Source organism: Methylomonas methanica (genome assembly GCF_001644035.1).
GTDB lineage: Bacteria > Pseudomonadota > Gammaproteobacteria > Methylococcales > Methylomonadaceae > Methylomonas > Methylomonas methanica_A.
The window spans coordinates 1-57,671 of the sequence record NZ_LUUG01000033.1 but is presented as its reverse complement, the minus strand read 5'-3'; the positions used below and the strand labels follow the sequence as shown (position 1 = coordinate 57,671).

Genomic DNA, 57,671 nt, shown 5'->3' with positions numbered 1-57,671 from the left:
TGGAATAATATTAAACAAGATTTATTATTTAGAATTAAAGATCAGGCATTGGCTAAAGAAGTTAAAGATAAAATGGATGATCTGGGATTGTCCATTTCTCGCGAATGGGCAAAAAATAACGATACCCGCGTTATAAACACCCGACACGTGTCCATTTGGGGTAATGCCTTGTTGAAGTCTTTGCAACAGGGTGAAACCTTGGAAATCATCGAGCGGATTACTGCCGATGTACACGATTTAGTTGGCAAGAAGATTTCCGCCGACGTAATAACTGAAAATCGCTTCTATGCAGAGGAAGACATTTTTAAAGATGTCAATTAATAGGCAGGCATCACGGGGCACCGCAACAGGCACTAAGGCATTAAACCCTGAATATTTAGCACGTCTTGTAGTGATTCGAAGCCATCCACATGAAAGGCCGTGATGCCAAGACTTTGCGCGCTATGCACATTGGCGGAACAATCATCGAAAAAATAGACTTCGGAAGGTTCAACATCGCATTTGCCTAACGCCAACACAAAGATCTCGGGATCGGGCTTGATAGCGCCGAGCAAATGTGAAAACAAGGTGATATCAAAGTCGTCCTCAAGCTCGCCGAAGCGTTGCCAATGCAGAGGATTCGAATTGCTTAGGCAACCTACCATATAGTTTGCGCGTAAGTCGCGGATGGTTTTTCGCGCTCCCGGAAAGAACTGCCTGGGCCAGGATGTAAACGCTTTCAGGAACGCCCGCGGGGCAAGTCGCAGACCCCACTCTGCAATGAAACTGTCCGCAAACTCATCCGCTGAAAATCTTGGAAACGGAGCGTTAGCGAAGTGAAGATTTTTAGTCCCCGATAGCCGTAGCGCCGGGCGGGTTTTCGCAGCGAAGCGGAGAAAACCTGCAAGGCATCGCGACACGGCGTCAAGTCATGCGAGAGCCGATGTTTCGACCCCTTGTTGGGTCGGAACGAGGTGACGCGGACGAATCGGGGCGCCGAAGGCATAAGCGGTCGCGTAATTTTTGCCGATTTTTTCCTGCTGGGAAGCTCGAAAAAATCTTTCGGCAAAAATAGCGACTCCCCGGAGGCGTAGTTTCACCTCGCTCAAATTGCCGGACTGCTGGCGAATGTAACCAGCGCTCCTTAAGTGCCGAGTTCTCGAGAGGCTTGGGCAGCAATCGATTCAAATGTTCGAACACGGAGCTTTCTATCAGTACACCGCCCAGGTCGAATAACAACAGCGAAGGAAAACGCATCTAAATCTCCTAGTATCAAACCGAGCTTGATTGCGGCTAATTCTTTGCAATGCCGCGCCTACATACTAGGAGGGTTATGTGTCCTGATTATTTCAACGAAGGCCTTTGAAAAAATATTGGTAACGACGGGCGTTGATGAGTCTGTTTGCTAAGCGAACGCTTGGTCTGATTTATTCGAGTTAGGTACTGTATTTTGGTCCCAACAAGCTTGCAGATCAGAATCTAATTCGGCGTGGAAAATAACGCATTATCTGATCTGAAGTTACGTAATGAGGCTGGTTGCTGTTGTTAAAAAACTGTAACAATTGCCGGGTAAAATTTGCTCCGTGATTAAGCATCACCGCTTCTTTTGGAAGACAAAACCTTAAGTTAACGCTTTATTGATGTGGGGACCTCTAAAAGTTTAGAGATCCCATGGGATAAATCGCTGGTTGTGCGAACTTAATGGTATTGCTGCCTAAGAAAGAGGCTCTTTTAAGCGTAATTAACACAAACTTGATATGACCACCGAAACCCCAACAGTCCCCACTTTAACTATAGGCGATAAAACTCACCCTATCGACAGCCTTAGCGAGATCGCGAAAGCGCAAATCACCAATTTGCAAATCGTGGATGCCGAAATTCAACGGCTTCAGCATCAAATCGGCATTGCACAAGTCGCCCGTGAGAGCTTCCTGGCCACGTTACAAGCCGAATTTGCCACACTGGGTTAACCCAAGTTTTTGGCGTTACCTGCTGTCACGATACTTACACACGCTCTTTATAAACTTGGCAGGGGATATGGGACGAGTCATCTTGCTCCCTTACCCCTAAATAAACTGTCGTAGTCGCCTCTCAAAGGCTGGCGATGGTCAATAACAAACAAGTTTTGGAGTAAGTTATGAAGACTATTAAAGCACTCGGCTGCTGTGTGCTGTTTTTCGGCACGATGAATTTTGCAGTGGCAGATTCCGATGTTCGATTTGAGCATGGACGCAAGCCGCATGCCGATAAATTTTCCATCGCCTTGATCGGCGACCTGCCGTATTCCCCGGCCCAAGAACCCGAGTTTGTAAATTTGATGGCCGATCTGGACCGGGCCAAGATCACGTTCACGGTGCATGACGGCGATTTCAAAGGCGGCAGCGTACCTTGTAAGGACGAGTTGTACCAATTGCGCTTTAGACAATTTAACGATGCGAAACACCCGTTTTTCTACGTGTTTGGCGACAACGAATGGACGGATTGCCATAGGGCTGCAGCCGGCGGTTACAATCCTTTCGAACGCTTAAGCTATTTGCGTAGCCTGTTTTCGCCTAACGATCACCGCAGCATGGGTAAAAAGCAGCTGCCGCTGGATCGCCAAAGCCCGGAGTTCCCTGAAAATATCCGCTGGAACTATGGCGGCGTATTGTTTGTAGGGTTGCATGTGCCTGGAAGCAATAACGGTCTGACTACACGCGCCGACTTCAAGGTTGAGGCCGAGCAAGAGTATGCACAACGTAACGCCGCTAATCTGCAATGGTTGCAAGACTCTTTCGCGCTGGCTGCCGAACAGCATGCCGCTGGGGTGATGTTGTTTGTCCAGGCTAATATGTGGGACTTTATTCCCGCCGCCAACCTGACCGGCTATGAAGATTTCATCGTGGCCTTGGCAGCCGAAACCAAAGCTTTCGGTAAGCCGGTGGTGCTGGTCAATGGCGACAGCCACTATTTCCGCATCGACAAACCGCTGCCGTCGAAACTGCCTTCGGAAGTGAAAGACAGCGAATTCCCGTTCATCATGCCCTGGGAATCCAGCGCGCCAAGACTGCAAAACTTTACCCGTGTCGAAACCTTCGGCAACCCCAATTCGCATTGGGTGAAAGCTAATATCGATAGACACGATCCCAATGTTTTCTCTTTTGAAGAGCACATTGTTGAGAAAAACATCGCCCCCTAAATGTTAGCTTGGGTCAGAAAGTGCTTTGTAAACATGCCATTGTACTTTCTGCTCCGCAATCGCCAAGATTGCCAATAAATTACTAAGCACCGATGGTTTAATTGTTAGCTAAACTTGGCCGCCCTGTGGGCACTTTGTCCACTTTCTCTATGGCTTTTTTTAGTTCTTCCGGATTGGCTTGTGTCAATAGATACAAGCCAGCGCGAAGAATTTCACTTTTCTTCACATGAATCCCCGCCGCTAAGCAGGTTTTTTTCAATTCCGAAATTTTCCGATAATCGTGTTCCGGGAAAGAAAAGCTATCCCGAATGACTTTGGTTTTTTGAGGTTTGCTTTTTTTAGTCAAAGCCTTTTCTTCGCTACCGATAGTTTCGGCGATCAGTTCGGGTTCGGGATTTATAGTTGATTGTTCAATAACGGCTTCATTCGTCGTAGATTGACTGGCTTCATTTTTAGACTTCGATTTCTTGGCGTTCATTACGGTTTCCTATGGGGTGAGGGCGATTAACAGTATAAACCGTATATACCGTTTTTTACAGGAATCTATTCAACTGAAAGATCAGCACAATTGCGTCCTCAGACTATTTCGGGTCTTTATCAAACCAGACTCGGATTTTTGAGGGGTTGCGCCATTCATCAAATTGTCACCAAGCGGTTTTAAACTCCGGGGTTGCCAACTCTGTCACGTTTTTTGTCTTAAATCCTTGGAGACCATCATGAAATTCAAAGTAGTTCGATTAATCGCTGTTGCTACTCTGGTGGCTCTGGGCGGTAAAGCCCAAGCGGCCTTGCCCAACGGTGTGGCCGCCGGCGATGTCAGCCAAACCTCTGCCGTGCTGTGGGGCCGGTCGGATACGGTCGGCGATTTAAATTTCCAGTACGCGACTGATAGCGCATTTACGCAGATTGTGGGTTCCAGCTTTAAAACGGTGAGCGACCCGCTGGCACCGGTCAAATGGGATGTGTCCGGCTTATCCGCCGATACCTCTTATTACTACCGTGCAACCGATAGCGTTGGAAATGTCGCAAGTGGCCAGTTTAAAACTGCTGCGGCACTAGGCAGCACCACCGGTCTGCGTTTTGGCGTATCAGGCGATTGGCGCGGCGAATTGCTGCCGTATCCAGCCGTGAAAAACGCCAGCCAGCGTAACCTGGATTTCTTCGTAGCGATGGGTGATACCATCTACGGCGATGTAGCCTCCAACGTCAACGGCGGTCAGCAACAAGCGCAATCCTTGTCCGCCTATCGCAACAAGCATGCCGAAGTGTATAGCGCCAAGGGTGGCTTGAACGGTCTGGCCGATTTACGCCAGTCCACCGCCGTGTTCGCGACGATAGACGACCACGAAGTGACTAACGACTTCGCCGGCGGAGCCGACGTAGCAACCGACGCGCGTTTCAACGCCGATCCCGCCGGCACTCGGATCAATGACAGTACCTTGTACAACAACGGTATCCAGGCTTTTCAGGAATACAATCCGCTTCGCAACGAGACTTACGGTGCCACCGGCGACGCTCGCACTGCCGGCGAAGTAAAGTTGTACCGCAACCAAACCTTTGGCAATGATGCGGCCTTGATGGTGTTGGATGCACGCTCGTTCCGCGACAAAGAATTGGCCGATGCGAACCCGTTAAGTCAAGCTTCGGTTGGCGGCTTTTTGGCAAATTCGTTTGACCCGAGCCGGACTATGCTGGGCAAGCGGCAAATCGCCGATTTGAAAGCCGATCTGCTGTCAGCGGAGCAAAATGACGTCACCTGGAAATTCATCGCCGTACCGGAACCGATGCAGAACTTGGGGGTGGTTGGCGCCGGCGACCGCTTTGAAGGGTATGCCGCCGAACGTACCGAGATATTGAAATTTATCGACGACAACAAAATCGATAACGTGGTGTTCCTGTCCGCCGACATCCACGGCACCTTGGTGAATAACCTGACCTACCAACTCACGCCTTTTAGCGAGCAAAAAGCCACCAATGCCTTCGAAATCACCACCGGTTCCGTAGCCTATGACGCGCCGTTTGGCCCAACGGTTGCACAACTGGCGACTGTGGTAGGTTTACTGACACCACAGCAAAAAGCCTTCTACGACGCGTTGCCCAGCATCGCCGCCAAAGACAGCTTCATCAAGTCAGTGACCAATGGCGCTTTGACGCCGCTGGGTTACGACCCGCTAGGCTTGGACGCCAATCTGGCTGGCGCCGACGGCAAAATTCAAGCCGAATTGCTGCAAGGTGATTATGTGGCAACGCATACTTTCGGCTGGACCGAGTTTGAAATCGATCAGCTCACTCAGCAGTTGTTGGTTACCACCTACGGCATCAACCCCTACGATACCGGCGATATCGCCAACGATTTGACCGGCATCGTCAACCGCACGCCGCAAATCGTCAGCCAGTTCAGAATCACGCCAACTTCCGTACAACCGGTGCCTGTTCCAGGCGCGGCATGGTTGTTTGGAACCGCGTTGTTGGCTTTAAATTTCCGTCGCCGTCAACTTGCCTAATTTGTCAACAGGCCCGGCTGGGCAGATGCTTAGTGCATCTGGATTGGCCGGGGCTTCTTGTAACGAATGCTTTTTTGTTTGACAGCTAATGCGTGTCATTTTAATAACCTATCCAAACTACTGCTCGCCAAAGTGCCGCAGGGATTGTCACAATTCCGTAACATAATAGCCGTATGCTTGACATGATGGCGGCGGCAGTGATTCAAATATATGTCACACGGCGACTATTAACGGCAGAAGCATAGTTTTGTTAACACTTCTCTATTCGCCCCTTCTTACCCAATAACTTGTCTGCATTGTTCTAGCCAGAAACTCTGGGCTACCTGCAATAACTTCACGATGAAAGATCATGCCAACTTTAAATATTCTTGTCGTTGACGACGAGGAATCTATCAGGGATATGCTACTGATGGTGCTGGAAAATGCAGGAATGAATGTAACAACTGTTGCAACGGCCGAAGAGGCGCAACAATCATTAGCAGAAACCTCCGTAGATTTGCTGGTTCTAGATTGGATGCTTCCCGGTATCAGCGGTATCGAAATGACTCGGCGCTTAAAAAACGATCCGAAATTCACTGCGTTACCCGTTATTCTTCTGACAGCACGGGCGGAAAGAAATGATCGGATTCGCGCGTTTGAAGTCGGCGTCAATGATTACATTACGAAACCCTTTTCGCCCCGAGATTTGATTATCCGAATCAACTCGGCCATCAATATCAGTAAAAACCTAAACTGATTAAATCAAGGGTTTTTGAATTTTGGTCCCTTGCACCAATTGCGTGCCTCACTTACAGACTTAAACACTCTGGATCTATAGGGCAATGGACTGGTGTGAACTAAGGTATTGATTTGTGCTTCAAGCTCGCGATCCTGGGTTATAAATGCAATTTTAACCTTATCATTGACGCGGTAAGCATCCGCCACGCTAGCAAAATAAGCCTTTATAATCGGGGGTGTTACTTCGAAATCGCTCACCTCTGAAAAATCATTTATGACAAACAAAATGCGGCCGAAATTTGGATCATTTTGCACGTCTTCGGTAGCCGCCATGAATTCTGCATCGTTCACTTGTTCAGCGAATTTCTTAACCACTCCGATACGTTCCCACTTTAAGCCGTAACCCATACACACCCCGTTTTATGTCCTCTTGGCTCCTCAGTTTAACATTGCGTGATGGAATTTTTCTGACGGAGAAAAAGTCCTGATGTCATAGTGTGTTGCGGCTAGGGGAGCCGCGAGATGCCACACAAAAACGTCTGCCAGTTTTGTCTATATTCAGTGTCGGCTTTGCCATGTATTAGTTGCATTATGCTAATGTTTGCTTTAGATCAAATAATCCTTTTATTTCAGAGCCTATAGTGTCTATGTCTTCACAGAAATAGGATAAGAAATACGATGACGGCAGAGCTCCAACTTAAACAGTACCATGTCTTTTTTGAGGACCTTACGCATCCTGGATTCGGCTGCCATCGCGATGAATCCGGCGTCGTAACCATCAAGCTCCATCGATTACGCTTATCCATTTACGGTCGGACATTCAACCGCCGTTGGAAATAAGCCCTTAGCATGCACCGAAAAGCCTCTACCGCATTCACGATAGAGGCCATGGCGTGTTGCAGTTGCCCTGTGATGGGGAATAAACTTTAGTCTCGTCTTTATGGGGTTCAGTTGGTTGTTTTGACTGGCTTGCCCATTCCAACTTTCCCAATAGCAGTCATTTCAATTTGTCCGGAAATCCAATTTTCATTGGCTGATTAAAGTTATCTCAGGCATCTTTGCATAAATCGATTATGTCGTCGGTCAACATGTCATCTAATCGGCCCGGTATGACCAGATTCAGCTTGGTTGATGATTATCTGTATTGAGTCGTTTAATTTTCAACGTTGACTATAATTTCCAGCGATCCCGTTTCTAATTGAAATAGTTTTAGGGTGTGCGTGGGGCTCCAAGCAATTGCAGCTTTTCTCACTGTATGGTGAATCTTTATTGGGAAGGCAAAATCATGGTGAAACGCTTAACTGGCTGTCTATTTGCTGTTTTTTTAACCGGCTGTGCAACGCTTAGCCAACAGGACTGCAAGCGGGGTGATTGGTTTGGTTTGGGGGTTCAAGACGGCCGTTCCGGTGCAACGAGTGACAGGCTAAATGATCACCAAAAAGCATGTTCCGAATACGGCGTCGCGGTGAATGATTCGCAGTATTTTGCTGGCCGCGAACAGGGCATAAAAGAATACTGTCGGATCGAGAACGCTTTTGAAGAGGGTTTGCAAGGACATGATTATCGACATGTTTGCCCGCCATCGATTGATAGCGTATTTAGCCGTTACCACGCAGCGGCTTACGCCGTCCATAAAGAACGCGCCGAACTTGAAAGGATAGATAACGAACTTTCCAGCAAAGAAAGTAGCTTGGGGGATAACAAGTTAAACGACAAAGACCGGGCCAGAATTCGTGACGATATAAGGCACTTAAGTCGTAACAGAGACCGCGCTCGGGATGATCTTTACTACCACGAACGGCAACTCAACGAATTTCGCCATGAATCTCAGTCTTATCGCTGAACGGATGTGTGGGATGTTGCGATAATACGTTTCAAAATTTCCGAAGAAAGCCTCGAAGTAAATATAGGTATTGCATGTTTAAAACATCGTATCTGCCGGACATGACGGCAATCGATCGTTTTCGACATAACAAGTCACGATTGGTTATTAATCCGGCCCTTAAATTTCATGGGGCCGTTAAATGGCATAGCAAACCGAGTGTGGCTACTAGTCCCCCGCCTATTTGGCTTGCTGGCCGAGTGAATAAACTAATGTCGACGATGGCACACGGCTAACGAGATATGTAACATCTTACAGCCATGCTCACTGCTTTACGCGTATGTTGGGAGGAAAGCCTAATTGTTATTAATAGACTAGAGCCAAAATTGTCTCATTCTCTGGGTTCCGGTTTGCCGTCGCTCAGTCTTTCCCGCTTGTCTTTCTCGAACTCATGTTTCACGAAAAACAGGCCCCCCCATCAAGCCCAACAGCATCACGATTTCCAGTATTTCTCTCATCATTTCAGTCACCTCTAAATTTAGGAAAAGTATGGGTACTTCAATGGGGGCGACTAATGATTTTTGGGGCTGCGCTATAAGGATATGGTTTTTTACAGCATTAGTCTCCCTTATCAAGTAGGCTACCCTGGGAATTCGCGTAGTCAATTATTAACCCGACCCTAAATTCCCTATGACTGTCATTCAAATCAGCGATTTGAGTCCAGGCTTAATTCTGCAACATTGGCAATAAACTCACCATGCCCCAGGCAATGCCGCCGGCGGCGGGAATGGTCAAAACCCAGGCCCAGACAATCCGTTCGATCACGGAAAGTTTCAGCGTGTGCGGGTTTTTGGCAAAACCTACGCCCATGATCGCGGTGGAAATACTATGTGTGGTGGAAACCGGCATACCAAAATGCGCGGCAGCCAATAGGATGGTGGCGGAGCTGGTTTCTGCCGCGAAGCCGTTTATCGGGTGCAGCTTGACCATTTTGTGGCCAAGAGTCTTGATAATTCGCCAGCCGCCCACCGAGGTGCCGAGTGCCATGATCAACGCGCAACTGAACACGATCCAGGTGTCTATGTCTTTTTCTCCGCCGTCCGGACGCAGGAATTCCGCCCAACCCGGCAATTGATCCAGCGTGCCGGCGTTGTTTGCCGTAAATATGGCCAGTGCGATGATGCCCATGGTTTTTTGCGCATCGTTGCTGCCGTGTGCAAATCCCATATAACCGGCTGATACCAATTGCGCTTTTCCGAACAAGGCATTGATCCATTTCGGCCGCGAAATTTGCCCCAATAGGCCGCCGGCGGCATTCATGCCGCTGATGATCGCCATCAACAAACCCATGATCAAAATGCCCAAGGTAAAACCGGCAATCGGGGAGCTGATCATCGGAATCACCACTTTCCAGAGCAGTCCTTTGTTTTCGGTCCAGACTAATGCGGTTTTTGACCATATCAATACATCAGGATTATTGTGTCCCGCCGCCAGAGCAGCGCCGCATAAGCCGCCGATCAAGGCGTGGCTGGAAGAAGAGGGCAGGCCCAAGGCCCAGGTAATTAGATTCCAGATAATCGCTCCGGTCAGTGCGCAAATCAGTACTTCGGAGGTGATTGTGACCATGCCGGTATCGACCAGTCCGGAGGAAATGGTTTTGGCCACGGCGGTACCTGACAAGGCGCCGACCAGATTAGTTACCGCAGCCAGGATCACCGCCTGGGTGGGCGTTAGTACTTTGGTGGCAACCACCGTGGCAATAGAGTTGGCGGTGTCGTGAAAACCGTTAACGAACTCGAATATCAGTGCCGCCAGAATGACCAGCAAAAGCAATGTCAGCATGACAGTCCTTTTATGAGTTTTTTAAGACGATGTGATAAACCACATTGCCGGCATCGCGGCAGCGATCGATGGCTTTTTCGAGGATTTCAAACAAATTGGTTTTGACTAGGTAGCGGATCGGATCGGTTTCGTTGGCATAGACGTCGCGATACAGCTCAAGAATTTGGTCGTCGGCTTCCGCTTCAATGGTTTGCAGTTGATCGTTTAGGCGTTTGACTTCATCCAAATCCATACCTTTGCGCAGCTGTCCCACCATTTGCTCCAAAACCTGGCAGGCTTGTTCCAGCATCTGCGCACGGCTGATGAAGTCTACTTCGCCCATGCGGCCCAAGGCTAAGCTGTAGCGTTCCGCAAATTTTTCCACCACTTTGGGGATTTTATACAGCGCGCCGTTTAGCGCTTCAATGTCCTCGCGATCCAGCACGGTAACGAAGGTATTGACCAATTCTTCGCTGATTTGGCTGAATAAATTCTTTTCCCGGCGCCGTGCCTGTTTAAATTTTTCCAATGATTGCTGGGTTGTGGGCGTGCTGAGCAACTCTATCAAGGCTTTGGCCGAGGCGTGTGCTGACTCCGCACTGGCTTCAAGCAAGCCATAAAATTTATCGCCTTTGCCAAAGATGGTTTGTAGAGAGAACATGGTGTTTCCTTGTTTATGACAGTTTTATTAAATATTGTATAACAGCATAAGGTTGTGCGCAGGTTCTGTCCGCACTTTAATGGGGCGCTCGGCTGGCGCTTGTCTCCAAAGCTCAGTCGATTCAGCTTTCAGATTGACTCTTAACGATGGTTGATAGCGGCTGCGTCAGCAGCTTTTCCAGGAAGCGGCAAGCGTGTTGTAAATTGGCCCTGCAACGTTCGCTCAAACCCGTGCCCAGTTCGAAGGCTTCGGCTTGGATGCTTAATAAAAAGCAGGGCGGGATCGGCTGCTCGCTGACGGATTGATAGACCGCTAGCAGTGCCGCAGGACTCAGCGCATGGCTGCTGTAGCTGCGGTCTTGCGCCGGGCTGAGTGGGGTATAAGTGAAGCTCTCCGGACAGTTTTCCGCAGCGTCGACAAACACCACCAACTCGCGATCTTGCAAATCCAGCGCGTGTTCGATTTGTAATTGAAAGTCGCTGAGCAATTCGATACGGGTCAGGTCGATATGTTCGGCAAGGTAGTCCAATACTAATGGACCAACGGCGTCGTCGCCACGGCTGGGGTTGCCGTAACCGAACACCAGGATGGGTTTGGTCATTCGCTGCCGTGAATAAATTCGCCGTTGCTATGCCGAATCAGTTTGTCCACCAATTTGCCTTCGGCATCGACCAATTCCAACTGCAAAGGCATTTTGCCCACCGCATGTGTGGCGCAGGATAGGCAAGGATCGTAGGCGCGGATCGCTACTTCCAGATTATTCAGCAGGGGTTCGGTTAATTCTCGGCCGGACAGATATTCCGCCGCCACTTGCCTGACCGATTCGTTCATCGCCGTGTTGTTACTGGTAGTGGAGACAATCAGATTGGCTTTGGTGACGATGTCGTTTTCGTCGATTTGATAATGATGAAACAGCGTGCCGCGCGGGGCTTCGATGACGCCTATGCCTTCGTGGCGCTTTTCGCCTTTAGTAACCAGATCGCTGCTCAGCAGGTCCGGATCGTCCAGCAAGATTTCGATGCTTTCCGCGCAATGCAACAATTCGATCATGCGCGTCCAGTGGAAGGCCAGGGTGCTATGCACCATCGCTTCACCGCCATGCAGCTTGAACTCGACGCGGGCGGCTTCCGCGAGCGGCGTGTCGATAAAATCGCAGTTGTTTACGCGCGCCAACGGCCCCACCCGATACCAGCCATCGGCTTTACCCAGCGCTGTCAGGTAGGGAAATTTCATATAGGTCCAGGAACGGACTTCTTCGCGGATCAGTGCCGGGTAATCGCAGTAATCGTAATGGTCGACCAGGGTTTCGCCTTGTTCGTCTTTCACCCGAATCCCGCCGTGATAAAGCTCCAGCGCGCCGTTAGGCTTGGTCAAGCTCAGATATTTGCTGCGGATCGTCGCGAAGTTGTCGTAATAGGGCAGGTGGGAGGTGTGGACTTTTGTGACCAGTTGCAAAGCGGCTTGCGCCCAAACTACGATTTGCGCGATATCTTGTTTTAAATAATCGCGCTCTGCTTGGCTTAAGGCTTTGTTCATGCCGCCGGGAATGGCGCCGGTGCCGTGGATACGTTTGCCGGAGACCATGCGGATTACTTCCTGGCCGTATTTGCGCAGTTTCACGCCTTGCAAGCCAATGTCCGGATAGTCGGCCAGCACCGAGACAATGCTGCGCTTGCCGATCTCGCTTTCAAAACCAAACAGCAAATCCGGGCTGGACAGGTGGAAAAAATGCAAAGCATGCGATTGCAACACCTGACCGAAATGCAGCAAGCGGCGCAATTTATCCGCTGCCGGCGGCAGATTGGCCGGATCGACGCCGACCAACTGATCGATGGCCTTGGCGGCGGCCAGATGATGGCTGACCGGACAAATGCCGCACAAGCGTTGCACCATCACCGGTAGTTCCCAATAAGGGCGGCCCTGGATGAATTTTTCGAAGCCGCGAAATTCGACGATGTGCAGGCGGGCTTGCTGGACTTTATTGTCTTCGTCTAACAGCAAGGTCACTTTGCCGTGGCCTTCGACGCGGGAAACCGGATCGACAGCGACCCGTTTTAATTTGCCGGCTGCGACTAAAGCCGGATCGGCGGTTTCAAGATATTCGTACACAGCGGTTCCCTATTAGTCGTAATGGACTAATTCATAAGGTAGAGTCGGGTCGCGGCCTTCGATCAATGCGTTGAGATAGTTCCAGAACACATCGGCGGACGGCGGGCAGCCGGGCATAAAGTAATCGATCTTGACGATCTCGTGGATAGGCCGCACCTTATCCAGCAATAAAGGCAATTCCGGGTCGTTGGGTATCTGCGGATTGTCCACGCCTATGCCGTCTTGGTAGGCTTCCAGCAGGCAATCTTCCAGTTTAAAAAAGTTACGCAGCGCAGGCAGACCGCCGTTGATCGCGCAGGCACCGACCGCCACCAGAATTTTGCAGTTATTGCGAAATTCTCTAAGTACGTGGACGTTTTCGGAATTGCAAACCCCGCCTTCGATCAGGCCGATGTCGCAGGGGCCGCAATGCTCGATGTCGGTGAGCGGTGAGCGGTCGAATTCGACCACTTCCGCCAAGCTCAGTAAACGCTCGTCTATGTCCAGGAACGACATATGGCAGCCAAAACAGCCGGCCAGCGAGGTGGTGGCTATTTTAATCTTAGCGGCCATGTTTAATATCCGGAGCGGGAGGCATTGATGCCGCGTAGTGGGAATCGGACCCGCTGTTCTGAGGGACTTGACCGGCTAGCTGGGCCTGGTCGCAACTGGCGTGGCCTTTTGCTGCCTGGGTGTCGAGAACCGCTTTTTCGCAGGCCACTTCGCTGATGGGATGGTGGTCGTAAATGCGTTCGCCGATTGGCGCCAGATAAGCACTGCGTTTGACCAGGATCGCGCCGGTCGGGCAGACATGGGCGGCCTCATCGTCGACGCTAATATCGCTGTCTTTCAGCTTGCCGCTGGGGGAGTTGACGATCAGACGTTTGTGGATGCCGCGACCCGCAATGCCGAACACCTCTTTACCGTCTTTTTCCTTGCTGGCGCGCACGCACAGATTGCAGAAAATGCAGCGGTCGTGGTCGATTAATATGTCCGGGTGCGATGCATCCAGTTCCCGCTGGGCATAAAAGTGCGGGTAGTGGTTATCCAACATGTTCTGGTGGTAGGCCACGGCCTGCAACTGGCAATTACCGGATTTTTCGCAGGATGGGCAGAAGTGGTTGCCTTCCACAAACAGCATCTGGGTGATGCGCTGGCGGTCGTGTTGCAGGTCGGGGCTGTTGCTGATGACGGTCTGGCCGTCGGCAGCCGGGAGAGTACAGGCGGTATTGGTGCGACCGTTGACTTTGACCGTACACAATTTGCAACTGCCGTAAGGGGCGTAGCCCGGCCTGTGACACAGATAAGGAATGTATACGCCGGCGCTGCGGGCGGCCTCGATAATGGTTTGGCCGTCGCTGAACGGCACGGCGATGCCGTCGATGCAAAGGGTGCCGCTCATGTCAGTTCTCCACTTGCGATAAATGCGCCGCGTCGTCGTCGCGCTCAGCCATGCGGCGGGCCACGGCCAGGGTGGCGTCCAAATCAAAGCCCGGTGTAAAACTGCTTTGTTTTAATTGATTCAGATACAACTCGGGGTGGCTGGCTAAGGTGCTTAAAATCGGATTGGCGGCGGAATCACCTAGACCGCAATGGCTGTTGTTTTTGACGATTAGGCATAACTCGCTAAGTTCTTCCAGATCGACCGCGGCGCCGTTGCCTTCGACAATTTTCCGCAGCTGATTTTTCAATAGCGTGGTGCCGACCCGGCACGGCGTGCAAAAGCCGCAGCTTTCGTGGGCGAAGAAATCGGTAAAGTTCTGCACAATGTCGAAAATATTCCGGCTACTGTTGAAAACCATAAACGAGCCGGCGGTGGATAGGTCCTCGAAGGCCACGCGCCGTTGCAGTTCCCGGTTGGAAATAAAGGTGCCGGACGGCCCGCCCACTTGCACACCCATCACATCGTCCGCACCGCAGTCCCGCAAAATATCCTCGATCGGAGTGCCGAACGGGTATTCGTAAATGCCGGGACGTGCGCAGTCGCCACTGATACTGAGCAGCTTGCTGCCGGTGGATTGCGCGGTGCCGACCTCTGCAAACCATTGCCCGCCCTGAATAGCAATGTGCGTGGCCGCGAAAAAAGTCTCGACGTTATCGACCACGGTGGGTTTGCGTTGATAGCCGCAGATCACCGAGTTGGGCGGTTTAACCCTGGGAATGCCGGGCTTGCCTTCCAACGATTCGATTTGCGCGGACGCCTCGCCGCAGATGTAAGCGCCGGCACCCATGCGGATTTCGATGTCAAAATCAAAACCTGGCCGACCATGGATGTTACGACCCAGCAAACCGCTATCGCGGCGGCGCTGTAACACGCGCTGCAATTGCTCGTAGAGGAATAAATACTCGGCGCGTAGATACAGTAAACCCTGGTCTGAGCCGATGATCGCCGCGCATAGGGTCATGCCTTCAAAAACCTGATCCGCGTAGAGATCGAGTAACATCCGGTCTTTAAAGGTACCGGGTTCGCCTTCGTCGGCGTTACAAATCACATAATGCGGGGTAGCTGCTTGCACCGAACAGGTGCGCCATTTCAATGCTGTTTTAAAACCGGCGCCGCCGCGGCCGCGCAGGTTGGAACAGTCTACTTCCGCCAGGGTTTCCGCCAAGCCACGGGCAAAAGTGGCCGCTATTGCCGCGCCATTATTGAACGGTTGGTTGAGCAGCAGGCCGGGTTTGCGGATCGGCTCGTCGACCGCGAAGAACTCGGCTGGCCAATCGGTCAAAGGGGCTTGTTGTTCGATCAATTTGGCGATCACATCGATTCTGGCATAGTCCAGATGCGTCAACGCATAGCCGTTAACCAGGCCGGCCGGGCCCTGGTCGCACATGCCGGTGCAGGAGGTGTTATTCAAACTGACCAGACCGTCCGCGCGGACTTGACCCACTTTGACATTGAGCTTTTCCGACAGATAATTCAGCAATTTTTCCTTGCCCAGCATTCTATCGGTAATCGAATCGCTGATATGAATGTCGTAACGGCCTTGCGGCGTCAGGTGCAAGAAACTGTAGAATTCCGCGACGGCAATAATCTGGGTGCGGGGTATATGCAGGGCTGCGGCCAATTGTTCGATAGCCGCCTGGGGAATATGCAGGTACTGCGCCTGCACGGCTCTTAGCATCTGCAAGAGCCTTTCCGGTCTATAGTCCGCCTTTGCAAGTACGGATCGAATAAAACTATTCATCGTCGAGTTACTGGGCAGTTATGTTGAATCGTCGTGTCCCATTGCAATTGAAAAATCATGAGCCACCCCACACACCATTCTTAAATCGGCGCTAGATTTTTCAAATCGTTCACTGGCAGTCTACCTGGAAGAGCGGCGCCACAAGATTAGTTGTGGAAGCCGTTACATTCCGCTTGCCAAGCGAAAGTGCCTGCCTTGTCTCTCTATGCGTCAATGCACACAACCCAGCCGCACGATGTTTTTCGTTCTCGCTGCAGAAGATATGCAAATTCGCCGTCATCCATGGCGCAATACTAAACAAATTAGCCGGGCGTGGACAGTAAAATATTGCCGATCAAAACCCGGCAATCGGGGCGAAGGGGTTGCGGCGTTGGCAAGGAATACGCTTTTTACCGGGCTCCCGGACACAGTCATGCTTGCGGGTTTGGTAACAAAGCGCGCAACGGTTTAAGCGGCGCTGGTAACGGCCATAGGCGCTGAAGACCAAGCGTTCCAGGCGATCCAGTGCAGTAGGGTTGGGAGTGAACAGTCTGATCTGTCTGGCGTGCAATGCGGCATAAAGCTGCCGGGCTTGATCGATTAAAATGTCATTATCCATCGTCATCACCTGAATTAATCGCTGATGAGTCTAAAACGGCGTTGGCATGTGCGATTGAGCATGCCGAGCTAAATTATTGCGTGTGCTTGTATTGATAGCTTTGATTTCAATCAACAAGGCTTGAAATTGCCGGCGACCAAGGTCTGGCACGCGCTAATTGGCGTCCTCTGCGTCGGCAGCAAGGCACTGCTCGACGACGCGGCGGCTCAAAATCTCGTCTTGCAGCATTATATCTACCATAGATGCCACCACCGTCCGGGTCTTTAAGCCGTTAAAGCGGGAAAAATTTTTCAGCTGGTCGTAAGTGGGTTCTTCCACAGCGATTTTCTTTCTATCGACTTTTGATTTATCTGCTGCCATGAGAGTGTTCCTTTGTAAGCTTAAGGTTGGGTAAACGAGTCGTTGGGTAAACGCATGTCAATTTTGAATCAGTCCGTGCTTGCGAAAATAGAAGGCTACGTTGACCAAAGCGATCATCACCGGTACTTCGATCAATGGCCCTATCACGGCCGCAAACGCCGCGCCGCTATTGATACCAAACACGGCCACCGCCACCGCAATAGCCAATTCAAAATTATTGCTGGCCGCGGTAAATGCCAGCGTGGTGGTTTTGCCGTAGCCGGCGCCGATGGCTCTGCCCATCAAAAAGCTGAGCAGAAACATCACCACAAAGTAAATCAACAGCGGTATCGCGATCCGCACCACGTCCAGAGGCAACTGCACGATCAAATCGCCTTTCAGCGAGAACATAACCACGATGGTAAACAGCAGCGCTATCAAGGTCAGCGGGCTGATTTTCGGGACGAAATGCTGGTGATACCAATCCTTGCCCTTGGCTTTGACCAACAGAAAACGGGTGCTAAAGCCGGCCAGAAACGGAACGCCCAGGTAGATAAATACGCTCTTGGCGATTTCGACTATGGTGATATCGACCAGACTGCCCTGCATACCGAATAAGGGCGGCAAAACGGTGATGAACAGCCAGGCATACACGCTATAAAACAAGACCTGGAATACGCTGTTAAATGCCACCAAGCCCGCCGCATATTCGTTGTCGCCGTTAGCCAGTTCGTTCCAGACGATGACCATGGCAATGCAGCGCGCCAGGCCTATCAAGATCAGGCCGACCATGTAGTCGGGATAATCGCGTAGAAACACGATGGCCAGCACGAACATCAAGACCGGTCCGAGCAGCCAGTTTTGCAGCAAGGACACGGCCAATATACGCCAGTTGCGAAATACGTCGCCGAGTTCTTCGTAACGGACTTTGGCGAGCGGTGGATACATCATCACGATCAAGCCGATAGCGATGGGAATGTTGGTGGTGCCGACCGAAACCGCCGCGTTGAAATCGGTTACTTCCGTCGGAAACAGAAAACCGATACCGACACCCAGCGCCATGGCGATGAAAATCCATAGGGTCAGAAAGCGGTCCAGAAATGACAAACGGGCATTCGGGCAATGCGGGGTGCTCATTTAAATCTCCAAAGATATGCGGGCAATAGTTTGGCTACTCGGTTCTATCGGCTGCCGGAGGTTTGCAGCAACTGCTGGTGGGTGCGAGTTGCGCGACTTGATCGTCACCAAATAAGGGAATGGTTTGCAAGGAATGGAAAGCCTCCCAGGCGATGCCTTGCGGATCGACGGTCCAGTATTTGTCTGACTGGGCATAGCAGCAGTTGGCTTGTTTTTGCGCTGCAACCGGCAATTCGGCAGCGGCCAGATTTTGCTCGACGGCTTCCAATTCCTCACCCGACTCCACTTGTATCCCCAAATGATCCAAACCCGGCTGACGGCCGCGACTGGAAATGGCAAAATTGACGCGCGGATCGTCCAGCAACCACTTGGCGTAATCGGCTTCGCGGACTGTCGGTGCGCTTTGAAACAGCGCACTATAAAAGTCGATATTTTTCGCCAGATCGTCGACGGCGAGGTGAATGTGCAGACGTTTCATCGCGCTCACTCCAGGGTAAAGGGTTATTGAGTTTTGGGATTTGCCGCGAGTTTGTCGGCTAGAGAATCACCGTCGGCTAATGCCAATAAGCGTTCCACGCCGGTCGGCTCTTCCCGTAACAAAGGCACCAGCGCATAACGCTGGGCATATCGATTGGCTACCGCGTCGATTTCCGGCAATTCATTGACAGCGCGTTGGCGCAGCAGCGGCGAAAGCACAGTGGTTGCCGCCACACTGTTGTTAATCACCCAAGCCCAGGGCTCGATGCCGGCTCGGCGCAAATCGTCTTGCAGATGGGCTGCTTCCAGCACCGGCGTGGTTTCCGCCAGTGTCACTATCAGCACCTTGGTTTGGCGCGGGTCCTGCAATTGCATCATCGGCGTAGTGAAATGTTGTTTGGAATCGCCCATTTGCCGAGACACTTCACGATGGTAAGCGCCGGTTGAGTCCAACAGCAGCAGGGTATGGCCGGTCGGCGCAGTATCCATCACTACAAATTTCTTGCCGGCTTCGCGGATGATGCGGGAGAACGCCTGAAACACCGCAATTTCTTCAGTACACGGCGAGCGCAAGTCTTCTTCCAGCATGGCCCGGCCTGCCTCGTCCAGCTTGGCGCCTTTTGTTGCCAGCACATGTTGGCGGTAGCGTTCGGTTTCCGCATGCGGATCGATTTTGCTGACTGTCAGGTCCGGCAAAGCGCCGTTCAGCGTGTCGGTTAAGTTGGAGGCAGGATCGGACGTGGTGAGATGCACCGGCAAACCGCGTCGCGCCAGTTCCACCGCCAACGCGGCGGCCAGCGTGGTCTTGCCCACGCCGCCTTTACCCATCAGCATCACTAGGCCATGGCCGTCGGCGGCAATCTCGTCCACTAATGTTGATAGATTAGGCGCGGGTATGGCCGGCATAACGTCATTGTCAGGCATCGCCAGCGGCGCGGCTGTGCTGAGCAATTGCCTCAACGCCGTCAGCCCAACAAGATTGAAGGGCTTTAGTTCAATGCGGTCCATTGGTAAGTTTTTTAACGCTGCCGGCATGTCGGATAAAGCATGTTGCTCGCGCTGGTAGATGGCGTTGGCTAGCGGGTCTTGTAAGGTTGCGCTCTCCGGCAAGATGCCATTGATTGCCAAAAACTGTTGCGATAAGCCGATGGCGTTTAATTCTTCGTGGGTGCGAGCTACTTCACGCAAGGTCGATTGTTGGGCGCGGGCGACCAGGATCAAACGACTGCGCTGCGGATCGGCTAAGGCTTCAACGGCAGCCTTATATTGGCTGCGCTGTTTTTCCAAGCCGGCCAGAGGGCCGAGGCAAGAGGCATCGCCTTTGCCTTGCTCCAGAAAGCCGCTCCACGCCCCCGGCAGTTGCAACAGGCGGATGGTGTGGCCGGTCGGGGCGGTGTCGAACACGATGTGATCGTAGCCGGTGGTCAAGGCCGAGTCGGTTAGAAGTGCAGTGAATTCGTCGAACGCGGCGATTTCGGTGGTACAAGCGCCGGACAATTGTTCCTCTATGCCTTTGACGATGCTGTCCGGCAACACGCCGCGCACCGGGCCGACGATACGGTCGCGATAGGCCTGCGCCGCCGCTTGCGGATCGATTTCCAATGCTGCTAGGCAGGGTACGGCCGGAATCGCGGTGATCTGATTGCCGATGGCGATGCCAAATACCTGGCCGACGTTCGATGCCGGATCGGTACTCACCAACAACACACGTCTGCCGGCATCCGCCAATTGCATCGCCGAGGCGCAAGCGATGGAAGTTTTGCCCACGCCGCCTTTGCCGGTAAAAAATAGAAAGCGCGGCGCTTGATCGAGAAATTTGCTATCGCTGTTCACGGCACTATCAGCAGAAGTTAACAACAGCTGCTGCCGCTGCAACAGCCGGACGGGGCTTGCTCTTCCGCTACGCTAATCGCTGCCCAACGCGCCAACTCGGTTCGATTGGGATAGCGACCAGCTAAGGCGACTTCGCCATCGACCAAAATCAACGGCAGGGCGTCGGCACCGGAACGTTCCAGAAAGGCTTTTACCACCGCGTTTTCGGCAAACGCCAAAGGGGTTTGCGCCAGGTTAAAGCGCTCAATATCGGCGCCGTTCTGCTTGGCCCAATCGACATCGGCGGCAAAGCCGACCAACTGTTGATCGACTTCCACACCGCAAACGCCTGTGCTGCAGCAAAGAGCCGGGTCAAATACATGGATACTGGTCATCAGGAAACTCCTTAACTACTGAGGCACCAAAGTGCCGATGCGATCCAGCTCGGCTTTCAGGCGCTCCGGATTGTTTTTCAATTCGTCCAACGGTAGGGCAAAAAACTGTTCGATGCGATGGCGCAGGATGCGGTAAGCGACCATGAAAGCCGCGTCTATTTCCTCGTCAGTACCCTCGACATGCGCGGGATCTTCGACGCCCCAATGGCTGCGCATGACCGGGCCGAGATAGGCCGGACAGGTTTCGTTGGCGGCATTACCGCACACGCTCAACACGATGTCCGGGGTCACCGGCAGATCGTTCCAGGATTTGCTGTAATAGCCCTCTGTGGATATGCCTTCTCTGGCCAGCAAGGCCAGCGAGCGCGGGTGGATCTTGCCGGTGGGTTTGCTGCCAGCACTCATGCCATGCCAGCCGGCCGGTGCCAAGTGATTGAAAGTGGCTTCGCCAAGGACGGAACGGCAGGAATTGCCGGTACACAAAAATAATACGTTCATGATGGATTGTCGGTCGGGTTTGAGGTTAGAGAATCGGTGGTATCGGCGTCATTGCCGGAACAGGCCGCAAGCGACAAGCAGGCGTTGCCGTTGCAACAGTTCTCGGTCAGGAACGCCAGGAGATCGTTCATCACCGAAAAGTTAGCGGTGTAAATCACATAGCGACTTTCGTTGCGCGAGCTGACCAGGTTGGCGTAAGACAATTCCTTCAAATGAAACGACAGGGAAGACGGCGCAATGCCGGTGGCTTCGCTGATTTTTCCGGCGGCCAATCCTGCCGGGCCAGCCTGTACCAAGGCCCGGTAAATAGCCAAGCGGGATTCTTGGGCCAGTGCGGCCAGGGCGATCACAGCAGTTTTATTTTCCATATTTCAACAATAATTGAAATATGGAATCGAGTCAATCATTATTGAGTGTCTTCGCCGGGAATAGGCATCCGCCAAGCCTTAACCGCCCGGATACCCTCAATGTCGTTAAGTTAAGAATCTGTTGTCAAGATAAACAGTCTGTTAAGCGGACTTGTGCTGAGCGAACGACTCTCGTGTCCTTGGGTATAGCTTAACGATATTGCGGATACACGTCCCGCATCTGGCCTCTATAGTAGGCTGTGTCAGGCTACGAAGCATTAGTTTTAGTGTTAGTGATATTTTGCCATAAAGTCAATACAAACGGTGCTATAGCTTCTATGTCGGCTAGCGTACAGACATCAGTCGCATGCGCCAGCATAGTGACTAAGGATGTTAGAGTTATCCGGGGGGCCGTGGATTCGTTGGCCTATTCGCGCGACTCGCGAGGTTTTGTCGGTCTGCCCTGGCCAATCCGGAGATTACAATCCCGCTGGGAAGCGGTCCGCCGAGAACCAGCTGGGGGCGATAGGGCACAGCTCGTTGAAAGCTATGAGGGAAAATGCATGAAACCAAGCCGTTCCATCCTTGATAAAGATCCTAAGAAAGCGCCGACAGGCATTAACGGCCTTGATGAAATTACCGGGGGAGGTTTGCCGCATGGGCGGACCACGTTGTTGGTCGGCGGGCCTGGCTCCGGCAAGACCATCCTCGCCCTGCAATTTTTGGTGTACGGTGCGCTGGAGTGCCGGGAGCCGGGGATCTTTGTGGCCTTTGAGGAGACCTCGAAGAGTATCGTCGCCAACGCCGAAAGCTTTGGCTGGCAAATCGGCGAGTTGCAAGACGAAAAGCTGTTTTTTGTAGACGCTCAGCCCAAGCCCGAGCTGATTCAGGCCGGAGATTTCGATCTCGGCGGGATGCTGGCAGGACTGGAAGCGCTGATCCAACAAATGGGCGCTCGGCGCATCGTCTTCGATGCCTTGGATATGGTGTTGGCCTTGCTGCCCGATGCGGCGGCAAAAAGGCGTGAGATCTACCGTTTGCACGACTGGCTACTGGCGCACGAGGTGACCGGTATTATCACCCTGAAGGCGGGTGGCGATGAAAGCGAAACCATTGGTCAGAACCCCTTCAGTTTCATGCAATTCATGGTCGACTGCGCGGTGATCCTGAATCACTGCGTGGTTTTAGGCGTGTCGCAACGCAGTTTGCGGGTGCAAAAGTATCGCGGTTCCAGCTTCGATGAAAACGAATCGGCGTTCCTGATCGGCAAGCAAGGTTTTGAGGTTGCCGTGGCCCGCACCCTGGACCGGGTCGATGCGGAGGTGACCAATGAGCGGATTTCCAGCGGGGTGTCGCGGCTGGATACCATGTTGGGCGGTGGCTATTATCGTGGTTCCAGCATCCTGATCACGGGATTTTCCGGGACCGCCAAGACCACTTTGAGCGGCACCTTCGCCGAGGCGGCCTGCGGGCGCGGCGAGCATACCCTGTTCGTCAGTTTTGATTCGGACGGTTCCGAGGTGATCCGCAATCTGGCCTCGGTCGGCATCCACTTGGAGCAGCATGTAAACAATGGCAGCTTGCGGATGGTCTCGGCCCGGGCCATTACCGGCAGCGCCGAGACCTATCTGGTACGAATCAAGACGCTGGCCAAGGAGCATCAAGCCCGTTGTCTGGTCATCGATCCGGTGTCCACCTGGTCCAAATCCGGCAATGATTTAAATGTGCACAGCGTTGCGGAACGCTTGATCGATTGGTCGAAAGCGGAGGGAATCACCATGGTCTGCACCAGACTGCTGGACGAGATGTCAAGTCTGGCCGAGGGCAGCTCGCCGCTGGTGATTTCGTCATTGGTGGACACCTGGGTTCACTTGAATTATCTGGTGCAGGCGGGGGAGCGCAATCGCGGTCTGTCCATTGTCAAATCACGAGGTTCCGCGCATTCCAATCAGGTCCGCGAATTAATTCTCAGCAATGACGGGGTAACCCTGGCCGATACTTACACCGCCGGCGGCGAGGTGCTGATGGGCACCCTGCGCTGGGAAAAGGAACGCGCCGAGCGCGTTGCGCATGAGGCTGTCGACGATGTGGTCAAGCTGAAACGGGTCAAGCTCGATGCCGAGGAGGCCGAGTTGGAAGTGCGCTTGAAGTCATTACAGGTGGAACTGCAGGCCAAGCAGTTGGAGAAGGCCTCATTGTTACGAGCCACTCAGAGTCATGCCGGGGAGCTGTCGCGTAGCCGGACCCGAATGGGCGAGTTGCGGGGCGCCGATGCCGAAGAGCAGGCGCCATGACCCAACAGGCACTATTCAAGTTTCGGCTCTATGTCGCCGGCGACGCACTGAACTCAGTGCAGGCGCGCACCAACCTGACCGCGCTTTGCCTGATCTATCTGGCCGAACGCCACGAAATTGAGATTGTTGATGTGTTTCTGGAGCCAAAGCGGGCCCTGTCGGACGGCATTTTCATGACCCCGACTCTGGTCAGACTGGCGCCGATGCCGGCGCGAAGCATCGTGGGCAACCTGAGTCAGACTCAGCCGCTGCTGCAGGCTTTAGGGCTTGAAGTGCCCGCCCTATGACGGCAGATGATATACCGCCTACATTGGAGAACAACGCAGAAATTGCCCGGCTCATCGGGGTATTGCACTCCACTGGGCAGCGTCTGGAAGAACTGACGGCAGGCCAAGTAGATACGGTGGCGGACCACACGGGTCGGCCATTCTTGCTAGGCGGCGCCCAGGAGTACTTGCGGCGCAGCGAGTCGGCCAGGCAGACAGCCATCCTCAACGCGCTGCCGGCGCATATTGCTTTGCTCGACAGCCAGGGGCGCATCATCTCGGTGAATCAGGCTTGGCGTCAGTTTGCTACCGAGAATGCCTTTCCGTACATCGGCTTTGGTGTCGGTCTAAATTACTTGCAAATCTGCGACAACGCCCAGGGAGAAGGTGCATCGGATGCACTTCGGGCGGCGGTCGCCATTCGGTCGGTGTTGAGCGGCGCGGTCAACAGCATTTCCATTGAATATGCCTGCCATTCGCCAACCGAACAGCGCTGGTTCCTGATGACGATGACCCCGGTCGGCGAAGTTCAGCCGGTGGGTGGCGTAGTCATGCATATGGATGTGACCGAGCAAAAGTTGAACGAGGCGCGTTTGCTGACCAGCGAACTACGCTTCCGGCAAATCGCGGAAAATATTCGTGATGTAATCTTTCTGCTCGATGTCGATAGCCGTCGCACTTTGTACGTCAGTCCGGCTTACGAAGAGATCTGGGGGCAAAGTTGTGAAAGCCTCTACAACGATCCGGGATCCTGGCTTGCAGCAATGCATCCTCAAGACCGGGCGGCCGGCCATGGGCGTTACGATAAACGGAAAACACCCACAGTGGCTGGGACCTACGAAGACAAATATCGCATCGTGCGCCCCGATGGCGCAATGCGTTGGATCGGGGTCAAAACCTTTCCGGTCTTTGATGATCTTGGCAAGATCATCAGAATTGCCGGGGTTGCGGAAGACATTACCCAACGCAAGGAAGCGGAAATTAGAATCTTGTATCTGAACCGAGTATTGACCATGTTAAGCGCTATCAATTCGCTGATCACGCGCGTCAGTGATCGAGACGAATTGTTCAGCGAGGCTAGCCGCATCGCGGTCGATGCCGGCGGGTTTCGGATGTCTTTGATCGCGATCAAAGATCCAAATTCAATGACGCTGGTGCCGGTCGCGTCCGCAGGCAAGGATGAGGCGCTGTTAGCGGCGGTCAAGGGGATTTTGGCCTCAAGCGAGGATACCGGCAAATCCATGGTTGCCAGAGCGCTCAGGGAGAAAATTATGGTAGTCTCCAATGATTCGCTACGCGACCCCCGGGTGCTGCTTGGTAAAAAATATGCCGCATCCGGCATCCGTTCGCTGGCGGTATTTCCGCTTATTGTCGCGGACGAAGCCTTGGGCGTACTGGTGTTGTACGCCGGCGAGGCGGACTTCTTCCTGGCCGAGGAATTGAAGGTGTTGGCCGAGCTGTCGCAAGATATCGCCTTTGCGATCGATCACATCGCCCAGCAGGAGCGGCTTGAGTTCCTGGCAAATTTCGATGTACTGACCGGTCTGGCCAATCACGGTCTGTTTCTTGAACGAGTGACTCGGCATATAGGCAATGCAGAGAAGGGCGGACAGCAACTGGCTTTGGTCTTGGTCGATCTGGAACGCTTTAAAAGTATCAACGATAGTCTCGGTCGTCTGGCCGGTGACGTGTTGTTAAGGCAAGTGGCGGAATGGTTCACGGCTTATGTAGGTGATGTCAACCTATTGGCGCGAATGGGCGCCGATCATTTTGCTTTGCTGCTGCCGGCGATCAAACCGGGCGACGACCGGGCGCGGCAGGTGGAGCAAATGATGGACGCCTTTCAGGCCCATATCTTTGAATGGGAAGGCGCGGTGTTCCGGATTGCCTTAAAAATCGGCGTGGCGCTGTATCCGGATGATGCCGCCAGCGCAGTCGGCTTGTTCCGCAACGCCGAAGCGGCGCTAAAAAAAGCAAAAGTGTTGGGTGATCGCTATCTGTTTTATACACAGAAAATGACCGAGTCCAACGCCGGTAAACTGTCTCTGGAAAACCAGCTGCGGCAGGCGCTCGATAACGCGGAATTCGTGTTGCATTACCAACCCAAGGTAAATCTGGTTAGCGGCAAGCTGACCAGCGCCGAGGCACTGATCCGCTGGAATGATCCGCGAACCGGCTTGGTGCCGCCGGGCCGCTTCATTCCGGTTCTTGAAGAAACCGGATTGATCAACGAGGTGGGGCGCTGGGCGATGAGTCAGGCGATTTGCGATTATCAGCGCTGGCGAAATGCCGGTCTGACTGCGGTGCGCATCGCGGTGAATGTGTCGCCGCTGCAATTACGCAACCGTCGGTTTATAGCGGAGGTCAGACAGGCCATTGCTACCGATGCGCATGCGGCGGACGGATTGGAACTGGAGCTCACCGAAAGCCTGATCATGGCCGACATCAATTACAGTATCGCCAGCCTGCAAACCATCCGCGCCATGGGCATCAGCATCGCCATCGACGACTTCGGCACCGGCTTTTCCTCACTCAGTTACCTGTCCAAACTACCGGTGGATACCCTGAAAATAGACCGCTCGTTTGTGATCGAGATGACGGAAACCCCGGAGGGTCTGGCGCTGGTCTCCACCATTATCAACCTGGCCCATTCGATGAAGCTCAAAGTGGTTGCGGAAGGCGTGGAGACCGAGGAACAATCGCGCCTACTGCGTTTGCTGAGCTGCGACGAAATGCAAGGTTTCTTGTTCAGTAAACCGGTGCCGAACGAGATCTTCGAAAGCAGATTTCTGTCGCTACAGCAGCCTGCGTAGGCGCGAATTCAGGCGCACTGTTGCCCCTAAAGATCGAATAAATTCCCCATACCTCAATCACACGGCGCCCGCCTAACTTGGCGGTATCGGGCTAATGTTGTCCGGCTTAACAATACTGTCACAAAGGCTATTTACCATTCGCAAGACTACCGTTCCGACGATATCGGTGCGATGCAGCTCACAAATCCTTACATCAAACACCAAACAAATAGTGCCTCAGGAGCATTTTTATGAAACACACTTCAATCGCCGCTGCCATCGCTGCGCTGCTGGCCTCCGCCAACGCCAGTGCGGCCGCGAATTTTCAATGGTCGCATGAATGGACTTTTAATCACTCCGCTGCGAATGGTTCAAGTGCCATGGGTTCGGAAATCGTTTCCTACGATGCGGCTAATAACCGCTTGTGGGTAGCCGGAACCGATGCCAATCAGGCCAATATCGGCCAAGGCGGCATCGACGTGCTGGATATGAACGGCAATTTGCTGCAAAGCATCTCCACCGGCGCGCTCGGCGGCATTAATAGTGTCGCAGTGAAAAACGGCCAAGCCGCCATTGCCTTAACCGCGCCGACTAAAACCGATGCGGGTTTAGTGCGCTTCTACAATGCGGCTGACTACACCCTGCAACAAAGCGTGACAGTGGGTGCCAATCCCGACGCAGTGACTTATACGCCCGATGGCAGTCGCTTGCTGGTGGCTAATGAGGGCGAGCCCAGCAGCTATTTGGTGGGACCAAGTGGCGATCCGGAAGGCTCGGTAAGCATTATCAACACCAATACTTTCGCAGTCCAAACTGCCGGATTTTCTGCTTACAACGGTGCGGCGGCGGCTTTAAAAGCCAGCGGCGTGCGCCTAACCGGCCCGAACGCCAGCGTAGCGCAAGATTTGGAACCGGAATATATTGCGGTCAGCCAAGACGGCACCAAAGCCTTTGCGACCCTGCAAGAGGCCAACTCGGTTGCCGTTATCGATATCGCCAGCGCTACGGTTACTGACATTAAAGCGCTGGGTTTGAAGGATCACAGTCTGGCCGGTAACGGTCTGGATGTCTCGGATCGAGACGGTGCCGGTACTGCGGCTTTAAAAGGCAATATCCAGAACTGGAACGTGATGGGTATGTATATGCCCGATGGCATCGCCAGTTTTAGCAAAGACGGCAATCAATATTACGTGACTGCCAACGAAGGCGATTCTCGTGAAGATTGGCCGGGCGGTTTGGAAGAGGTGCGGGTAGGTTCAGCCACTATCGACCCGATACTCGACGCTGCTATGGACGCTGCGCATGGTACGGATTGGCAAACCAATAACGACAAGCTCAACCGTCTGACCGTCTCAAAAAGCGGCGATACCGACAACGACGGCGACCTGGATCAACTGCAAGTATTCGGCGCGCGCTCGTTCTCGATTCTGGATGCCAACGGCACCATGGTGTTCGACTCCGGTGATAAGTTAGAGCAAACCATAAAAGCACTGATCGCCGCAAATCCCGGCAATGCAGCGTTCGAAGCGCTGTGGGACGATGGCCGTAGCGATAACAAAGGACCGGAGCCGGAAAGTGCGGTAGTCGGCAAAGTTGACGGCCGCGACTTGTTGTTTCTGGGCCTGGAGCGTTCCAATGCGGTGATGGTGTGGGACTTGACCGATCTGAACAGCCCGGCGTTTTTGGATATGTTGTTCACCGGCGGCGATGTCGGTCCGGAAGGTCTGAGCTTCTTCAGTAACGCCCAAGGCAGTTATCTGGCGGTTGCTAACGAAGTTAGCGAAACTACTTCGCTCTATAAAGTATCTGCCGTGCCGGTACCGGGCGCGGTGTGGTTGTTCGGTTCCGCGCTGTTGGGTTTGATAGGCATGAAACGCGGTCGCAAAGACTAAGCATCCTCTTAAGCCAGGTTAGCCGCGACATTTCGGCTAACCTGGCTTTTCGCATTTTTGCGGCGTGAAATCTCGCTTTGCCGGTAACGTGGTTGTCATATTCAAGCGCTAATGTTGCGGCTCCGTAAACCGCTCTCGGAGCAACACATGAAAAAAACACATCCACAAAAACTGGCGGCGGTAGCTGTCGGCGCCTTCGGTTTTACCTTATCGGTAGCCGCAGTAGCCCACGATCATGCCGACCGCGATCATCGGGATTATCATAAACCTGCGCAAACCAGCCAAGTACCGACATCAGGCCTCGAATGGTTCAAAGCCGGCGAAGCTGCGGTATTGGTTAACAAACGAGACGTAGCACAACTGCGCAAAGCCAAAAACGTCATCTTGTTTGTGGGCGACGGCATGGGCGTTTCCACCGTTACCGCTGCACGGATTTTGGAAGGCCAAATGGCCGGACGCGACGGCGAGTTCAACCGTCTGGGTTTTGAAAAATTTAATAACCTGGCGTTTTCGGTCACGGCCAGCGCCAATCAACAAACCTCGGATTCAGCGCCGACCGCTACCGCGATGGTGGCCGGTATCAAAACCAATGACGGCGCTATTTCCGTCGATCAAAGCATCAATCGTACCGAACCAAGCGCCGAAGTCACTGCGGCGAAAAGCGTGAAAACCATCCTGGAACGCGCCGAAGAACGCGGCATGTCCACCGGTGTGGTGACAACCGCCCGTTTTACCCACGCCACGCCAGCGGTAAACTACGCACATATTTCCAACCGCGATTGGGAGGCCGACAGCAATCTGCCGGCTGGCGCCACCGTGAAGGACATCGCTCGCCAGCTACTGGAATTCCCTTATGGCGACGGCCTGGAAGTGGCTTTGGGCGGCGGTCGTAGCTATTTCATGCCCAATACGATTGCCGACCCTGAATACCCCACCCAAAAAGGTCGCCGTGCCGACGGCCGCGATCTGACCTTGGAATGGACGTCGCAATACAACAATTCCGACTACGTCTGGAACAAAGCCCAGTTCGACGCGGTAAACCCAGCGTCTACCGATCATTTGCTGGGCTTATTCGAGCGTTCGCATATGCGCTATGAAGCCGACCGTGCGCAAGACGCCGCCGGCGAACCGTCCTTGACCGAGATGACCGAAAAAGCCATCAAAATTCTGGAAAAAAACCGCAAAGGCTATTACCTGATGGTTGAAGCCGGCCGGATAGATCACGCTCACCATGCCGGCAATGCCTATCGGGCCTTGACCGATACCGTGGCGCTGTCGGATGCAGTGAAAAAAGCTAAACAACTGACCCGTGACGAAGACACCTTGATCCTGGTGACCGCCGATCATAGCCATGTGTTCACCATCGCCGGTTACCCGTCGCGCGGCAATCCTATCCTGGGTAAAACCGCTGTTGACGGCATTGCTACGAAGGATGGTTTAGGCTTGCCTTACACCACTTTGACCTATGCCAACGGTCCAGGCTGGACCGGCGGCTTGCAACGCAAGGAATTTAATCCCGCCAACGAAGGCACCGTGGCCGCCGCTTATGCAGGCAGCAAATTGCGTCCGGATTTGACGGCGGTTGATACCGCTAATCCGAACTACATGCAGGAAGCGACAGTACCGATGAGTGCGGAGACCCACGCCGGCGAAGACGTGGCTATCTATGCAGACGGCCCTGGTGCTTATCTGGTGCGTGGTACGCTGGAACAAAACGTGATTTATCATGTGATGGCTGATGCGCTAGGCATGCGTAAATAGTCCGGGGCCATTTCCCCAAACCGAATCAGGGACGCTAGCCGTCCCTGATTTTTTGAAATTATTCACCGCGAAGCACGAAAATCCCTCTCCAACGGGAGAGGGGAGGGTGAGGGGATGAAAACAAAGTATTTTGCTAGTTTAATTCTCCTCTCCCCAACCCTCTCCATCAGGAGAGGGAACAATTTCTCGGCGATTTACAGAGTTTTGCGACTCACTGAATAGTTACATTTTTTTGAATACCGCTAAAGTGCAGGATCCATGTTCAACACTATTTTCAAATTTTTAAGCAAATTGTTTGCTTTGGGCTTATTGATTGTTTTGGCTGCTTGCAGCCATGTGCCGGCCAAGCAGGCCGCCAACACACAAATTATTGATCTATCGGCGGCAAACTTGCCGGCGGTAGCCGCCGAGTTCGTCACCACCCGCACCGGCGAAGAACACGAACACGACGAGCACCAGGCATTGCCCGCAAAAGTCAGCTGGCGCTTCTGGCGCGATAGCCAGCAGATTACGATAGAAAGGCCGCAACTGGGCTTGGGCGAACTGTGGCAGCGCGACGGCCAGGAGCTGATTCATCGCAAGCTGTATCACCAAGACCAGCGGGCAATCGAGTTTCAAGCCGGCGATTTACGGATGCTGGACATAACGCCGTCCTGGCAAAAATTGGCGCTGTTGCTGGATAGCCAGCTGCTGGACAAACTGACTGCCGAAGAAATCGAATGGACCGACGGCATTCCGACCCGCGAATATCAAGGCAAAGTCGCGGACACCAAATGGCATGTGGTGATGCGGTTGGACGTGGCCTTGCCTGCATTGATTGAACGTGAACATGGCGAGTTTTCCGAGCGTACCGAATTGCTAAATGCTTATCCGCTGAAAGCCGCGCCCTGGCAACCCACGCCGGTCAACGGTTACGACGTAATCGATTTTGCCGATCTGGGCGACAAGGAATCCGATCCGTTCGTGATTAAAGTGCAAGCGCAAATGGGGCATGAGCATCATCATTAACCCCCGAAAGGCTTTTAGTTATTAACCCCGGCTCTTAAAAATCGTCTCTCCCGCGTAGGCGGGAGCCCAGGTGCGGTACTGAATTCGCTGAGAAGTTTCGATTCAGGCTTTAGCCAGTATGGCAGTGGCCGCTGAAACATCGTTATCCAGGCAAAAAAAAGCCCGCTGTATCGCGTACCAGCGGGCCCGAGTACTACTACAGAGCTTACAACTAATCCATAAAACTTAAAGTGCCGGAGCTGGAGCCAGCAAAATCCGATTTCGCAGGCCAGGGGCTATCGTACCGTTAACGGTAAAGTAGTTTTCCAGCGCGTCCAGATCCAGCGCGCCACCCAGGCGGTTGGTGCCTTGCGTCAACACATAGTATTGATCGCCACCGTCCGCCATGAAATTATTCACGGTAACCCGGTAGCTGGCGGCAGGATCGACTACAACACTATTGATCTTGATACTGGCTGGATCGACGTTATCGCAAGCCGTGCCTTTTTCCCGCCATTCGTAACTAAAGCCATTCGACACTTGCATGATACGGTTGAACGCTTGGCCTGTTACTGGGGCGCCGGCTGGATAGCCCACGGTACAACCGGTGAACTGTTGTTCCAGCAGGGTGTGGATTTGCGCGCCGGTCAAGGTCAGTGTCACCAAGGTATTGCCGAAGGGTTGCACGGTAAAGGCTTCGGCGTATGTCACTTTGCCGTCGCCTTCTGCTGCTGTGCTGGACGGAAAGGTCAAATCGGCACGGATGCCGCCGGGGTTCATAAATGAAACCACCGCTTCGCCAAAGCCGACATTTTGGGTAGCCAACAATTGCGCATCGGCAATCACATCGCCCAAGGCCGACTCGCCGGTACTGGTAGCGGTTCTGGTAATCGCCGCACTGATACTGCCGATCACCCTGTTAGCGATAGGGGTGGACAGGGCTTTGTAATTGTCTACGATGGTTTTAATCGCCGCATTCGGCGTGATGGCGGTGTTGCTACGATCGACGACAATGTTTTCGGCGCTGACGCTGCTGATTTCGCCGTTCACGGTGCTGATAGCGACATCAATATCAGTCAATACCCGGCCTTGCGAATTGGCGCTGGTCACCGAAATCAAACGGCCGGCCTTGTTGGCGATTTGGCAGTTGTAGGCTTGATGAGTGTGACCGGAGATCACCAAATCCACTTCGTCATCCAATTGGTTGACGATGCTTTTGATCGGCGAACCGCTCAAACCACCATCGCAGTTGTTGATGGTAGAGGCACTTTGGATGACCGGTATCGTGCCGCCTTGGTGAATTAACACCACGACCGCTTCAACACCGCGCGCGCGCAATTTAGGAATCAAGGCATTCACGGTCGCCGCCTCGTCTTTGAACTCCAGGCCGGCCACGCCGGTTGGGGTGACGATGGTTGGGGTTTCTTTCAAGGTCATGCCGATAAAGCCGACCCGCACGCCGCCGATGACTTTGATCGCGTATTGCGGAAACAAAGTTTTGCCGGTGGCTGTTTCGACGACGTTGGCCGCCAGAAATTTGAAATCCGCGCCTTCAAAAGGCACCGGCGTGCCTACCAAATCACCTTGGCAGGAGTTCGGGTCGGTCGGGTGGCAACCGCCGTTTTGCATACGTTTCAATTCGGTTTTGCCTTCGTCGAATTCATGGTTGCCGACCGCGTTGAATTCCAGGCCCAGACGGTTCATGGTTTCAATGGTGGGTTCATCGTGAAACAGTGCGGAAACCAGAGGTGTGGCGCCGATGATGTCGCCGGCCGAGACGACTACCGTGCTGGGATTTTGGGCTTTCAGGTCGGCAACATAGCCAGCCATCCAGTCCACGCCGCCGACCGGAATATTGGTGGCTGCTGCGCTGCTTGGTGTTTGCCGGAACGTGCCGGGAGATTCCAATTGGCCGTGGAAATCGTTGAAGGCGACGATTTTGATCGTGGTAGTGGGGATGGTAGTGACGGCATTGGCCGCGCCCAGTGTGCCCAAGCCCAATGCGATGCCTATGGCTAGTTTGTTTAATTTCATTGGTTTAACCCTTATTTAGTGGATTTGCGTTGACGAGAGACCAAACCCAGCAGGCCGGCGCCGACTGCATATAAGCCCGCAGCGGCAGGCAGAGGTACGGCGGTCAGGCTGACAGCGCCGACGGTGGCGTTAATCTCGGCGGAGGTATCGTCCAGAGCGGATTGGATCAGCAGGCCGCTGATTTGATAACTGCCGGCACCCAGCAGAAATTCGCCGCGGCTGTAGTCTGAGCTGGCGTAAGCCAAGTCAAAATCGCTGTAAACAGAAGTTGGATAATTGTTAACGGCGGTCGAAGTTTCACCGATTACGCTGGCCGTGTTAAAAATCTTGAATCTATCTCCAGCGAAGCCGGCGTCGACTATGCGCAAAATCGCCGAGCCGGTTAAGGTGAAGTCAAAGCTCAAAGCATTGTTATCCAGGTCTATCCATTCCAAACCGCCGGAATTAGACACCGAATTGTCTACGTCAAACGCATGCCAGGCGCCGTCGGCAGTAATGGTAATCGCCTCGGCTTGCGTGCAGATTGCCGACAGCAAGGCCACGGCAAGAACAGATTTTTTGATCATTTAGAGTGCTCCGATAAAGACAGCACGTGCGTTTTTGTTATAAGTCACTGGCTGCTCGTTCATATGGGGTTGATAAATTTCCTTCGCTACAGGTAAAGCAAGTACAGCCTAAAGAAATTTTGTGATGAACTTGTGATTGCTAAATGAAGATTTCGTGAAATGTAATACAAATGTATTGCCGGTTAGGTCCAGGTTGCGGCTGCAGTTCGTGTGGCCAGAATGAAATCAATGAAATTTGGGGAATGAGGTGAGCCGGGATTCAGTCGGGGCATCTTGGTTTTCGAGTACTCGAGTTTATAGTTCGAGTGCTGGGCAAAATAACGCCATTTTTGTGGTTCGGAGCTTGGCGGATTGAGTTCTGAAGCAGAATGATTTAGAAAAAAGCTTGGACATTGGCGTAATTTTCTCCATCGTTCGAGTTCGAAGCTCGGCCATTGGACAAAATTTCTCCAATAGTGCGGTTCAGAGCTTGGCCGATTGAGCTTTGAACGAGAATGGTCGAGAAAATAGCTTGGATGATGGAGTTCCGAGCTGGAGCGATGGAGAAATTTTCTCTGTTGTTCGAGCTCTGAGCTCGGTCGTTGGACAAAATAACTCCAATGGAGCGGTTCGGAGCTCGATGGATTGAGTTCTGAAGCGGAATAGTCGAGAAAATAGCTTGAGTGATGGTGTTCTGAACTTGAACGATGAACAAAATAACTCTGAAGTTACTGTTCGAAGCTGGGTTATTGATTAGTGTCGCTATCGCGACGGTTGTTTGTAAGTCGGGTCTCGGCCCGACAGCCGAGATACTTTCTTTTGCTCCGCCAAAAGAAAGTATCCAAAGAAAAGGCGGCCCGGATGCCGCTTTTTTCCTGCGCTACTCGGATTTGAACGGGGTTGCCTGAAGGGGCTTCCCAGCCCCTGCACGCAACGCGCCGCATCCCTGCGGCGCCCCTTCGGGCTGATCCGTTCAAACCCTCCGGTGCTCGGCGCGGCATACGGGAGAACCCCCCGCCGCGAAGTTTGAAATCCAGCTAATATTTGTGCAGTTTTGTAGGGCGCATTAGCGATAGCGTAATGCGCCGAATGCTTTAAGGCCAACATGCGGCGCAATACGGCTACGCCTATTGGCGCCCTACGAATTGCGTCTTACGGCCTTGAGCGGATCCCGCCGGGTTGGCGCTTGGCCCGCGAAGCGCATGATGATCTGAACCGGTTCGGGGGCCAAGTGGCAAGCCCCCCGGTGTAGGTCCGCTCGGTCGAAGTGTTAGACGTCACTGCTGTACCAAGCCTGGTACTTGTTGGAAGTTGCAAGCCGCCGCTTGCCTTTGCTCAGGTTGCACGCTTGGCAGAGCAGCTGCAGGTTGGTGACGTCGTTAATCCCGCCTTCTGCCAACGGGATGATGTGGTCGTAGTGCTCTACGCTGCTGACAGAAACCAAACCACTGAGGTCGGTGTTGCAGGAGGCGCACATGCCTCTGTCACGAAAGTAGACCGCCCGTCGTGCCCATTCTGGGATGTAGGCGCGAGTGGGTACTCCATCCTTCTGAAGGAGCAGAGCGTCATCGCCTTGAAGTTGATCGCGTCCAATCTCACCAACTACACCAGCGATGTAGCCATTGAGTCTTGCTAGGAGTGTTCGATTGCTGAAGAGAACATAGAACACTTCGTTCGCGAGTTGCGTCATGAGATCATCGAGTTCGCCGGTTAGTCGAAGGTCGGTGTGGTAGTCATGGACATCGTCTTCCGAAGCGTCGGCGAGCGATACGTTGCGCTGTGCAAGCCACTGGCGGAAACCCGGAGCCTCAATACCGTGGTGCTTCAGTGCTCGGTCGACCCATAGTTCAGCCTTTGGGTTGTTAGCCAAGGAGTCGAGAGAAACATCATCTAGAGTTTCGTACATCAGGTCCTCGATAACGTACTCGGAGAAGCTGTGCAGGACACTCCGCTTAGGAAATGGCCGCAAGAATAGCGAGACCTCACGGTCTTCGTGCCAACTGTGGAGGTTGCGGAGAAAGTCGAAGGTATCTCCGAGCACGTTGTGAACGATGTTCGCGTAGTAGTACGTCTCGTAGAACTCCATACGGAGTAGGGATTCGCGCATTTCCTGTGACGCCTAATGTAGAACTAACCGGGCGTGGCCCGGAAAGCTGAATAAACAAAGCCATATTATAACCGCGCTCCGGTTGAGTGCCATGTTAGGCCTAGCCACGGCCTCAAGTTGTGGCTTCGGCAAAATAGAAAGTAATGAAGTAGCGATCATTTTATCGGGAAAAGAGCGCATAGAAGAACAACGAGGAGTAACAGTCGGCTTAGTAGATCAAATATGCGAATTCCCACCACAGTACGCCCCACATAACCATACCAGCGCCGCGAACAATTAAATGCAGATCGCCAATAACAAATCAGTCCGAAAAACATAAAAGCAAATTCAAGGACGCCCAAGGGAATTGAAACATCGGGGTGCAGCTTGTATCCAAATGCAAACAGATTCGCAAACCCCAATTTGCTGCCAATTACCATTGCTAATATCCATGGTAATGCTGCAAGCAGGAGGAATGTAGCCGGGTAGGGTGGGCACGGTTTTTGTGCCCACGCGGCATTAAATATATACCGCTGACGGTGGGCAGAAAAGCGTTGCCCACCCTACGTTTTTGATTTTTCACTAGATTTCGGGAGTGGTTTTCTCCCGTTATTCCGCCCCGAGCATCGGAGCTTTTGGCGAGATCGGCCCGATAGGGGCGCGGCACGGAAGCCGCGCGTTTTCGGAGGGCCAGGGATGGCCCTTCCGAAAACCCTCGGCAAAAGCGAGAAGCACAGGAAATTGGCGGAATGTCGGGTGGCTTTTCTTTTGGTGACTTTTCTTTGGCCAAACAAAGAAAAGTCACTCGGTTGTCGGTCCGAGAACCGACATTAGATGAAACCGTCGCGTTAGCGACACAAAATCCTCAACGGATTGCATCCAGTTTTAGCCTAGCTTCCGCCAAAACGCACCCAAACTCACCACCACCCCACTAACAAACATCAACAAAGACGGCGGCAACGGCACGGCCGCAATGTCGAAGCCGCGGCTGGCATTAATCGCCAACGAACCTTGATTTAAAAAGATCAGGCCTTGATTGAAGTCAGACAAATCGGAAGCGATAGCCACCGAAACCTGGCCGGTGGCCAAGGCTTTAAAATGCAAAGTCGCGAGATTGAATGACAGCGCAGTTATCGGATTGCTGCTTACGCCGGGAAACGCCGAGCCGGCGGCATGCAGATTGACCAGTAAGCTATCCTCCGAAAACAGCGGATTGACGGTACTGCCTTGAAATTCCAACAGGCCCGAGATCGAGCTGGTGGTGTTGAAGCCAAAAGCCAATAACTCATCGGTATTATCGCCGGCGAACAGCTCATGCACCACCACATCGATATCGAAAACATCACCGACGCGGATCGGGTTGGTGGTCGTTTCTAGGCTGAAGGAGAGGATCGCGGCCTGGCAATTGGGCGCTGTTAGTAATAAGCCAGCACCGCATAGCGCCAGAATACGTATCAAGTTTTTCATGTTGTTATCCTAAAAATGGTTTGTCCAGGACCATCGGCAAATGCAGTTTGCCGATGGTAGAGCGGTGTTATTGCGCGCTGGAGGAAGCGATATAGCTGTTGTAATAGCTGTACCAAATCCGATAATCGGCGTAAGTCACGCAGCCAGTTTTGTCATAATCAGCCTCGCGGTTGAAACCCGCCTTGCCGCTGCATTTGCCGACCTGAGCCTTGATCAGGTTGGCATCGTTGGCATCGACATCGCCGTCGTTATCCAGGTCGCCGGGTACGAACAGTTTAATCAGCAGCGGATCGTGATCGGATGAACGATAGGCGTCGGCTGCGTAGAAACTGCTTACTTGATTCGCCGATTTGAACTCGGTGTTGTAATCCAGAGATCTGGGTTCGTCGGCATTGATATGCCATTCGGCGACGCTTTTGACTTGCGACGCTAGCGTGGCGTTTGCCAGGGCGTGATCCAGATAACCGGCAGCACCGTCAAAGACATAGCTGTATGCGGCCTGATTGCCGACGAAAGTCTCCAGCAGGTTTTGATAACCGGCATTTTTCAAGGCGCTGATCGGGTCTTCCTGCGCATAGCTGTTCAGGTCGCCGATGATCAAGGCGTTACTAACCCCGTTACCGGTTGGATCGCTGGCTAACCAACTTGTTAAGGCTTGTGCGGCATCGGTGCGGGTTTGGTTGCAATTGCCTTGGCCGTCACCGGTATCCGGGTCGTTAACGTCGTCGCACGCCGAACCTTTGGATTTGAGATGGTTGACAGCCACCGTCACTAACTTGTTAGAGGTTTTATCCAGGAAGGTTTGGGCGATGGCTGGACGGTTTTTGGTGTCGATAAATAAGGGGTTGACCGAGGAATCCAAAATAGCTACCGAGCCGGCCGTTGATACTTTTGCAGGCTTATAAATAATACCTACGGCGATTTCATCGGTACCAACTTTGCTCAAGCCGGGATTGATGAAAGCGTAAGTGCCGGCACCGGCCAGTTGATTCAAACCGTTCACCAGATCGGCAATCGCGCTGTTGCTGCCGTAGCCGTCGTTTTCGATTTCCATCAGGCCGATCACGTCAGCGTTCAAGGCATGAATAGCCGGAATGATTTTGGCGCGCTGCCGGTTAAATTCCGTTAGCGTGTCAGCTCCGCGAGAAGTTGGAAAGCCGGCTCCCAAACCGTTACCGTTAAAATAATTTAAAACGTTGAAGCTGGCGACTTTTAATGAACCCAATGTTGACAAGGTCGGAACCGGGCCGCGCGCATTATCTGCGACAAAAGTTAATGGCTGAGTCGGTTGCAGACGATACACGCCAAAGTCGTAAGCTAGCACGCCGGTAGCGCCAACTACCGAGCCGCCGCTGCGCAATGGGGTGGCCGCGCTCAAGCCGGTCGGTTGCGGGTAAATCACCGGATCCGGATTTTGCACGTTGATACCGTCGTCAACCAACAATTGGTTAGCTAAATTTTGTGCGGCAACGTCCATAGCCGCCTGACCGGGTGTGGCAACTTGCGTGGGCGTCAACAAGCGGCCGCCGGATGACAGCAAGAATTCGCCGAAACGGCCCAGATTGTAATTTTCGGTGACCGTCAGAGTTTGCGGCAGCTGAATCAGCATACCTTCCCAACGTTCGGGATCGTTGCCGGCGGTATCGAAAGGCAGGTTGACCTCTACGGCAGCGGGTAGCGCGTTACCAGTGGAGCAAACATCGACCGAGCTGACGCTTTCCAGGCGGGTCATGAAGAATGTTTCGGTAACTGTGCCGACGATGTGTACTTTATCGCCCGCATTAACCGGTACGCTGGATGAGACGAACAGACCTTCCGAGGTCGCGTCATTAGCATCCGCACCGCTGACTTGTTGTACGAAAAAGCCGTTTAAATTAGTGCTGCCTTGGAAATCGGCGCTAACAATAGCTTCCACATGTTGCACGCTGCCGCTCAGGGGGCTGATGCCGCTGCTGCCTTGGATCGCGCTAATTAGCGTTGCAGCTTGGCCGCATTGGGAGACGGGTGGTGGCGGTGGGGTGACGCCGCCGAAGTTTTGGCCGTAGTTGACGGCGCCGAATGAATTAGCCGAAGCGGCGGTCCAGGTGAAATCTTCATAGCTGCTGCCGCTGCCTTTCAGTTGCAGAGATTGGCCTACGGGGACGCTGGATTCGCTTACGCCAATGTCTACACCAACTTTGCCGGTGGCAGGGCCGCCAACTGCGGTAAAGCTGCCTTCATAAGTTAAAAATTGCACAACCGTGCTGCCGTTGACCAGCGCAATACCGTCCGGCGCGCCGTTCTGGATACCGTCGGTCGGATAACTAAAGCTTAGTGTGCCGAAACCAGTGCCGGATTGATCGGTAATCACACCGCTCAACGCTTTCGTGTTGTAACTGGCGCCACCGTTGCCGTTATACAAGACTATGGACCAGCCACTCAGATTGGTACCTACCGGACCGGAGATTTCTATTGTTTCGCCGCTATCTGCACCAGCGTTGTCGTAGTGGATCTCGTTGATAAACACCGGCGTGGCAGCCTGGGCGTTGCCGAAGAAGCTGAGGGCGCTAACTGCCGCCAGCAGCGGGTAGCTGCGGATATGCTTTGCGATCATGGTTGGATGGTCTCTGTGCTTAAAAATCAGAAAACAGGCCTTGGGCCTGAGCTGACTCGCAGAGAAACGCGCTCATCGGCCTAAGGGGGAAGGCGACGAGCGCGTCATTGGGTAACTTCCCAAAATTCTGCAAGCCCGGTCACATTTTCCGGGATTACGCTTGCAGGAGGGTTAAGATACCGTGACGGTTTAGCGAAGTTTTGGTGACATGTAATACAACTGACAATCAGCTCAGTCGTGACAAGGGTTGAGTAATTAGCCGGATGACAGTTTAGCCAAGGTGCGGCAATTCTCCGTCTTGCTGCTGCGTTAACTGCGGCGCTTCTTGCGCCAGCCAGCGGATCAATTCCAGGCTACCGTCCTGATGTTCGACAATCGCTGTGCAGCTTTCCACGAAGTCGCCGGTATTGACGTACAAGAAGCCTTCTATTTCCTTGATTTCGGCATGATGAATATGCCCGCAAATCACGCCGTCCAGGCCTTCGTTCTTGAGGGTGCGGACAATGCTTTCTTCGTAATCGGATATAAATTGCACCACATTCTTGACTTTGAACTTCACAAACGCCGCCAATGAAAAGTGCGATTGCCTGCCGAATAGCCGCCTAAACAGCCGCAGGAAGCGGTTGATTTCGATCAGCCAGTCGTAACCCAGGCTGCCGATCTTTGCCAGCCACTGGTGATGCTTGGCGATGGTGTCGTATTCGTCGCCATGCACGATCAGGAAGCGTTTGCCCTTTGCCGTGGTGTGAATATCCGAGTTTTTCACGACGATGTCGCCGAATACATAATCATCGTAATCCCGAACGTTTTCATCGTGGTTGCCGGGTACGTAGATAATTTGCGTGCCGTGTCTGGCTTTACGCAGGATTTTTTGAATGATGGTGTTGTGATCGCGCGGCCAGTACATTTTTTTGGACAAGGCCCAAAAGTCGATGATGTCGCCGACCAGGTACAGTTTTTCGCTGTCGTTATGTTTTAAAAAATCCAGCAGGGCATCGGCCTGACATTGGGTGGAGCCAATGTGCAGGTCGGAGATCCAGATGGTGCGATAGAAAGAGGTATTCATAAGCAAACGCCAAATATTGGTATCGGACGTAGGCTATTCTTGTCTGCGTTTATGACAGCAGCATGACAGAGTCGGCTTGTCGCTTTTTTGCCGGCGAATGTGGGCGACGGAGTTTTTTGGGAGTTTTTTATAGGCTGTAGACTGTGGCTCTAAGAAATATGTTTTTTAAAAACAATGGCTAACGAGCCAAGTTTCGCGTGTCTGCGCGAGCATGTCACATTCCTGTAATCTACTTACTCTAAGGTTTGCTTATTACCGAAACCCTGGCTAAACAAGCAAGAGAACTGCCGATGACGAAGCAAACAGACACGCCAAATAATGTGCATACCTTGCATGCGTATGATACCGATTTGGGGCATATGCACAGTTTGATGCTGGATATGACGGACCTTTTGGTTTACCAGTTGGAGCAGGCGATGCAGGCGCTGGACTACGGTGATGCCGAACTGGCGCAAAAAGTCGTATCGCGGCATAAAAAGGTCAAACACTTCGAAAGCAAGATTGACGGCGAGGTATTGAACATCATTGCCCGGCATTGTCCGGTGGCAAATGATCTGCGCTATGTGCTATCGACGTCGAAAATCGCGGTGGAGCTGGAGAAAATCGGTGTCGAGATTGTCGAGTTCGCCAAGCTGATTACGGTGTTGTTCGACCCGAATACCAGCGACCCCAATCAAAAGCTGCTGACGGACATCGTTAAAATCGGCGGCTTAATCAAGCTGATTTTGGACAAACTGATGGTGGTTTTCGAAAGCCGGGATTCCAAGCAGGCATACGCCTTGTTGCAGTGCGACAGGGATTGCGAGTCGGAACTGCAAGAAGGTATCAAGCATCAATTGACCTTGGTATTGCACGACGCCAGGATGATCCGCAGAGCCCTAGATGTGATGCAGATGATGAAAGCCATGGAGCGTTGCGGCGAGCATTGCCGGAACATCGCCGAGCACGCGATTTTTATGTTGGACGGTATCGATGTAAGGCATGGCGGTCTGGCGATTAAGGCAAGTTGCATTAACAATCCCAGCTGATTAACCGGACAAGCGAACTGCTTGGCTTTCGAGGCGATCTTTGACAACGAATCCCGTCAACAAAAACACTTATTTACAAGACGCCGTTGTCGACGACGTCCTCAGAGAGTTGATGGACATTCGCGCGGAAATGATTGCCGAAACCGCAGGGTGTCAACCGCGCATCGATCAAGTGGAGGGCAATAACCGGGATAGCGCGCGTAATATGCTGCATTATCTAGCCTTGCGCCGCCGCGATCTTAGGCCCTTGCAACTAAAGCTGGCTGCCCTCGGGCTATCGTCGTTGGGGCGGGCAGAGTCGCATGTGCTGGCAACCATTGATGCGGTTTTGGAGGTTTTACATCGCTTAACCGGACAGGAGTGGACGCCGCCTACCCAAGAGTCGGTAGTGGTGGATTTTGCTGCCGGTGAGCGATTGCTTGTCGACCATACTCTTTGCTTGTTGGGGGAGGCCGCAAATGGCCGTGGTGTGCGGATCATGGTGACGATGCCCAGCGAAGCGGCGGAGGACTATTCACTAATTCATAATCTGCTTGAGCAAGGCATGGATTGTATGCGGATTAATTGCGCCCATGATGACACGGTGGCATGGATGCAAATGATAGCTCATCTGCGGCAAGCCGAGCGTGCGCTGGGCAAAACTTGCCGTGTCGTGATGGATCTGGCGGGTCCCAAGTTGCGGACCGGTCCGCTCGATCCGCGTTTGGCAGTGCTGCGAATTCGTCCGACGCACGACGACCACGGCCGACTCATCGCGCCGGCGCGAGTCTGGTTAACAGAAGTTTCCCAGCCGACTTCTCCGCCTTCATCAGCTAACGCCTCCTTGCTATTGCCAGCCGAATGGCTGCATCGGTTGTTTTTGGGCGAACAACTGAAATTCACCGATGCCCGCGGCGCGAAACGAAATCTGACCGTGGTTGATGTTACCGAGCAGGGTTATTGGGCGGAGGCGACGCAAAGCGCTTATATCGTGCCTGGCACGGTTTTGAATCACGAGCGTAAGGTGGCTCATACCGAAGATCGGCAAGTGACGATCAATCTGTTGCCGCAAGCTGAAAATGCCATTTTGCTTAAGCAGGACGATTTATTGATCTTGACGCGCGATCTGGCGCCCGGTCGGCCGGCAACTTACGACAGTAGTGGCCAAGTGTTGACCCCGGCCATGATCGGTTGCTCCATTCCGGAGATTTTTGACGATGTTAGAGCGGGAGAGCCAATCTGGTTCGACGACGGCAAGATCGGCGGTGTGATCGATAGAGTTGAGTTTGCCCAAGTGCTGGTCAGAATCACCCATGTGCGTCCGCGCGGCGAAAAGCTAAGAGGCGATAAGGGGATTAATCTGCCCGAGAGTAGGCTCAGGATCGGTGCGTTGACGCCCAAGGATATCGTGGATCTGGCTTTTGTGGTCGAAAATGCCGACGTTGTGGAATTGTCTTTCGCCAATAGCGCTCACGATGTCGAACTGCTGCATGAACATATGGCGCGTCTGGGGGATAGAAGGCCGGCTATTGTGCTAAAAATTGAAACCAGACGGGCGTTCGAAAACTTGCCGGCCATGTTGCTGGCAGCTATGCGAGCGCCTTGTTGCGGGGTGATGATTGCCCGTGGCGATTTGGCTGTGGAGTGCGGTTTTGAACGTCTGGCCGAAGTGCAGGAAGAAATATTATGGATCTGCGAAGCTGCCCATGTGCCGGTGATCTGGGCGACGCAGGTTCTGGAAACTCTCGCCAAGGAAGGGATGCCCTCACGGGCGGAAATTACCGATGCCGCGATGGGTGATAGGGCGGAGTGTGTGATGATCAACAAGGGGCCGCATGTCCTAAGCGCCGTGCGCGTCTTGGACGATATTCTCAGGCGTATGCAGCAGCATCAAGCCAAGAAGCGTGCCATGCTTCGCGAACTAAGGCTGGCGCATACTTTGAAGCCCCAACAAGCGTCTATCAACGAGTGTAGCTTGACCGAAATAATTATTTAGCTCCATAAGGGAGGACGCAAATGAGCCATGTTTTACAGTTCCCGCTGCAAAATTTTGATGCTTACTGTAACGATTTGCATAAACTGAACCTTAACCCTGGTTATCTGCTGTATACCAATCGGCACGCCGGCAACGATCAGCCTGTAGCCAGATTGATACCGCCGGATCAACTCGAGGTTGCCTTAGCTCATATCGATGCGCCTTCCGATGAAACATTTAAACAGCTAGTGCGAGTGGGCGCCTTATTGGATACCGAGTGGGATCGTAAAACCGAGAATTGGGTGATCGTTTCTTTCGAGGGCTGGGAAGTGCTGCACAAGGCCTTTAGTCGATTGAACCAGAGAGTTGAAAAATCGATGATGGAATTAATTGGGTAAACGCTGACGTTCATGCTCAGGTTTGTAGTGTCCTTTAAAACAAAAAAGCCAGCATTGCTGGCTTTTTTAATGTTGGCGCTTGCAAAACCGCTATTTGTGAATTTCCAAATGCAATGCCCGGTATTCTTCGGTCAACTTGTGGGTCGGCGCATAGTGAATCAAAGGCTGGGCATCGCTATGCGATTCACGCACTTTCACCGAGGTGGAGATTTTGGTTTCAAGTACCGGCAAACCTTCGGCAATCAACTCATCGACCAGTTGTCTGGGCAGATTGGCTTGTTTTTGATATTGGTTGACGATGACGCCTTCTACTTCCAGTCTGTCGTTATGATCGGCTTTGACTTCGGCGATGGCGCGCATCAGCGTGTATAGCGCTTCGCGGGCGAAAGTGTCGCAGTCGAAAGGAATCAGGCATTTTTCGGCGGCGATCAGCGCCGACAGGCTGTAAAAATTCAGGATGGGCGGGGTGTCGATATAGATTTGATCGAAGCCTTCCAGCTTTTCCAGCGCCTCTTTTAATTTGTAGATTTTATGCCGGGATTCCAATCTGCTTTGCAGACCCTCCAAGTCTGAATGGGAAGGCAGTACGTAAAGATTGGGGAAAGGCGTTTCATGAATCAAGCCGTCCAAGCCTTCCTTTCCGCCGCCGAACAGACCGAGGCCTAGACTGTCCTTAAAAAAGTGGGCGATGGTCTTGTCGGAATCGGCGACCTTGTTTCCCAGTAAATATTGGGTGGAGTTGCCTTGCACATCGAGATCGATCACCAGGGTCTTTTTACCCTCGACGGCGCTGATGGCTGCTAGATTGCAGGTTATGGTAGATTTACCCACGCCGCCTTTCTGATTGAAAATCACCCTGCGCATAATCGCCCTCGATTGCTAGAAGATAAAAGCCCGCATTATAAGGTTAAAGCCTGCAATATCAAACGCGTGAGAAGCTGTCGCCTTTGCATTCCGGGCAGGCCGGTATGATGCTGGTGGATTTGAAGGCGATTTGCTTGCCGCAGGCATCGCAGACGAAGGTGCCGGGACCGGCCACTTCACCGCTTTTATAAGGATGATAGAGCTTGGCTTCCATCTCCAGCGCGGCCAGCTTGACCTTGGTTTTGTCGGCGATGTCCATGAAGGCGTCCAAGGCAAAGTTTTCGATCAAATCGATGTCAAACTTCAGCCATTCCGACCAGGAGTCGTTTTTGTGCTGGTGTGCGGGCGCGGCGGGTGCGGTGGCGACATGTTCGACGTCGCGCATCACGTAGTCGGCGATTTTATTGATTTCTTCTTGAGTGTGGCCGCCCAGCGCGCTGGTTTTTTCCTTGGCAATTTCCAGCGCGTCGGCGACGGTGTGCAGCGTGTCGTCCAACGCCTCGTAAAGATGGCCCATCAGATCGTCGTATGCTTTGATCAGTTTGTTTTCGCCCATGGCTGCTCCCGGTGTTGTTTTAATTTTCACGCTTTAGCTTTAAGCGTCTCTAAGGTATTCTAGCGCCTTTTTACAGCAAAAGACGAATAGGATGGAAGAGCATTACAAGCCGTCGGCAATAGAGCAAAAAGTACAGGCCGACTGGGAAAAATCCGGGGTGTTTACTGCCTCTGAAGATACCGGCAAGGAAAAATACTATTGCCTATCGATGTTTCCTTATCCCAGCGGCAAGCTGCATATGGGCCACGTCCGCAATTACACCATAGGCGACGTAATCAGCCGCTTCCAAAGAATGCAGGGCAAACATGTGCTGCAACCGATGGGTTGGGATGCCTTCGGTTTGCCGGCGGAAAACGCGGCGATGCAAAACAAGGTGCATCCGGCCGACTGGACCTATTCGAATATCGATTACATGCGCGACCAGCTGAAACGGCTGGGCTTTGGTTACGACTGGAGCCGCGAATTGGCGACCTGCGATCCGAGCTATTACCGTTGGGAGCAATGGTTCTTCCTGCGCCTGCTGGAAAAAGGCCTAGTCTATAAAAAGACCGCGCCGGTCAACTGGTGTCCGCACGACCAAACCGTATTGGCTAACGAACAGGTGATCGACGGCTGTTGCTGGCGCTGCGATACTCAGGTCGAGAAAAAGGAAATCTCGCAGTGGTTTTTAAAAATCACTGCATACGCAGACGAGCTGCTGACCTCGCTGGATAAATTGCCCGGCTGGCCGGAACAAGTGCGTACCATGCAAGCCAATTGGATCGGTCGTTCCGAAGGCGTCGAGATGGATTTTGCGGTCGAAAATTTCGACGCGCCGATTCGCATCTATACCACCCGTCCCGACACGGTGATGGGCGTGACTTACGTCGCCGTCGCCGCCGAACACCCGTTGGCCTTGAAAGCGGCGGAAAGTAATGCCGACATCGCAACCTTCATCGAATCCTGCAAGCTGATGGAAACCTCGGAAGCGGCGATGGAAACCATGGAAAAACGGGGTATCGCTTCCGGTTACAACGCCATCCATCCCTTGACCGGCGAATCCGTGCCGGTATGGATCGCCAACTTCGTGTTGATGAGTTACGGTACAGGCGCGGTGATGTCGGTGCCTGCACACGACCAGCGCGATTACGAGTTTGCGAAGAGATATGGCATTGCCATCAAAGAAGTGATTGCTTCCGCTGATGGCGCCGACGATAGCGTTGCGGAAAAGGCCTTTACCGATAAAGGCGTGCTTAAAAATTCCGGTGAATTTGACGGTTTGACTTTCAAACAAGCCTTCGACGCCATCGCCGCCAAACTGGCCGGTCTCGGCAAAGGCGAGCGTAAAACCAACTTTAGGCTTCGCGACTGGGGCGTGTCTCGGCAACGTTATTGGGGCGCGCCGATTCCGGTGATTTACTGCGACGACTGCGGTACCGTGCCGGTGCAGGATGATCAGTTGCCGGTGACCTTGCCGCGCGATGTCGTGCTGGATGGCTCGCAATCGCCGCTGGCCGCGCATCCGACTTTCCCGCATACCACTTGCCCGAAGTGCGGTAAACCCGCTCGGCGCGAGACCGACACCTTCGACACCTTCATGGAGTCATCCTGGTATTTCGCCCGTTACTCCAGCCAAGATTGCGACACCGCGATGCTGGACCAACGCGCCAATTACTGGTTGCCGGTCGATCATTACATAGGCGGAATCGAACATGCGATTTTGCATTTATTGTATGCTCGGTTTTTTACCAAGTTGTTGCGCGACGAAGGCTTGGTGGTTTGCGACGAGCCCTTCAAGAACTTGCTGACGCAAGGCATGGTGATCGCCGAAACCTTCTATCAAATTGACGATCACGGCCACAAGCGCTATTTCAATCTGACCCAAATCGATGTTGAGCGCGACGCGAAGGGCAAGATCATCGGTGCCAAATTGCTGGAAGATGGTTCGCCGGTCTCCGTCGGCGCGGTCGAAAAAATGTCGAAGTCGAAAAACAACGGCGTTGATCCGCAAGTGTTGATCGATAAGTACGGCGCCGATACAGTGCGCTTGTACACGATGTTTACTTCGCCGCCGGACCAATCGCTGGAATGGAATGATGCGGGTGTGGAAGGCGCCTTCCGCTTCCTGAAGCGCTTGTGGCGGCAAGTCTATCTGCACGTTGAAGCCGGTTTGCCCAGTCAGACTCTTGACAAGGCCATGCTGAGCGACGAACAGAAAGTGTTGCGTCGGCAGTTGCATCAGGCTTTGCAAAAAGTCACCGACGACATGGCGCGTCGCCACACCTTTAACACCGCGATTGCCGCCAACATGGAGTTGGTCAACGCGTTGAATAAATTTGAAGACGACACTAGCAATGGCAGGGCCGTGCGTCAGGAAGTGTTGGAAGCTATTGTCTTGATGCTGGCCCCGATTATCCCGCATGCGTCGCAAGAGTTGTGGAGCGAGTTGGGACATAACGATGACATCGTGGTCGCGGCTTGGCCCGTAATCGACGAGTCGGCGTTACAACAGGATGCCATCGAGATGGTGGTGCAAGTCAATGGCAAGTTGCGCGGGAAATTATCGGTAGCGGCGACGGCTTCCAAAGAGCAAGTCGAAGCGTTGGCTTTGGCCGACGAGAATGTGCAGCGTTATCTGGAAGGTAAGCCGGTGAAGAAGCTGATTGTCGTGCCGCAAAAACTGGTGAATATCGTTGTTTAAACGCTGGATTTTCGAGAAACAGATGATGAATCACTTGAGCCGAATAGTGTCGGTCGGGATATTGGCGCTGCTGGTCGGCTGCGGATACCATCTGCGCGGCTCGATAGAGATGCCGGAAGTGCTGAAAAACATGTATGTGTTTGGTGCTTCCACGCCGCTACAGGGCGAGTTGCAATCGATCATGAAAGCCTCGAAAGGCAAAATTGTGGGTTCCCCTAACGATGCCGGCGTGGTGGTTAAGGTGCTCAGAGAAGACATGCGTAACCGGGTGCTGACCATCGGTTCTACCGGTAAATCCAGCGAATCCGAACTGGAATATTATCTGCGCTTTCAATTTTTCGACAGCAAGGAAAATGCGCTGATGGACGAGCAAGTGATCGAAATATCCAGGGAGTTTTTCAACGACCAAACTGCGGTGCTGGCGAAAGGCAACGAAGAGCAATTGATTCGTAACGAAATCTATAAGCAAGTGGCGCGGATGATATTGGCCAGGGCCAGGATAGCCGTCGATACGCAGAAAAAATAAGTATGCGTCTGAAGTTTGACCAGTTAACTGCTGCCTTACACAAAGAGCTGGCACCGGTTTACCTGGTTAGCGGTGACGAGCCTTTGCAGCTTGGCGAAGCGGCGGATGACATTCGCCGCGCCGCGCGCGCGGCAGGTTATGCCACGCGCCAAGTCATTGCTATCGATACCGGCAACGAGTGGCCGCAATTGACCCTAGAAGCCGAATCACTTTCTATCTTTTCCGACAAAAAACTCATCGATTTGCGCTTGCCTTCCGGCAAGCCGGGTTTGGAAGGCAGTAAAGCGCTAAGCGCGTATTGTCAGCGTCCGCCCGACGATACCGTATTGCTGATCACGGCCGGTAAACTGGATAGTGCGGCTCAGAAGTCGCAATGGTTTCAGGCCTTGGATAAAGTGGCGACCGTCGTGCAGGTCTGGCCGTTACAAGGACCGGAGTTGTTGTACTGGTTGCAGCGCCGGGCGGAGCGGAAGGGCATGCATTTGGAGGGGGATGCGCTAAAGAGTCTGGCGGCGCGAGTCGAGGGCAATTTGCTTGCCGCCGCACAGGAAATCGAAAAACTCTACATCTTGCACGGCTCGAATCGTATCAGTAAGGTAATGGTTGAAGACGATGTCGCTGACAGCGCCCGCTTCGACGTGTTTAAGTTGATGGACGCTTTGTTGTCGGGGAAGGTGAATCGGGCCGTTAAAATTCTTGCCGGGCTCAAAGCGGAAGGCGTCGCGGCGCCGGTGGTACTGTGGGCTATTAGCCGCGAAGCGCGAACGCTGGTTAATATCAAGACGGAATTGAAACGCGGCGGCAACCCAGAAGTTCTCTATAAAAAATATCAGATATGGGACAAGCGCAAGCAGTTGGTGCACGAGGCCTTGCAGAGGTTGAAGAGCAAGGATTTGCAGGGTGTTTTGCAAGCTAGCGCGAATGTGGATTGCCAGATCAAAGGCCAGATTGCCGGCGACGAATGGGAGGGCTTGTTTAGGGTTTGTTTGTTGTTTTCGAAAGGATTACAGATTTAGACGCCGGTCCGGAATAATTCATCGCCCAATCGGCACTATAGCTTGGGCGATGAATTGGACGTGCTTTAGATGTAGAGCTTAAGCAACGCTGTTTTTGCGTTTGCCGGTAGTAATCAAACCGATCAGGCCAGTGCCAAACAGCCACACCGCTGCCGGCACAGGTACTGCTGTCAATTGGATCGAGCCATCCACGGCAGCAAGTACGCCGGTGCTTTTGTTTTGGCCCAAAACGCTATTGATTCCAGACAGCAAAGATGAGTTGTTCAAATTTATTGAAAAAATCGAGTGACCGCCGTTTATGGCTGGGGCGTAGACGTTGGAGTCGTAGCTACCAAAAATACCGGAAAAATTTAAATCCAGTTGTTCGGCGCCTATTCCTGCTGGTGATATGACCCCGGAACCGTTGGTTACAGTGCCAGACAAAATTGCAGCACCGTCGCTGAAACCGCTGTCGCCTGTAAAGCTGTAATCGGGTGTTGTGTCAAAGTACAGATCAACTGCTCCGCCCGTGAAGCTGAAGGATTGGAAACCTGAGAAATTACTGTATGTGCCGTTCAGGGTTGCTGCTACCGTCAATTCAAAACCCGAGCCTGTGCCGGAGATATTCAATTCCGGAACATTGATGCCTGCATTATTCAGGAAATGACCATCCACCATGGTTTGGAAATAAGCAGTAAAGGTGGTTGCGCTGGTAAATTGCACTAAGGTAATGCCTGAACCAAAATCGTAAGTATCAAATGGACCCACTATCGCTTCGTCGCCAGTAGCGCCAGGTGCGGCTTTATAATTCGCCGTTCCGGCCCATGTACTCGCCATTGAAACAGGAGCTACCAAGCTTAATCCCGCAGCCAGAAGCATGGTTTGCTTTAAACGATTTGTGAAAATATTCATATTTATACAACCTCAAAAAATAAAAAATTACTCCCCCTTCGTAGAGGCTTATACCTGTTTTTGTTACTCAATTCAAATAACGATTCTATTACACCGTTTGATCGCTGGAAGAATAAGTATTACAAGCTGTGTGCCGCAGGTTTTATGCAAATAAACTACTTGAGAGGTCTACAAAAATCGGTCTGCTGCTTGGATAGCTTTTCTAGGAACGGCCGTCAGCGAACGGTTTTAGAATCCGGCACAATAAGGCCAGGTCATTTTTCTTACGCAGAGTAAAACCCCTTTTCCACAGGAAACCAGCCATGCCCGCTTGGTACTCAGATAATTCCCAATCGATAGGCCGAACGCCTTTGGTGCGTATCAATTACATCAGTCAGGGTTTGAATGCGACGCTGCTGGTGAAAATTGAAGGCCGCAATCCGTCCTATTCGGTGAAATGCCGGGTCGGTGCGTCTATGGTCTGGGCCGCCGAGCGTCAAGGCTTATTATCGGCAGGCAAAACCTTACTGGAAGCCACCAGCGGCAATTCCGGAATTGCCTTGGCTGCGGTCGCCGCCGCGCGCGGCATCCCTATCACGTTGACGATGCCGGATAACATGAGTCAGGAGCGCCGCACATTATTACTGGCTTATGGCGCGAATCTGGTGCTTACCGATGGCGCACTGGGTATGCGTGCCGCGGTGGAGCGGGCCGAAGCCATCGCCGCAGCCGATCCAGAGCGTTATTTATTGCTGGAGCAGTTTAAAAATCCGGCCAACCCAGCGATACACGAACAAACCACCGGCCCCGAAATCTGGCGGGACAGCGGCGGCCAGGTCGATATTTTTGTAGCCGGCGTCGGCACCGGCGGCACAATTAGCGGTGTGTCGCGCTATCTGAAAAACAGTTGTGGCAAGTCGGTGCTTAGCGTCGCGGTCGAGCCGGCCGGCAGTCCGGTATTGAGCCAAACTCGCGCCGGTTTGCCCTTGCAAGCTGGGGTACACGGGATCCAAGGCATAGGCGCTGGCTTTATGCCGCAGAATTTGGATTTGTCGTTGATTGACCTGATCGAGCCGGTAGAAGACGATGAGGCTATAGCTTATACGCGACGTCTTGCTAAGGAAGAAGGCATTATGGCCGGTATTTCCAGCGGGGCGGCGCTTGCCGTTGCGGTACGTCTGGCTAAGCGTCCGGAACATGCCGGCAAAGTCATCGTCGCGGTGCTACCGGATTCCGGCGAACGCTATTTAAGCTCGTCACTGTTTGGAGAGTAAGGAGAACGAGCGGTTGATGTGAACAAGCATTTCCCTGAAACTGACGAGGCCGGGTCAATAAATAGGCGTTAAAGCGGGTAAATCTGGTTTGGTGTTGCGGTTTCTGATTCAATACCCGGTTTTTGGCAACACATACGCATGAATTATTTGACGATTTTATCCGCGCTGACCGGGGGTGCAATGATCGGGCTAGCCGCCGCCTTATTGTTGTTTACCCATAAACATACCGCCGGCATCTCAGGTATTGCGGCAGGCATGTTACCGCCATGGAGCGAGGGCAGTGTCTGGCGCGGCTGGTTCCTGGCCGGCCTGCTGGCCAGCGCGCCCCTGTATCGCTTGAGCGGCGCAGACATTGTGCTGGATCTGGATGCCTCGCCCGGTTTGCTGGCAATTGCCGGTCTACTGGTCGGTTACGGCACCCGGCTCGGCGGCGGCTGCACCAGCGGACATGGGGTTTGCGGGATCTCCCGCCTGTCGGTGCGATCCATCGTGGCGACGCTGACCTTCATGCTGACTGCCGGCATTACGGTTTTTATTGTTCGTCATTTGCTGTAAACCGGAAACGCGCTATGAAAAATACAGTTTATTTATTCGCTTACGGCCTGCTGTTTGGGTTGGGTTTGATTGTCGCCGGCATGAGCAATCCGGCCAAAGTCTTGGCGTTTCTGGATGTGGCGGGGGCATGGGATCCCAGTTTGGCCTTGGTAATGGCTAGTGCCTTGTTGACGCTGGGGCTGGCGCGCTATTTGATGCACCGCAATAACGATGCCGCTGATAGCGAGCAAGAGCCTTCCGCACGCGTGCCGACCGGTGTGGATGGCAAACTGATTACCGGTGCGGCCATATTCGGTGTTGGTTGGGGCTTGTCCGGTTTTTGTCCAGGGCCGGCCTTGCTGGGATTAAGTGCTGGCGTGTTGGGTAATTATGCGTTCGTTGCGGCGATGTTTGTCGGGTTTTGGCTGTTTCGCTTGTTGCATCAACGCTAAGAAGCGGCTCTGATAAGTTAAGAATCAAGCCGATAATATTGACGCCAATTTCGCAGTCGCCGGGTCCACCGGCCAATCGGCGGCATCGACCGAATCCAAGGGCAAATTACGGACTTCAGCCTGCCACTTGTGAATAAACTTCCCGTCCGGATCGTACAGCCGGGTTTGTTTTTCCAGATCAAAATGTCGCTGGCCGCGCGGGTCGGCGCCCACCCCGGCCAGATATTGCCAATTCCCCCAATTGCTGGCCACGTCGTAATCCAGTAAATGTTGTTCAAAATAAGCCGCGCCGAAGCGCCAATCCACTGCCAACTCGTTGACCAGGCAACTGGCGACGATTTGCCGGCCGCGATTGGACATGTAGCCGGTGGCGTTGAGTTGTTTCATGCAGGCGTTTACCAGTGGATAGGGCGTGTAGCCGTTGCACCATTTTTGAAAACGTTCCGGATAAAAGCAGGTCAAGGGTCGGCGCTGTTTAATGCCGCGAAACGCAAACAGCCGCTTGCCGTGTTGGTGGGCGTACCATTGAAAATACTCGCGCCAGAGTAGTTCAAAATACAGCCAGTAGGTCGATTCATTGGCGCCATTCTCTTGCTCATAGCGGCGTAAACTACAATAGATCTTTCGTACCGACAGATTGCCGTGGGCTAGCCAGGGCGAAAACTTACTGGAATTTTCCCAACCGTCCAGTTCGTTGCGCAGGTCTTTGTAACGGCTGGGGTAACTGCCGCGGAAATAGGATTTGAGATGTTTTTTGCCGGCCGTCTCGCCGCCATGAAACGCCATATCCGGATCAAGGGCCGAACTGGCGGGTATATATACCGGAAAATTTAATAGCCAATCCGATTTGGGTTCAGGATTGGGGGGCAGAGCGTCGGGCGGTGGTAAAGGGTGATCGACCGGCAACTGCTCGACGCTATCCTTGAATGGCGTGAAGGACTGCGGCAATTGGGTAAACGGCAGGTCTTTTAAGTTAAACAGCGTTTGTGTGTCCGATTCGACAAAACGTAAGCCCGGCAAATGCTTTTGCAGCGCCAACCATTGTTGCCGCTCCTGAAACCCGCCGTGGCGGCTACGATAAACCACCGATACGCCATGCTTGGCAACTAGCGCGCTGATGGCCGTCACCGGTGCTTCGTAACAAACCAATAGATGTTGGCCGCCTTGCTGGAGATTTCTGTCCAGGTCCTGCAAGGCTTCTTTTAAAAACCGCCAACGCTGGGCCGACAGATTTGCCATGCCGTACTGGTTGGGGGCCAACCAGCCTGGGTCCAGACAATAGACGCAAAGCAACTGATCGACGACCGCGCTGGCTTGTTGCAGGTTGGGATTATCATGCACCCGCAAATCATTCCCAAACCAATAAAGTCCTATTCTGCGCATTGTCATCTCGTCCTGATAAAAAATGCCGGCATTCCGCCGGCGAGAGGTGAGGTTTACAACACTATTTGGCCGATAGCAAGGCGCTGATCTTAGAATCCAGCTGTTCCGGCGTCACATCGCTGGGGAAGGCCGCCACACTGTTGCCGCTGCGATCAATCAAGTATTTGTGAAAATTCCAGGCCGGCGCCTGCCCGGTGGCTTTAATTAACTTTTGGAAAAAGCCGTTCGCTGCCGCGCCCTTCACCTGGCTTTTTTCCAGCATGGGGAAAGTCACGCCGTAATTGATGTAACAGACGTTGGCGGTTTTTTCCGCTTCGCTGAACTCCTGATTAAAATCGTTAGACGGAAAACCAACCACCACCAGGCCCTGATCCTTATACTTTTGATACAAGGCTTCCAAGCCCTTGAATTGCGGGGTGTAGCCGCAATTGCTGGCGGTATTTACTGCCAGAATTACTTTGCCTTGAAAGGCCTGGCAAAAATCGATTTTCTCGCTGGAGCGTAGTTTGGTCATTTTGTAATTCAGCAATTCGGGGCAAGGCTCCGCGCCGACTACCGATACCGAGCAAGCCCATAAGCTGGCGATTAAAAACGCGGTTTTTATCATTTTTCCTCCTGATCCATTGTCATTGAGCATACCAGTATCGGCTAAAAGTCAACCTTGGCTTAGTAGTCCTGCCATCAATGTGTTTGCAGCATGCCTTGCTTGACAATAAAGTCTGCGACCGCTTCCAGTCCATTGCCGGCTTTGATGTTGGTGAACACAAACGGCCGCTCGCCGCGCATCTTTTTCGCGTCGCGGTCCATCACTTCCAGCGAGGCACCGACATAAGGCGCCAGGTCGATTTTATTGATCACCAACAAATCCGAGCGGGTGATGCCGGGACCGCCCTTGCGCGGAATCTTGTCGCCAGCGGACACATCGATCACGTAAATGGTTAGATCGGCTAATTCCGGGCTGAAGGTGGCGCTGAGATTGTCGCCGCCGCTTTCCACCATCACAAAATCCAGCTCAGGCCAGCGCTCGCAGAGTTCGTCTACCGCCGCCAAGTTCATAGAGGCGTCCTCGCGGATGGCGGTATGCGGACAGCCGCCGGTTTCTACACCCAGAATTCGCTCTTCCGGCAGGGCTTGGCTGCGGATCAAAAACTGCTGGTCTTCGCGGGTGTAGATGTCGTTGGTCACCACGCCGATTTCATAGTCGTCGCGCATCTTCTTGCACAAGGCATCCACCAGCGCCGTCTTGCCGGAACCGACCGGGCCGCCGATGCCTACTCTTAATATCTGTTTATCAGTCATGTTTTCATCCAAGGTATTGAAGGTTGCTCAAACCTCGATTGCATCGAGGCTACGTTATGGTTATTTCACGATCTGAATAGCCGTGAATACTGCATTTCATGGCGGCTGCTGGCCAGAGCTAGACCAAAACAACTGCCGCCGATCTCGGCGTCGCTCAGTTCTAGAGCCCGTTCCACCAAAGCCGGCAATTCGCCAGCCTGGCTTTTTAACAGCCGTTGCCCGGCCACTTGCCCCAAAGGGACCAATTTGACGGCGCACAACACCTGATTCTCCAGCCAGCCCCATAAGTAGCCGGTGACAGCATCGGTTTTGCTGATTTGCCAGCGTGCCGCTGCCAGGGCAAACAAGTTTGCCAAGGTCGCATCCGGGCGTTTTAGCCAGTCATTGGCCTCCGGTAATTCCAAATTCACCAGCAAGCGGGCCAGCGCCTGGCCGGTTTGTCTATCCTCAGCGCGTAACTCGGCGGTTTCCCGGCAGGCGGTCAGGGTTTGGCTCCAATGTTCAACCGCCGCCATATCGTCAACGCTCCAGGCATCGTAAAGCCGCACCAGAATCGGTGCATCAACCAAACCCAAACCGTTTTGCAACAAGCCGCGCAGCCAGTCGGCAGCTTGCTCGGCGTTGGTAATCCAAGCGTCGTCCACCGCCCGCTCCAAGCCTTGCGAATAGCTGTACATGCCTATCGGCAAGCCGGGGCTGACCAGTTGCAACAGCCTTAACAGCGATAGATCAGTGACCATGGCTGTGATACGCGCCGCTTTCCGGTTCGAAGGGCAGGGTATGGTGTTCCACCGTCAACCCCAAACCTACCAGCATCTGATCCAGCACGTGATCGGCCAGATAGCGCAGTTCGTCCGGCAGAATTTGCAGGGCAATATGACGGTTGCCGAGGTGATAGCAGGCTTTGGCGAACAATAATTGGTCGCTGCATTTCACCACCGACAGTTGTTCCGGGGCGGCATCGATGCGCACTTTAAAGCCTTGGCTGTTAGTCAGCACTGCGCCGTGTTTTAGGGTTTGGCCCCTGGGTAGAAATACGCCGACTTGGATGCCGCCTTTTGTAGTCGCCGGTTGGCGGGATTTTTGGCGGGCCTCGAAGGGGAGGGTGAGGGTGTCGTCGGCTTGTTCTTCGGTGTTGGTGGTTTCGGTGAGTTTTAGCATATTTGGTTGTTTGGTTTTGTAGGTTGGGTTAGGCGGTAGCCGTAACCCAACACGTCGGCTATTAGATTATTTGATGTCTTTTGGTTTTATTGTGTCGCTATCGCGACGGGTGTTTTATAAGTCGGGTCTCGGCCCGACGGCCGAGTGACTTTTCTTTGTTTGGCCAAAGAAAAGTCACCAAAAGAAAGGCCACCCGGTATTCCGCCAATTTCCTGCGCTTCTCGCTTTTGGCGAGGGTTTTCGGAAGGGGCTTCCTGCCCCTCCGAAAACGAGCGGCATCCCTGCCGCTCCCCTGCGGGCTGATCTCGGCAAAAGCTCCGGTGCTCGGCGCGGCA

54 protein-coding genes and 1 pseudogene (1 of these 55 running past the window's edge) are annotated in these 57,671 nt (G+C 53.0%); 22 read left to right on the top strand and 33 right to left on the bottom strand.

Translation table 11 applies throughout. The annotated features are described in order from the left end of the window. The coding region annotated (locus A1332_RS25565) for a hypothetical protein (protein ID WP_064006845.1) crosses the window boundary (this coding region is incomplete at its 5' end): on the top strand, positions 1–321 show 321 of its 414 nt. The annotated region extends 93 nt beyond the left edge of the window. 32 nt (positions 322–353) lie between these two features. Here A1332_RS25565 and A1332_RS24555 read toward each other — a convergent pair. Beyond that, positions 354–899, bottom strand: a complete 546-nt coding sequence (locus A1332_RS24555) for an HAD-IA family hydrolase (RefSeq protein ID WP_082879474.1) — start codon at positions 897–899, stop codon at positions 354–356. An 837-nt stretch (positions 900–1,736) separates the two neighbouring features. On the opposite strand from A1332_RS24555, the gene A1332_RS01655 reads away from it, so the two are divergent. Continuing rightward, positions 1,737–1,949 (top strand): DUF6447 family protein, encoded by a 213-nt coding sequence (locus tag A1332_RS01655; RefSeq protein ID WP_064006839.1) that lies wholly within the window; start codon positions 1,737–1,739, stop codon positions 1,947–1,949. Between the two features lie 167 nt (positions 1,950–2,116). After that, entirely contained in the window at positions 2,117–3,157 is a 1,041-nt protein-coding gene (locus A1332_RS01650) for a hypothetical protein (RefSeq protein WP_064006838.1), read from the top strand. Between the two features lie 97 nt (positions 3,158–3,254). On the opposite strand, the gene A1332_RS01645 is transcribed toward A1332_RS01650, so the two are convergent. Beyond that, positions 3,255–3,635 (bottom strand): hypothetical protein, encoded by a 381-nt coding sequence (locus A1332_RS01645; protein ID WP_064006837.1) that lies wholly within the window; start codon positions 3,633–3,635, stop codon positions 3,255–3,257. A gap of 238 nt (positions 3,636–3,873) precedes the next feature. Here A1332_RS01645 and A1332_RS01640 point away from each other — a divergent pair, with 238 nt between their 5' ends. Beyond that, positions 3,874–5,661: an alkaline phosphatase D family protein gene (locus tag A1332_RS01640; protein WP_064006836.1), complete on the top strand. Its 1,788-nt coding sequence runs from the start codon at positions 3,874–3,876 to the stop codon at positions 5,659–5,661. 349 nt (positions 5,662–6,010) lie between these two features. Beyond that, positions 6,011–6,397: a response regulator gene (locus A1332_RS01635; protein ID WP_064006835.1), complete on the top strand. Its 387-nt coding sequence runs from the start codon at positions 6,011–6,013 to the stop codon at positions 6,395–6,397. Between the two features lie 5 nt (positions 6,398–6,402). Here A1332_RS01635 and A1332_RS01630 read toward each other — a convergent pair whose 3' ends face one another. Continuing rightward, on the bottom strand, positions 6,403–6,786 hold the full coding sequence (locus A1332_RS01630; RefSeq protein WP_064006834.1) for a hypothetical protein: 384 nt from the start codon (positions 6,784–6,786) through the stop codon (positions 6,403–6,405). Positions 6,787–7,663: 877 nt separating this feature from the next. Between A1332_RS01630 and A1332_RS01625 the strand changes: the two genes are divergently transcribed. Continuing rightward, positions 7,664–8,221 (top strand): DUF2799 domain-containing protein, encoded by a 558-nt coding sequence (locus tag A1332_RS01625; protein WP_197491367.1) that lies wholly within the window; start codon positions 7,664–7,666, stop codon positions 8,219–8,221. 705 nt (positions 8,222–8,926) lie between these two features. Here the strand turns inward: A1332_RS01625 and A1332_RS01615 are convergent. The 15 genes and pseudogenes from A1332_RS01615 to A1332_RS01545 all read right to left on the bottom strand — a co-directional run bounded on the left by A1332_RS01615 (position 8,927) and on the right by A1332_RS01545 (position 21,579). Further along, positions 8,927–10,042 carry an inorganic phosphate transporter gene (locus A1332_RS01615; RefSeq protein ID WP_064006831.1) on the bottom strand — a complete coding sequence of 372 codons (1,116 nt, stop codon included), beginning with the start codon at positions 10,040–10,042 and terminating at the stop codon, positions 8,927–8,929. 10 nt (positions 10,043–10,052) lie between these two features. Then, positions 10,053–10,682, bottom strand: coding sequence for a DUF47 domain-containing protein (locus tag A1332_RS01610; protein ID WP_064006830.1), 630 nt, complete (start codon positions 10,680–10,682; stop codon positions 10,053–10,055). Positions 10,683–10,803: 121 nt separating this feature from the next. Next, positions 10,804–11,283: a hydrogenase maturation protease gene (locus A1332_RS01605; protein WP_064006829.1), complete on the bottom strand. Its 480-nt coding sequence runs from the start codon at positions 11,281–11,283 to the stop codon at positions 10,804–10,806. Further along, entirely contained in the window at positions 11,280–12,791 is a 1,512-nt protein-coding gene (locus A1332_RS01600; protein WP_064006828.1) for a Ni/Fe hydrogenase subunit alpha, read from the bottom strand. The genes A1332_RS01605 and A1332_RS01600 overlap by 4 nt, the downstream gene beginning before the upstream one ends. Positions 12,792–12,803: 12 nt before the next feature. Beyond that, positions 12,804–13,343, bottom strand: coding sequence for an NADP oxidoreductase (locus A1332_RS01595; RefSeq protein WP_064006827.1), 540 nt, complete (start codon positions 13,341–13,343; stop codon positions 12,804–12,806). A 142-nt stretch (positions 13,344–13,485) separates the two neighbouring features. After that, positions 13,486–14,172 (bottom strand): annotated as a pseudogene (locus tag A1332_RS01590) (2Fe-2S iron-sulfur cluster-binding protein); the annotation flags it as partial. A 1-nt stretch (position 14,173) separates the two neighbouring features. Continuing rightward, a complete protein-coding gene (locus tag A1332_RS01585; protein WP_064006825.1) occupies positions 14,174–15,955 on the bottom strand; it encodes an NAD(P)H-dependent oxidoreductase subunit E in 1,782 nt (593 codons plus the stop codon). A gap of 334 nt (positions 15,956–16,289) precedes the next feature. Then, on the bottom strand, positions 16,290–16,553 hold the full coding sequence (locus A1332_RS01580; protein ID WP_064006844.1) for a hypothetical protein: 264 nt from the start codon (positions 16,551–16,553) through the stop codon (positions 16,290–16,292). 153 nt (positions 16,554–16,706) lie between these two features. Continuing rightward, positions 16,707–16,913: a hypothetical protein gene (locus A1332_RS01575; RefSeq protein WP_064006824.1), complete on the bottom strand. Its 207-nt coding sequence runs from the start codon at positions 16,911–16,913 to the stop codon at positions 16,707–16,709. A 57-nt stretch (positions 16,914–16,970) separates the two neighbouring features. Then, positions 16,971–18,029 (bottom strand): ACR3 family arsenite efflux transporter, encoded by a 1,059-nt coding sequence (gene arsB, locus A1332_RS01570; RefSeq protein WP_064006823.1) that lies wholly within the window; start codon positions 18,027–18,029, stop codon positions 16,971–16,973. A gap of 34 nt (positions 18,030–18,063) precedes the next feature. Next, complete coding sequence (locus A1332_RS01565; protein WP_064006822.1) at positions 18,064–18,507, bottom strand: ArsI/CadI family heavy metal resistance metalloenzyme; 444 nt, start codon at positions 18,505–18,507, stop codon at positions 18,064–18,066. 23 nt (positions 18,508–18,530) lie between these two features. Then, on the bottom strand, positions 18,531–20,339 hold the full coding sequence (arsA, locus tag A1332_RS01560; protein WP_064006843.1) for an arsenical pump-driving ATPase: 1,809 nt from the start codon (positions 20,337–20,339) through the stop codon (positions 18,531–18,533). 17 nt (positions 20,340–20,356) lie between these two features. Next, positions 20,357–20,713, bottom strand: a complete 357-nt coding sequence (arsD, locus tag A1332_RS01555; RefSeq protein WP_064006821.1) for an arsenite efflux transporter metallochaperone ArsD — start codon at positions 20,711–20,713, stop codon at positions 20,357–20,359. Between the two features lie 15 nt (positions 20,714–20,728). Then, the gene (locus A1332_RS01550; RefSeq protein ID WP_064006820.1) at positions 20,729–21,211 is read right to left on the bottom strand and encodes an arsenate reductase ArsC; all 483 of its coding nucleotides are present in this window, start codon (positions 21,209–21,211) and stop codon (positions 20,729–20,731) included. After that, on the bottom strand, positions 21,208–21,579 hold the full coding sequence (locus tag A1332_RS01545; protein ID WP_064006819.1) for an ArsR/SmtB family transcription factor: 372 nt from the start codon (positions 21,577–21,579) through the stop codon (positions 21,208–21,210). Before A1332_RS01545 ends, A1332_RS01550 begins: the two co-directional genes overlap by 4 nt. Positions 21,580–22,121: 542 nt before the next feature. Between A1332_RS01545 and kaiC the strand changes: the two genes are divergently transcribed. The 6 genes from kaiC (at position 22,122) to A1332_RS01515 (ending at position 31,571) form a co-directional block, all read left to right on the top strand. After that, complete coding sequence (gene kaiC, locus A1332_RS01540; RefSeq protein WP_064006818.1) at positions 22,122–23,852, top strand: circadian clock protein KaiC; 1,731 nt, start codon at positions 22,122–22,124, stop codon at positions 23,850–23,852. Continuing rightward, positions 23,849–24,139 (top strand): circadian clock KaiB family protein, encoded by a 291-nt coding sequence (locus tag A1332_RS01535; protein ID WP_064006817.1) that lies wholly within the window; start codon positions 23,849–23,851, stop codon positions 24,137–24,139. The genes kaiC and A1332_RS01535 overlap by 4 nt, the downstream gene beginning before the upstream one ends. Beyond that, entirely contained in the window at positions 24,136–26,931 is a 2,796-nt protein-coding gene (locus A1332_RS01530) for an EAL and GGDEF domain-containing protein (protein ID WP_064006816.1), read from the top strand. Before A1332_RS01535 ends, A1332_RS01530 begins: the two co-directional genes overlap by 4 nt. A 230-nt stretch (positions 26,932–27,161) precedes the next feature. Continuing rightward, positions 27,162–28,802, top strand: coding sequence for a choice-of-anchor I family protein (locus tag A1332_RS01525; protein WP_064006815.1), 1,641 nt, complete (start codon positions 27,162–27,164; stop codon positions 28,800–28,802). Between the two features lie 147 nt (positions 28,803–28,949). Beyond that, positions 28,950–30,563: an alkaline phosphatase gene (locus A1332_RS01520; RefSeq protein ID WP_064006814.1), complete on the top strand. Its 1,614-nt coding sequence runs from the start codon at positions 28,950–28,952 to the stop codon at positions 30,561–30,563. A gap of 258 nt (positions 30,564–30,821) precedes the next feature. Next, positions 30,822–31,571 (top strand): hypothetical protein, encoded by a 750-nt coding sequence (locus A1332_RS01515; protein ID WP_064006813.1) that lies wholly within the window; start codon positions 30,822–30,824, stop codon positions 31,569–31,571. A 225-nt stretch (positions 31,572–31,796) separates the two neighbouring features. Here A1332_RS01515 and A1332_RS01510 read toward each other — a convergent pair whose 3' ends face one another. Together A1332_RS01510 and A1332_RS01505 are read right to left on the bottom strand one after the other, a co-directional pair. Continuing rightward, complete coding sequence (locus A1332_RS01510) at positions 31,797–33,584, bottom strand: bifunctional metallophosphatase/5'-nucleotidase (RefSeq protein ID WP_064006812.1); 1,788 nt, start codon at positions 33,582–33,584, stop codon at positions 31,797–31,799. An 11-nt stretch (positions 33,585–33,595) separates the two neighbouring features. Beyond that, on the bottom strand, positions 33,596–34,150 hold the full coding sequence (locus A1332_RS01505; protein WP_064006811.1) for a VPLPA-CTERM sorting domain-containing protein: 555 nt from the start codon (positions 34,148–34,150) through the stop codon (positions 33,596–33,598). Positions 34,151–34,836: 686 nt separating this feature from the next. Here A1332_RS01505 and A1332_RS25175 point away from each other — a divergent pair. Further along, positions 34,837–35,037 (top strand): hypothetical protein, encoded by a 201-nt coding sequence (locus A1332_RS25175; protein ID WP_064006810.1) that lies wholly within the window; start codon positions 34,837–34,839, stop codon positions 35,035–35,037. A 362-nt stretch (positions 35,038–35,399) separates the two neighbouring features. Here A1332_RS25175 and A1332_RS01495 read toward each other — a convergent pair whose 3' ends face one another. The 4 genes from A1332_RS01495 to A1332_RS01480 all read right to left on the bottom strand — a co-directional run bounded on the left by A1332_RS01495 (position 35,400) and on the right by A1332_RS01480 (position 41,341). Continuing rightward, positions 35,400–36,236, bottom strand: coding sequence for an HNH endonuclease (locus tag A1332_RS01495; RefSeq protein ID WP_064006809.1), 837 nt, complete (start codon positions 36,234–36,236; stop codon positions 35,400–35,402). An 864-nt stretch (positions 36,237–37,100) separates the two neighbouring features. Further along, complete coding sequence (locus A1332_RS01490; protein ID WP_064006808.1) at positions 37,101–37,682, bottom strand: hypothetical protein; 582 nt, start codon at positions 37,680–37,682, stop codon at positions 37,101–37,103. A gap of 67 nt (positions 37,683–37,749) precedes the next feature. Continuing rightward, positions 37,750–40,275, bottom strand: a complete 2,526-nt coding sequence (locus A1332_RS01485; RefSeq protein WP_064006807.1) for an ExeM/NucH family extracellular endonuclease — start codon at positions 40,273–40,275, stop codon at positions 37,750–37,752. A 271-nt stretch (positions 40,276–40,546) separates the two neighbouring features. Then, positions 40,547–41,341, bottom strand: coding sequence for a UDP-2,3-diacylglucosamine diphosphatase (locus A1332_RS01480; RefSeq protein ID WP_064006806.1), 795 nt, complete (start codon positions 41,339–41,341; stop codon positions 40,547–40,549). 290 nt (positions 41,342–41,631) lie between these two features. Here A1332_RS01480 and phoU point away from each other — a divergent pair, with 290 nt between their 5' ends. The 3 genes from phoU to A1332_RS01465 are packed head-to-tail and all read left to right on the top strand — an operon-like array spanning position 41,632 to position 44,721. Next, positions 41,632–42,369, top strand: a complete 738-nt coding sequence (gene phoU / locus A1332_RS01475; protein ID WP_064006805.1) for a phosphate signaling complex protein PhoU — start codon at positions 41,632–41,634, stop codon at positions 42,367–42,369. 40 nt (positions 42,370–42,409) lie between these two features. After that, positions 42,410–44,344 carry a pyruvate kinase gene (locus tag A1332_RS01470; RefSeq protein ID WP_064006804.1) on the top strand — a complete coding sequence of 645 codons (1,935 nt, stop codon included), beginning with the start codon at positions 42,410–42,412 and terminating at the stop codon, positions 44,342–44,344. A 20-nt stretch (positions 44,345–44,364) separates the two neighbouring features. Then, positions 44,365–44,721 (top strand): hypothetical protein, encoded by a 357-nt coding sequence (locus tag A1332_RS01465; RefSeq protein ID WP_064006803.1) that lies wholly within the window; start codon positions 44,365–44,367, stop codon positions 44,719–44,721. Between the two features lie 90 nt (positions 44,722–44,811). On the opposite strand, the gene A1332_RS01460 is transcribed toward A1332_RS01465, so the two are convergent. Together A1332_RS01460 and A1332_RS01455 are read right to left on the bottom strand one after the other, a co-directional pair. After that, positions 44,812–45,585: a ParA family protein gene (locus tag A1332_RS01460; protein ID WP_020482674.1), complete on the bottom strand. Its 774-nt coding sequence runs from the start codon at positions 45,583–45,585 to the stop codon at positions 44,812–44,814. A 58-nt stretch (positions 45,586–45,643) separates the two neighbouring features. Next, on the bottom strand, positions 45,644–46,141 hold the full coding sequence (locus A1332_RS01455) for a zinc ribbon-containing protein (protein ID WP_064006802.1): 498 nt from the start codon (positions 46,139–46,141) through the stop codon (positions 45,644–45,646). A gap of 91 nt (positions 46,142–46,232) precedes the next feature. On the opposite strand from A1332_RS01455, the gene leuS reads away from it, so the two are divergent. From leuS to holA, 3 genes are read left to right on the top strand one after another with little or no spacing between them, the layout of a single operon-like run. Continuing rightward, complete coding sequence (leuS, locus tag A1332_RS01450) at positions 46,233–48,821, top strand: leucine--tRNA ligase (RefSeq protein ID WP_064006801.1); 2,589 nt, start codon at positions 46,233–46,235, stop codon at positions 48,819–48,821. 22 nt (positions 48,822–48,843) lie between these two features. Beyond that, positions 48,844–49,347: an LPS assembly lipoprotein LptE gene (gene lptE, locus A1332_RS01445; RefSeq protein WP_231890180.1), complete on the top strand. Its 504-nt coding sequence runs from the start codon at positions 48,844–48,846 to the stop codon at positions 49,345–49,347. A 2-nt stretch (positions 49,348–49,349) separates the two neighbouring features. Then, positions 49,350–50,363 carry a DNA polymerase III subunit delta gene (holA, locus tag A1332_RS01440; protein WP_064006800.1) on the top strand — a complete coding sequence of 338 codons (1,014 nt, stop codon included), beginning with the start codon at positions 49,350–49,352 and terminating at the stop codon, positions 50,361–50,363. A gap of 78 nt (positions 50,364–50,441) precedes the next feature. On the opposite strand, the gene pepA is transcribed toward holA, so the two are convergent. Beyond that, positions 50,442–51,254 (bottom strand): flocculation-associated PEP-CTERM protein PepA, encoded by an 813-nt coding sequence (pepA, locus tag A1332_RS01435; protein ID WP_064006799.1) that lies wholly within the window; start codon positions 51,252–51,254, stop codon positions 50,442–50,444. A gap of 302 nt (positions 51,255–51,556) precedes the next feature. On the opposite strand from pepA, the gene cysK reads away from it, so the two are divergent. The 3 genes from cysK to A1332_RS01420 all read left to right on the top strand — a co-directional run bounded on the left by cysK (position 51,557) and on the right by A1332_RS01420 (position 53,493). Next, on the top strand, positions 51,557–52,507 hold the full coding sequence (cysK, locus tag A1332_RS01430; protein ID WP_064006798.1) for a cysteine synthase A: 951 nt from the start codon (positions 51,557–51,559) through the stop codon (positions 52,505–52,507). A gap of 138 nt (positions 52,508–52,645) precedes the next feature. After that, positions 52,646–53,062 (top strand): YeeE/YedE family protein, encoded by a 417-nt coding sequence (locus A1332_RS01425; RefSeq protein WP_064006797.1) that lies wholly within the window; start codon positions 52,646–52,648, stop codon positions 53,060–53,062. Positions 53,063–53,076: 14 nt separating this feature from the next. Next, positions 53,077–53,493, top strand: a complete 417-nt coding sequence (locus A1332_RS01420) for a DUF6691 family protein (protein ID WP_064006796.1) — start codon at positions 53,077–53,079, stop codon at positions 53,491–53,493. Between the two features lie 24 nt (positions 53,494–53,517). Here A1332_RS01420 and A1332_RS01415 read toward each other — a convergent pair whose 3' ends face one another. The 6 genes from A1332_RS01415 to A1332_RS25820 form a co-directional block, all read right to left on the bottom strand. Then, complete coding sequence (locus A1332_RS01415; protein WP_064006795.1) at positions 53,518–54,876, bottom strand: DASH family cryptochrome; 1,359 nt, start codon at positions 54,874–54,876, stop codon at positions 53,518–53,520. 61 nt (positions 54,877–54,937) lie between these two features. After that, positions 54,938–55,483, bottom strand: coding sequence for a glutathione peroxidase (locus A1332_RS01410; protein ID WP_231886554.1), 546 nt, complete (start codon positions 55,481–55,483; stop codon positions 54,938–54,940). 74 nt (positions 55,484–55,557) lie between these two features. Beyond that, on the bottom strand, positions 55,558–56,175 hold the full coding sequence (ureG, locus tag A1332_RS01405) for an urease accessory protein UreG (RefSeq protein WP_064006794.1): 618 nt from the start codon (positions 56,173–56,175) through the stop codon (positions 55,558–55,560). Positions 56,176–56,240: 65 nt separating this feature from the next. Then, positions 56,241–56,915 carry an urease accessory protein UreF gene (locus A1332_RS01400; RefSeq protein ID WP_064006793.1) on the bottom strand — a complete coding sequence of 225 codons (675 nt, stop codon included), beginning with the start codon at positions 56,913–56,915 and terminating at the stop codon, positions 56,241–56,243. Continuing rightward, on the bottom strand, positions 56,905–57,336 hold the full coding sequence (gene ureE, locus A1332_RS01395; protein WP_064006792.1) for an urease accessory protein UreE: 432 nt from the start codon (positions 57,334–57,336) through the stop codon (positions 56,905–56,907). The genes A1332_RS01400 and ureE overlap by 11 nt, the downstream gene beginning before the upstream one ends. A gap of 97 nt (positions 57,337–57,433) precedes the next feature. After that, positions 57,434–57,671: hypothetical protein (locus A1332_RS25820; protein WP_231890179.1), on the bottom strand; the 238-nt coding region annotated here is incomplete at its 5' end.

Excerpts from the sequence above, each read along its gene's own strand:
- A1332_RS01655 (WP_064006839.1), top strand. The coding sequence starts at position 1,737 with ATGACCACCGAAACCCCAACAGTCCCCACTTTAACTATAGGCGATAAA.
- A1332_RS01650 (WP_064006838.1), top strand. The coding sequence starts at position 2,117 with ATGAAGACTATTAAAGCACTCGGCTGCTGTGTGCTGTTTTTCGGCACG.
- A1332_RS01645 (WP_064006837.1), bottom strand. The coding sequence starts at position 3,635 with ATGAACGCCAAGAAATCGAAGTCTAAAAATGAAGCCAGTCAATCTACG.
- A1332_RS01640 (WP_064006836.1), top strand. The coding sequence starts at position 3,874 with ATGAAATTCAAAGTAGTTCGATTAATCGCTGTTGCTACTCTGGTGGCT.
- A1332_RS01635 (WP_064006835.1), top strand. The coding sequence starts at position 6,011 with ATGCCAACTTTAAATATTCTTGTCGTTGACGACGAGGAATCTATCAGG.
- A1332_RS01630 (WP_064006834.1), bottom strand. The coding sequence starts at position 6,786 with ATGGGTTACGGCTTAAAGTGGGAACGTATCGGAGTGGTTAAGAAATTC.
- A1332_RS01625 (WP_197491367.1), top strand. The coding sequence starts at position 7,664 with ATGGTGAAACGCTTAACTGGCTGTCTATTTGCTGTTTTTTTAACCGGC.
- A1332_RS01615 (WP_064006831.1), bottom strand. The coding sequence starts at position 10,042 with ATGCTGACATTGCTTTTGCTGGTCATTCTGGCGGCACTGATATTCGAG.
- A1332_RS01610 (WP_064006830.1), bottom strand. The coding sequence starts at position 10,682 with ATGTTCTCTCTACAAACCATCTTTGGCAAAGGCGATAAATTTTATGGC.
- A1332_RS01605 (WP_064006829.1), bottom strand. The coding sequence starts at position 11,283 with ATGACCAAACCCATCCTGGTGTTCGGTTACGGCAACCCCAGCCGTGGC.
- A1332_RS01595 (WP_064006827.1), bottom strand. The coding sequence starts at position 13,343 with ATGGCCGCTAAGATTAAAATAGCCACCACCTCGCTGGCCGGCTGTTTT.
- A1332_RS01585 (WP_064006825.1), bottom strand. The coding sequence starts at position 15,955 with ATGAATAGTTTTATTCGATCCGTACTTGCAAAGGCGGACTATAGACCG.
- A1332_RS01580 (WP_064006844.1), bottom strand. The coding sequence starts at position 16,553 with ATGGATAATGACATTTTAATCGATCAAGCCCGGCAGCTTTATGCCGCA.
- A1332_RS01575 (WP_064006824.1), bottom strand. The coding sequence starts at position 16,913 with ATGGCAGCAGATAAATCAAAAGTCGATAGAAAGAAAATCGCTGTGGAA.
- arsB (WP_064006823.1), bottom strand. The coding sequence starts at position 18,029 with ATGAGCACCCCGCATTGCCCGAATGCCCGTTTGTCATTTCTGGACCGC.
- A1332_RS01565 (WP_064006822.1), bottom strand. The coding sequence starts at position 18,507 with ATGAAACGTCTGCACATTCACCTCGCCGTCGACGATCTGGCGAAAAAT.
- arsD (WP_064006821.1), bottom strand. The coding sequence starts at position 20,713 with ATGACCAGTATCCATGTATTTGACCCGGCTCTTTGCTGCAGCACAGGC.
- A1332_RS01550 (WP_064006820.1), bottom strand. The coding sequence starts at position 21,211 with ATGAACGTATTATTTTTGTGTACCGGCAATTCCTGCCGTTCCGTCCTT.
- A1332_RS01545 (WP_064006819.1), bottom strand. The coding sequence starts at position 21,579 with ATGGAAAATAAAACTGCTGTGATCGCCCTGGCCGCACTGGCCCAAGAA.
- kaiC (WP_064006818.1), top strand. The coding sequence starts at position 22,122 with ATGAAACCAAGCCGTTCCATCCTTGATAAAGATCCTAAGAAAGCGCCG.
- A1332_RS01535 (WP_064006817.1), top strand. The coding sequence starts at position 23,849 with ATGACCCAACAGGCACTATTCAAGTTTCGGCTCTATGTCGCCGGCGAC.
- A1332_RS01530 (WP_064006816.1), top strand. The coding sequence starts at position 24,136 with ATGACGGCAGATGATATACCGCCTACATTGGAGAACAACGCAGAAATT.
- A1332_RS01525 (WP_064006815.1), top strand. The coding sequence starts at position 27,162 with ATGAAACACACTTCAATCGCCGCTGCCATCGCTGCGCTGCTGGCCTCC.
- A1332_RS01520 (WP_064006814.1), top strand. The coding sequence starts at position 28,950 with ATGAAAAAAACACATCCACAAAAACTGGCGGCGGTAGCTGTCGGCGCC.
- A1332_RS01515 (WP_064006813.1), top strand. The coding sequence starts at position 30,822 with ATGTTCAACACTATTTTCAAATTTTTAAGCAAATTGTTTGCTTTGGGC.
- A1332_RS01510 (WP_064006812.1), bottom strand. The coding sequence starts at position 33,584 with ATGAAATTAAACAAACTAGCCATAGGCATCGCATTGGGCTTGGGCACA.
- A1332_RS01505 (WP_064006811.1), bottom strand. The coding sequence starts at position 34,150 with ATGATCAAAAAATCTGTTCTTGCCGTGGCCTTGCTGTCGGCAATCTGC.
- A1332_RS25175 (WP_064006810.1), top strand. The coding sequence starts at position 34,837 with ATGAACAAAATAACTCTGAAGTTACTGTTCGAAGCTGGGTTATTGATT.
- A1332_RS01495 (WP_064006809.1), bottom strand. The coding sequence starts at position 36,236 with ATGCGCGAATCCCTACTCCGTATGGAGTTCTACGAGACGTACTACTAC.
- A1332_RS01490 (WP_064006808.1), bottom strand. The coding sequence starts at position 37,682 with ATGAAAAACTTGATACGTATTCTGGCGCTATGCGGTGCTGGCTTATTA.
- A1332_RS01485 (WP_064006807.1), bottom strand. The coding sequence starts at position 40,275 with ATGATCGCAAAGCATATCCGCAGCTACCCGCTGCTGGCGGCAGTTAGC.
- A1332_RS01480 (WP_064006806.1), bottom strand. The coding sequence starts at position 41,341 with ATGAATACCTCTTTCTATCGCACCATCTGGATCTCCGACCTGCACATT.
- phoU (WP_064006805.1), top strand. The coding sequence starts at position 41,632 with ATGACGAAGCAAACAGACACGCCAAATAATGTGCATACCTTGCATGCG.
- A1332_RS01465 (WP_064006803.1), top strand. The coding sequence starts at position 44,365 with ATGAGCCATGTTTTACAGTTCCCGCTGCAAAATTTTGATGCTTACTGT.
- A1332_RS01460 (WP_020482674.1), bottom strand. The coding sequence starts at position 45,585 with ATGCGCAGGGTGATTTTCAATCAGAAAGGCGGCGTGGGTAAATCTACC.
- A1332_RS01455 (WP_064006802.1), bottom strand. The coding sequence starts at position 46,141 with ATGGGCGAAAACAAACTGATCAAAGCATACGACGATCTGATGGGCCAT.
- leuS (WP_064006801.1), top strand. The coding sequence starts at position 46,233 with ATGGAAGAGCATTACAAGCCGTCGGCAATAGAGCAAAAAGTACAGGCC.
- lptE (WP_231890180.1), top strand. The coding sequence starts at position 48,844 with ATGATGAATCACTTGAGCCGAATAGTGTCGGTCGGGATATTGGCGCTG.
- holA (WP_064006800.1), top strand. The coding sequence starts at position 49,350 with ATGCGTCTGAAGTTTGACCAGTTAACTGCTGCCTTACACAAAGAGCTG.
- pepA (WP_064006799.1), bottom strand. The coding sequence starts at position 51,254 with ATGAATATTTTCACAAATCGTTTAAAGCAAACCATGCTTCTGGCTGCG.
- cysK (WP_064006798.1), top strand. The coding sequence starts at position 51,557 with ATGCCCGCTTGGTACTCAGATAATTCCCAATCGATAGGCCGAACGCCT.
- A1332_RS01425 (WP_064006797.1), top strand. The coding sequence starts at position 52,646 with ATGAATTATTTGACGATTTTATCCGCGCTGACCGGGGGTGCAATGATC.
- A1332_RS01420 (WP_064006796.1), top strand. The coding sequence starts at position 53,077 with ATGAAAAATACAGTTTATTTATTCGCTTACGGCCTGCTGTTTGGGTTG.
- A1332_RS01415 (WP_064006795.1), bottom strand. The coding sequence starts at position 54,876 with ATGCGCAGAATAGGACTTTATTGGTTTGGGAATGATTTGCGGGTGCAT.
- A1332_RS01410 (WP_231886554.1), bottom strand. The coding sequence starts at position 55,483 with ATGATAAAAACCGCGTTTTTAATCGCCAGCTTATGGGCTTGCTCGGTA.
- ureG (WP_064006794.1), bottom strand. The coding sequence starts at position 56,175 with ATGACTGATAAACAGATATTAAGAGTAGGCATCGGCGGCCCGGTCGGT.
- A1332_RS01400 (WP_064006793.1), bottom strand. The coding sequence starts at position 56,915 with ATGGTCACTGATCTATCGCTGTTAAGGCTGTTGCAACTGGTCAGCCCC.
- ureE (WP_064006792.1), bottom strand. The coding sequence starts at position 57,336 with ATGCTAAAACTCACCGAAACCACCAACACCGAAGAACAAGCCGACGAC.